This is a genomic window from Metasolibacillus meyeri (genome assembly GCF_003049505.1).
In the GTDB taxonomy this organism is placed as follows: domain Bacteria; phylum Bacillota; class Bacilli; order Bacillales_A; family Planococcaceae; genus Metasolibacillus; species Metasolibacillus meyeri.
In genome coordinates this window covers 1-41000 of record NZ_PYWN01000056.1, presented here as the reverse complement: position 1 = coordinate 41000, position 41000 = coordinate 1, and the positions used below count along the sequence as shown (strand labels likewise).

At 40.1% G+C, this 41000-nt stretch carries 38 protein-coding genes and 1 pseudogene; 13 read left to right on the top strand and 26 right to left on the bottom strand.

Annotation, left to right across the window (positions count from 1 at the left end; genetic code table 11):
• Both C9J34_RS22365 and C9J34_RS09275 read left to right on the top strand, forming a co-directional pair.
• Nucleotides 1-187: pseudogene (locus C9J34_RS22365) on the top strand (hypothetical protein); the annotation flags it as partial.
• On the top strand, nucleotides 184-843 hold the full coding sequence (locus C9J34_RS09275; RefSeq protein ID WP_238600612.1) for an MBL fold metallo-hydrolase: 660 nt from the start codon (nucleotides 184-186) through the stop codon (nucleotides 841-843). The pseudogene C9J34_RS22365 and the gene C9J34_RS09275, both read left to right, overlap by 4 nt.
• 306 nt (nucleotides 844-1149) lie before the next feature.
• Here the strand turns inward: C9J34_RS09275 and C9J34_RS09270 are convergent, their stop codons facing one another.
• Together C9J34_RS09270 and C9J34_RS09265 are read right to left on the bottom strand one after the other, a co-directional pair.
• The gene (locus tag C9J34_RS09270; protein ID WP_107839585.1) at nucleotides 1150-1929 is read right to left on the bottom strand and encodes an alpha/beta fold hydrolase; all 780 of its coding nucleotides are present in this window, start codon (nucleotides 1927-1929) and stop codon (nucleotides 1150-1152) included.
• Nucleotides 1930-3081: 1152 nt separating this feature from the next.
• The gene (locus C9J34_RS09265) at nucleotides 3082-3666 is read right to left on the bottom strand and encodes an NAD(P)H-dependent oxidoreductase (protein WP_107839584.1); all 585 of its coding nucleotides are present in this window, start codon (nucleotides 3664-3666) and stop codon (nucleotides 3082-3084) included.
• 215 nt (nucleotides 3667-3881) lie between these two features.
• Here C9J34_RS09265 and C9J34_RS09260 point away from each other — a divergent pair, with 215 nt between their 5' ends.
• Complete coding sequence (locus C9J34_RS09260) at nucleotides 3882-4319, top strand: MarR family winged helix-turn-helix transcriptional regulator (RefSeq protein WP_107839583.1); 438 nt, start codon at nucleotides 3882-3884, stop codon at nucleotides 4317-4319.
• Between the two features lie 67 nt (nucleotides 4320-4386).
• Nucleotides 4387-4647 (top strand): translation initiation factor 2, encoded by a 261-nt coding sequence (locus C9J34_RS09255; RefSeq protein WP_107839582.1) that lies wholly within the window; start codon nucleotides 4387-4389, stop codon nucleotides 4645-4647.
• Between the two features lie 44 nt (nucleotides 4648-4691).
• On the opposite strand, the gene C9J34_RS09250 is transcribed toward C9J34_RS09255, so the two are convergent.
• From C9J34_RS09250 to C9J34_RS09200, 11 genes are all read right to left on the bottom strand, one after another.
• Nucleotides 4692-5201 carry a DUF2165 family protein gene (locus C9J34_RS09250; protein ID WP_107839581.1) on the bottom strand — a complete coding sequence of 170 codons (510 nt, stop codon included), beginning with the start codon at nucleotides 5199-5201 and terminating at the stop codon, nucleotides 4692-4694.
• 207 nt (nucleotides 5202-5408) lie between these two features.
• Nucleotides 5409-5582 carry a ClbS/DfsB family four-helix bundle protein gene (locus C9J34_RS09245; RefSeq protein ID WP_107839580.1) on the bottom strand — a complete coding sequence of 58 codons (174 nt, stop codon included), beginning with the start codon at nucleotides 5580-5582 and terminating at the stop codon, nucleotides 5409-5411.
• Between the two features lie 46 nt (nucleotides 5583-5628).
• On the bottom strand, nucleotides 5629-6228 hold the full coding sequence (locus C9J34_RS09240) for a hydrolase (protein ID WP_107839579.1): 600 nt from the start codon (nucleotides 6226-6228) through the stop codon (nucleotides 5629-5631).
• A 422-nt stretch (nucleotides 6229-6650) separates the two neighbouring features.
• Entirely contained in the window at nucleotides 6651-7577 is a 927-nt protein-coding gene (locus C9J34_RS09235; protein ID WP_107839578.1) for an aminopeptidase, read from the bottom strand.
• Nucleotides 7578-7590: 13 nt separating this feature from the next.
• Nucleotides 7591-8352 carry an IclR family transcriptional regulator gene (locus C9J34_RS09230; protein WP_107839577.1) on the bottom strand — a complete coding sequence of 254 codons (762 nt, stop codon included), beginning with the start codon at nucleotides 8350-8352 and terminating at the stop codon, nucleotides 7591-7593.
• A 143-nt stretch (nucleotides 8353-8495) separates the two neighbouring features.
• On the bottom strand, nucleotides 8496-9764 hold the full coding sequence (locus C9J34_RS09225) for a M20 family metallopeptidase (RefSeq protein WP_107839576.1): 1269 nt from the start codon (nucleotides 9762-9764) through the stop codon (nucleotides 8496-8498).
• 4 nt (nucleotides 9765-9768) lie between these two features.
• Nucleotides 9769-10710 (bottom strand): DUF1177 domain-containing protein, encoded by a 942-nt coding sequence (locus tag C9J34_RS09220; RefSeq protein ID WP_107839575.1) that lies wholly within the window; start codon nucleotides 10708-10710, stop codon nucleotides 9769-9771.
• 27 nt (nucleotides 10711-10737) lie between these two features.
• A complete protein-coding gene (locus C9J34_RS09215; RefSeq protein WP_107839574.1) occupies nucleotides 10738-11727 on the bottom strand; it encodes an ABC transporter ATP-binding protein in 990 nt (329 codons plus the stop codon).
• A complete protein-coding gene (locus C9J34_RS09210; RefSeq protein WP_107839573.1) occupies nucleotides 11714-12733 on the bottom strand; it encodes an ABC transporter ATP-binding protein in 1020 nt (339 codons plus the stop codon). Before C9J34_RS09210 ends, C9J34_RS09215 begins: the two co-directional genes overlap by 14 nt.
• 15 nt (nucleotides 12734-12748) lie before the next feature.
• Complete coding sequence (locus C9J34_RS09205; RefSeq protein WP_107839572.1) at nucleotides 12749-13618, bottom strand: ABC transporter permease; 870 nt, start codon at nucleotides 13616-13618, stop codon at nucleotides 12749-12751.
• A gap of 2 nt (nucleotides 13619-13620) precedes the next feature.
• Nucleotides 13621-14583, bottom strand: a complete 963-nt coding sequence (locus C9J34_RS09200; RefSeq protein WP_107839571.1) for an ABC transporter permease — start codon at nucleotides 14581-14583, stop codon at nucleotides 13621-13623.
• Between the two features lie 213 nt (nucleotides 14584-14796).
• Here C9J34_RS09200 and C9J34_RS09195 point away from each other — a divergent pair, with 213 nt between their 5' ends.
• From C9J34_RS09195 to C9J34_RS09180, 4 genes are all read left to right on the top strand, one after another.
• A complete protein-coding gene (locus C9J34_RS09195) occupies nucleotides 14797-16401 on the top strand; it encodes an ABC transporter substrate-binding protein (RefSeq protein WP_107839570.1) in 1605 nt (534 codons plus the stop codon).
• A 142-nt stretch (nucleotides 16402-16543) separates the two neighbouring features.
• Nucleotides 16544-17608, top strand: a complete 1065-nt coding sequence (locus C9J34_RS09190) for an amidohydrolase family protein (protein WP_107839569.1) — start codon at nucleotides 16544-16546, stop codon at nucleotides 17606-17608.
• A complete protein-coding gene (locus C9J34_RS09185; protein ID WP_107839568.1) occupies nucleotides 17605-18756 on the top strand; it encodes an amidohydrolase in 1152 nt (383 codons plus the stop codon). Before C9J34_RS09190 ends, C9J34_RS09185 begins: the two co-directional genes overlap by 4 nt.
• Nucleotides 18753-19424 carry an AroM family protein gene (locus C9J34_RS09180; RefSeq protein ID WP_107839567.1) on the top strand — a complete coding sequence of 224 codons (672 nt, stop codon included), beginning with the start codon at nucleotides 18753-18755 and terminating at the stop codon, nucleotides 19422-19424. Before C9J34_RS09185 ends, C9J34_RS09180 begins: the two co-directional genes overlap by 4 nt.
• A 56-nt stretch (nucleotides 19425-19480) precedes the next feature.
• Here the strand turns inward: C9J34_RS09180 and C9J34_RS22895 are convergent, their stop codons facing one another.
• Both C9J34_RS22895 and C9J34_RS09170 read right to left on the bottom strand, forming a co-directional pair.
• Nucleotides 19481-19948: an excalibur calcium-binding domain-containing protein gene (locus tag C9J34_RS22895; RefSeq protein WP_476638797.1), complete on the bottom strand. Its 468-nt coding sequence runs from the start codon at nucleotides 19946-19948 to the stop codon at nucleotides 19481-19483.
• A 99-nt stretch (nucleotides 19949-20047) separates the two neighbouring features.
• The gene (locus tag C9J34_RS09170; RefSeq protein ID WP_107839565.1) at nucleotides 20048-20485 is read right to left on the bottom strand and encodes a hypothetical protein; all 438 of its coding nucleotides are present in this window, start codon (nucleotides 20483-20485) and stop codon (nucleotides 20048-20050) included.
• A 104-nt stretch (nucleotides 20486-20589) separates the two neighbouring features.
• On the opposite strand from C9J34_RS09170, the gene C9J34_RS09165 reads away from it, so the two are divergent.
• Both C9J34_RS09165 and C9J34_RS09160 read left to right on the top strand, forming a co-directional pair.
• A complete protein-coding gene (locus C9J34_RS09165) occupies nucleotides 20590-20841 on the top strand; it encodes a translation initiation factor 2 (RefSeq protein WP_107839564.1) in 252 nt (83 codons plus the stop codon).
• Between the two features lie 71 nt (nucleotides 20842-20912).
• Nucleotides 20913-22076 carry an endonuclease Q family protein gene (locus tag C9J34_RS09160; RefSeq protein ID WP_107839563.1) on the top strand — a complete coding sequence of 388 codons (1164 nt, stop codon included), beginning with the start codon at nucleotides 20913-20915 and terminating at the stop codon, nucleotides 22074-22076.
• Nucleotides 22077-22275: 199 nt separating this feature from the next.
• On the opposite strand, the gene C9J34_RS09155 is transcribed toward C9J34_RS09160, so the two are convergent.
• Both C9J34_RS09155 and C9J34_RS09150 read right to left on the bottom strand, forming a co-directional pair.
• On the bottom strand, nucleotides 22276-23079 hold the full coding sequence (locus tag C9J34_RS09155; RefSeq protein WP_107839562.1) for an MBL fold metallo-hydrolase: 804 nt from the start codon (nucleotides 23077-23079) through the stop codon (nucleotides 22276-22278).
• 92 nt (nucleotides 23080-23171) lie between these two features.
• The gene (locus C9J34_RS09150; RefSeq protein ID WP_107839561.1) at nucleotides 23172-23828 is read right to left on the bottom strand and encodes a reverse transcriptase-like protein; all 657 of its coding nucleotides are present in this window, start codon (nucleotides 23826-23828) and stop codon (nucleotides 23172-23174) included.
• 211 nt (nucleotides 23829-24039) lie between these two features.
• Between C9J34_RS09150 and C9J34_RS09145 the strand changes: the two genes are divergently transcribed.
• Nucleotides 24040-25725: a methyl-accepting chemotaxis protein gene (locus tag C9J34_RS09145; protein ID WP_107839560.1), complete on the top strand. Its 1686-nt coding sequence runs from the start codon at nucleotides 24040-24042 to the stop codon at nucleotides 25723-25725.
• A 116-nt stretch (nucleotides 25726-25841) separates the two neighbouring features.
• Here the strand turns inward: C9J34_RS09145 and C9J34_RS09140 are convergent, their stop codons facing one another.
• The gene (locus tag C9J34_RS09140) at nucleotides 25842-26315 is read right to left on the bottom strand and encodes a hypothetical protein (protein ID WP_238600611.1); all 474 of its coding nucleotides are present in this window, start codon (nucleotides 26313-26315) and stop codon (nucleotides 25842-25844) included.
• 11 nt (nucleotides 26316-26326) lie between these two features.
• Entirely contained in the window at nucleotides 26327-27931 is a 1605-nt protein-coding gene (locus tag C9J34_RS09135; RefSeq protein ID WP_107839559.1) for a Na/Pi cotransporter family protein, read from the bottom strand.
• 938 nt (nucleotides 27932-28869) lie between these two features.
• Here C9J34_RS09135 and C9J34_RS09130 point away from each other — a divergent pair.
• Nucleotides 28870-29790 carry a C40 family peptidase gene (locus C9J34_RS09130; RefSeq protein ID WP_107839558.1) on the top strand — a complete coding sequence of 307 codons (921 nt, stop codon included), beginning with the start codon at nucleotides 28870-28872 and terminating at the stop codon, nucleotides 29788-29790.
• 200 nt (nucleotides 29791-29990) lie between these two features.
• On the opposite strand, the gene C9J34_RS09125 is transcribed toward C9J34_RS09130, so the two are convergent.
• Both C9J34_RS09125 and C9J34_RS09120 read right to left on the bottom strand, forming a co-directional pair.
• Nucleotides 29991-31391, bottom strand: a complete 1401-nt coding sequence (locus C9J34_RS09125) for a Mur ligase family protein (RefSeq protein WP_107839557.1) — start codon at nucleotides 31389-31391, stop codon at nucleotides 29991-29993.
• Nucleotides 31388-32773, bottom strand: a complete 1386-nt coding sequence (locus C9J34_RS09120) for a Mur ligase family protein (RefSeq protein WP_107839556.1) — start codon at nucleotides 32771-32773, stop codon at nucleotides 31388-31390. Before C9J34_RS09120 ends, C9J34_RS09125 begins: the two co-directional genes overlap by 4 nt.
• A 167-nt stretch (nucleotides 32774-32940) precedes the next feature.
• Between C9J34_RS09120 and C9J34_RS09115 the strand changes: the two genes are divergently transcribed.
• On the top strand, nucleotides 32941-34149 hold the full coding sequence (locus C9J34_RS09115; RefSeq protein WP_107839555.1) for an ATP-grasp domain-containing protein: 1209 nt from the start codon (nucleotides 32941-32943) through the stop codon (nucleotides 34147-34149).
• Between the two features lie 871 nt (nucleotides 34150-35020).
• On the opposite strand, the gene C9J34_RS09110 is transcribed toward C9J34_RS09115, so the two are convergent.
• The 5 genes from C9J34_RS09110 to tyrS form a co-directional block, all read right to left on the bottom strand.
• Nucleotides 35021-37240 (bottom strand): YheC/YheD family protein, encoded by a 2220-nt coding sequence (locus C9J34_RS09110; RefSeq protein ID WP_107839554.1) that lies wholly within the window; start codon nucleotides 37238-37240, stop codon nucleotides 35021-35023.
• A 218-nt stretch (nucleotides 37241-37458) separates the two neighbouring features.
• Nucleotides 37459-38700: an FtsW/RodA/SpoVE family cell cycle protein gene (locus C9J34_RS09105; protein ID WP_107839553.1), complete on the bottom strand. Its 1242-nt coding sequence runs from the start codon at nucleotides 38698-38700 to the stop codon at nucleotides 37459-37461.
• The gene (locus C9J34_RS09100; RefSeq protein ID WP_107839552.1) at nucleotides 38690-39085 is read right to left on the bottom strand and encodes a helix-turn-helix domain-containing protein; all 396 of its coding nucleotides are present in this window, start codon (nucleotides 39083-39085) and stop codon (nucleotides 38690-38692) included. Before C9J34_RS09100 ends, C9J34_RS09105 begins: the two co-directional genes overlap by 11 nt.
• Complete coding sequence (locus tag C9J34_RS09095; protein WP_107839551.1) at nucleotides 39085-39618, bottom strand: sigma-70 family RNA polymerase sigma factor; 534 nt, start codon at nucleotides 39616-39618, stop codon at nucleotides 39085-39087. The genes C9J34_RS09100 and C9J34_RS09095 overlap by 1 nt, the downstream gene beginning before the upstream one ends.
• 78 nt (nucleotides 39619-39696) lie before the next feature.
• Nucleotides 39697-40923: a tyrosine--tRNA ligase gene (tyrS, locus tag C9J34_RS09090; RefSeq protein WP_107839550.1), complete on the bottom strand. Its 1227-nt coding sequence runs from the start codon at nucleotides 40921-40923 to the stop codon at nucleotides 39697-39699.
• Nucleotides 40924-41000 lie beyond the last annotated feature (77 nt).

Here is a 41000-nt window from a genome sequence, read left to right as displayed (position 1 = left end):
AGATGTGTATAAGAGACAGATTTATTATTTATCTAATCAAGATGATCGAGAAAGGTCTACATTGGGATTGGTTTGTGGTGACCAATTTAGTCTCGTTATAGACGCTGGCAATTCACCACAACATGCGCAGAGTTTTTACACGAAATCGAAAAACTTAACTTACCACCTATTAAATATTTGGTTGTGACACATGCGCATTGGGATCATATTCTTGGTATGAATGAATTTGATGCCATCACAATTGTTAATCGTCAAACAAACGAACTATTAAAAGAGTGGCAAAACTATAAATTTGATGACCAGTCACTGCAAACGTATGTGCATACACATCAGATTAGCGCTAAATGCATGGAGATTATACAGGCTGAAATCCCAAATCGAGATAGTTTTCAATTGGACGCTCCTCAGATCATCTTTGACAATACATTAACGATTGATTTAGGTAATAAAGTTTGCATCATTGAAAAAATCACAAGTACGCATACTAATGACTCCACAATTGTCTATATTCCTGATGAAAAAGTCATTTTTTTAGGGGATGCTGCCTATGGAACAACGACAAATTCTCTCTTCCATTTCAAGCAAGCGTCATTGCTGCCGATGATTGAAGATATTCAAAAATACGATGCAAACATGTTCCTACTTGGTCATGAATCCATCTGTGATACCGTTGAAATGACTATATATTGGGAAGAGTTAACAACAGCAAATCGAGCTGTCACATCCACCTCACTGGAAAATGCGATTGCTTGCTTTAAGGGAGAAAATCAACGAGACCCTAATGATAATGAACTATTTTTCTTAAAAGCATTTGTTAATGACCATATCTTGCAATCACAATAATTAGCCACTTCGATAGGAAGTGCTCGATTACTACACCTTTTTCAAAATAGAAATTCAGCATATCGTAAAATGAAAACAAACAACAATTTATAGCCAGTGAATTACTACTATAAATTGTTGTCCTACAAATGACTAATAGCATACTTACTTATAATTTTCCTTATCAAGTTAAAACCTCCAATCCCTCCCCTAGTCTCGATATGCCATAAGCTTTGTCTCAGCAAACTTTACGATTTGATTGTGAAAAATCAACATAATAATTATATTTATCGCCCTTTAGTTGAATAATTTAAGTCAAAGTATCGACTAAATAAACTGCACCAGTAATTGATTAAACTTCTCACGTTCTTCCCAAAAAAGACCATGACCACTATATTGAAACGCAACAAGCTGGGAGTTTGTTATTTTTTCATTTAACACTTCAGCTTGTGCAAATGGAATAACTTTGTCATGAATACCATGAGTAATTAAAGTTGGGACATTAATTTTTGGAAGGTCTGTGTGCAAATTTTCATCTCTTAATGTCATAATAATGGCGGCAGTCGACCAGCTTGCTGCTTGTAAACCCAGTTGGAAAAACCAATCCGCAAATGTTTTTGTTATATATTGAAAGAAAAAGCTATCTGTTACATCCTGTATCATTTTAGGTCGGTCATTTAAAGTTGCTGTAAGAAAGTTATTAGCAGTTTCTGCGGTAAATCCAGTTGGAGCTGCTGCATCAATCAAAACAAGCTTCGCTACACCAAAGCCGTTATGACGAGACATATATCGAATAGCAATCGCCCCTCCAGTAGAATGACCAACAAGCGTAAAATTATTTATTTGAAGCGCACCAACCACTGCACGAACATCATCCGTAAGCCTGTTAAAAGTATAGCCACTCATTGGTTTATCAGAATTGCCAAAACCCCTCCAATCTATGCCTATACAGCGATAACCCATAGCTGGGAGAACATTAAACTGATATTCAAACTGTTTATGACTTAGCGACCAGCCATGTAAAAATACGATTGTTTTATTTCCTTTTGGATTGATATCTTCTACATATAAATTCACCCTTGGCTCTACTGGAACAAAGTACCCCATAAAGATTCCTCCCAGCTAATGTGATGTCCATAGTAAGATATTCATGTTTATTAATCTAGATGAATATCCATCTATGCTATTTTAATTGACGGCACAATTAGCATATAAAGATACGTTGAATCGCCAAATAAATATTATTGGTGCGAATGTGAAGCAAACATGATTTTCTAGGGGGATTCGCACCAATGACACAAACATTTTTCCATTGAAATGGGAAAACTTTTAGGTTAATATAGCCTTATAGATTTATTTTTTAGTGAAAAACCATGATAAATGCTATTTTTATATTGTTTTTCACAGTCTCTCTCTGCATGGAGAGAGTGGATTGAAATTTGTTTTGTTGCCATCATTGGTAACTTAACATCACGTCTCTCTCTGCATGGAGAGAGTGGATTGAAATCAAAGTAGCATCTACTAGCTTCGAAAAGCCATTACGTCTCTCTCTGTATAGAGTGCATAGATTGAAATCTCTTGCCTTGATTTAAACAAGTAAGTGCGAATGTAAAGCAAACATGATTTTCCTGGAGGATTCGCACCAATAAGGTAGATTATTTTCTGTTTAAATTGGAAATGAGTGAGGTTAATATAACCTTATAGATTTATTTTTTAGTGAAAAACAATGATAAATATTATTTTTATACGTTTTTTCACAGTTTCTCTCTTCATAGAGAGAATGGATTGAAATTGTAGCATAGCGCTATACTGACTAGCCGTTCCCGGTTTCTCTCTTCATAGAGAGAATGGATTGAAATAAATTAAACAGCCTCCCATAAAATGCATGGAAGGCGTTTCTCTCTTCATAGAGAGAATGGATTGAAATGACGTATCTCGCTCCAATGCGTGAAGCCAAAGTGGTTTCTCTCTTCATAGAGAGAATGGATTGAAATATGGGACGTGTTACGAGGTCGCCTCTATTGGGGATTTTTTCTTATTCTATTGAGAAAATGGATTAAAATAATGCTACAGCCTTTACTCCTTCATCTCTCTATAAAATAAAAAATATCCGCTGAACGAAAGATAAAGCTAAGCAGACCTGTACAGTACATATATAACAGAGCCATCTAGCTGGAGAAATCCACGATAGATGGCTCTTTAGTCACGTGCCCATATAATAGCATTGCCTTTACTTATTTAAACAGCTATAAGTATTTGCTAATAGGCTACTTTCTGAAAATAGCGATAAACCTTCTCCAGTTTTTTCTGTTGTCTCCCTTTTTTGCTTTCCATATTGCCAAATTCAAAAAACTTTACCCGCTTGATTCCAACAAAATTAAACAATGCCCTTTTCATCAATATTTTATGTGCATTTTGCAGCCATAACAAAGAATAGCTGGTCGGTGCTTTCATTGTAGAAACGCAGACAACGGATTTGCCCTTCAACAGTCCTTCTGGCAATAAACCTTTGTCCCGATAGGCAAAATTAGCTGCGAAAAGCTGGTCGATATAGCCTAATAACATTGCTGGTGGTCTGCCCCACCAAATCGGGTAAATAAAGATTATTTTATCTGCCCATGTCAACTGCGCTCGATATTTTTCCAGTTGTGGGTCGCGGTACATATCGCGACGACGCTTTTGCTCATGAAAGATTAATCTCGGATCAAATTGTTCCTCGTATAAATCAAGCACTTGAATTTCCTTTATTGCAGGATTTTCTTGACACCCTTTAATAACTTTTTGTAAAAAGGCATAGTTTAAGCTTTGATGATTTGGATATGTATAGATAATTAGCGCATTCATAAATCGCCCTCCATTACTTATCATTTGATAATAAAATAATATACCCGATTTATTTAGTTGTCAAATGATAATTGTTTTTAGATAAGCAATTTGTTATCTTGATAAAGTGAAGCTTCATTCATCGAGTTTTTACAGGCTGTTCATCCCTATTTCACCCTGTGTTTTGAAATGGGCGCCTTACACACAAAAACGGGAAAAATAAGAGGTGAAACCATTTGGACAAACATGGATTATTTCAACAATTTGTCGCTTTTACTGCGACATTACATCAAGTGACACAAGCATTAACGCAAAATGTGAAACTTGACAATATTACAGCGCTTCAATATAAAATTTTAGAGTATGTGAAAATATGTCCGGCTGTGACAGCAACAGAAATTAGCGATTTTCTGCATATTTCTTTGCCCAATATGAGTCGTGAATTACGGAAATTACAGGAACAACGGTTGATTGAGAAAATGAATGATCCAGCAGACCGCCGAAAGCACGTCATTCGGCTGACAGCGGAGGGCGAAAAGATGATGACAGCGGCATTTGCTCATATTGAGGAGCAGTTTTTACAGTTGATTCATGATGCATCTTCAAAAGATGTCGAGGCAATATCAGGGGCTTTAGCACTATTAGAGCAGAAAGTTTTTCACCATAAAAAGTAGAATCACTTTTCTTCACTTTCATTCATAAAATACGATTGAGCTAGTTAATCACGAGGGGGACTTTGTCATGAGTGATTATAATAATCAATCTTCAGATTTAACAGATATTCAAATTGCGAGGCTTGCGTATATGGGGGCTTCAATTGCTGCACTTGGTGATGGTCTAGGCGCGATTGCGGCAGGCTTAGCGCTAAGATCATTAGAGAAAGCCAATAACCAGAGCCCTCCATCGCCAAATTACAATCAATCCAAAGAAACAGACGATTTGCAAAAGCAGATAGACTATATTATCAGCGAGTTAAAACAAGTACGAAAAGTCATGCGATGAATGAACAGCTCTTCAGCCACCCCGCGCTAAAGAGCTGTTTTGCGTTATTCTACTTGCAAATCTCCATCCTTCAACGCCAGCAAAATCGCAAAGCCAATCCAAACTTCCGTAATGTCCATGGCCGTTTGCTTGCCGTTCCAAATCGGTGATTGCCACATCGCAAACCACTCGCTGCCAATGACGATAAAGCCTAAAAACCAAATGGAAAAGCCAACGATAAATGCATAAAAGCCAAATTTTTTAGCCGCATTGAAAACAGTACCAGAAGCTTTGCGATGTTTAAACAGTTGATATGCACCAAAAATAGCAAGAAAACTGAAAAGTGCTTCAGCAACAATCAATAGCCAATAGCCGATTGTGTGCATCACTGGATTTGTAATGGCTCGCCACATTAACGCATTGTCTTCAAATGTCGTATCCATTGACAGCACATGCTTGACGAACTGCTCATTCGAACCATAATCCATTAAATTTCCAATCAATACAAATATCCCAAAGAGCCCTGCTAGCAATAAAACATACATCTTTAACAATCTCAATGCAAAAGAATTCATCACCTTGCCCCCTTCCAAAGTTCTCCTTGCTATTTTATGCTGTATGAACAATCTTTTATGTACGTCCGATACAGGCTGTAAGCTAAGAAAAATCCCACTGATTGAAGGTTCACTTTATACTCGTTTCCTCCTACTATACATTGCCAGATGAAGCTTCGTTGAAACTTTACACAAAATTGTTTTTTCTTGGAAAGGTATATTCTTCTTTCATTTATTGATCCAGCCAAGTTGATAACAAAGGTTCTCATACGGCGTTTTATCAACTGCTTCAACCCGTTTATTTTTCAAGGCTTCTGGTATATCAGCAAATTCGGCAATATATTTTTGATACTTTTCATGGATTGTATGAATTAACTCTTCCTTACTTGCATATGGTTTCACTTTCTTCCCCTCTCTCAGCTATTATACAAACTCAATTTCTACAAGCTTATTTTACATGCTTCATATATAGGCAGCCTTTTTCAACCGACGTCTCGATATAGCCAATGATTTGTTGCAGTGTAAAAACTTGTAGCTTCTGCTGTAATCGTTCTGTGTCGTAGTCCATATCTCCTTTTACATACGGAAGAAATTGCATAACCTCCTGTTGCGTCACTTCCTGCAAGTTCACAATGCTTGGTTGATTATCAAAGGCTTTTTGCCCTAGATGATTTAAATTATAGTAATCTAACAATTTACCATTCAATAATCTAAAATCTTGATGATATAATGCTAAAATATTGGCATCATGCTCCATTCGATTTTTAAGCCAAGGCAAATAAAAGCCTTTCAGCCATAAGTCATCTGCAATTAAATGACTGTAATAGCCTTGTATGTAGGGATGTGCTTTTTGTTCCTTATATTTTTCCAAAAAGCCGGTATAATCAATGCTTCTCGTATAATCTTGCCCGATGTAAAAATGAGCGCTTTCCTTTGCCGTTGCTGCATCTGGCGCGACACCTCCTGCTAGAAAGCTCGCTGTATCCTCTATGCCGATACGCTCTGCAATTTGCTGTGCAATAATGAAATGCATAATACGTGACCCCATCTCATCATCCTCCTTTATCCATTTAAAACTAAAAACGCTTTTCTCCTTTATAAGTTGCTTCGTATCAAAAATCATAGTACTTACCAAAATCAAAGCCATTTAAATGGTGGAGTTTCCGATGGTTCACACAAACTGACATTGCTGTTCCTGCAACAATGCTATTGACACAGCTTTGCCAAAGCTCTTTCATGCATTGTGGGCGCCAACAATTGCTGTCATCATGGGGTTACTATTAGCCATAAGCATCACTTTGTTGCGGGCATATTTATGGCTATGCTGCAATCAGCAACTATGCGTCTTTAAAAACCACATGGATTTCCTATCGGCATTGGAAAAGAAAAAAGTACTTTAAAGCATTGCTAGCTTTAAAGTACAAATTGAATAAGATGGCCTACTAACTTCCAACAGCCTCGTCATTTCTTTTACATAATTAATTCTTTACCATCTAAATACACAATCGGACTTTTCACAACACAATCGATATGGACATCTGCTTTGTTAGTGCCTCCAAATGGCGCGTTGCTGCCAAAGGCGATATGAATCGTGCCGTACACTTTTTCATCCTCTAACACATTGCCACACAAAATGGCGCTCTTATTTGCGCCAATACCAAACTCGGCAATCGTACGTCCATTCTCTTCACCAAGTAACGATAATAGCTTTGGCCCATCTGGACCGACTGCATCCTCTAATCGCCCATTGCGAATTTTTAATAATAGTGGCTCCTGTAATATACCGATATTGGCAATCGACCCATCTATTAAAATTTCGCCATTTGCCGATGTTTCAATTGGTGCGACATAAGATTCCCCTGAAGGAATATTACCGTAGTCTCCTGACTTGCGGACAATGCCAGTAGACGGAATGCCATGGCGATTTTCGATGCTAAAAGTTAATTCATGTCCATCCTTTACAATGCGAACTGTCGCTGTCTCATTGAGAAGCTGTACGTAATGCTCTACGAGGGTTTCAATTTCCTCAGCATTTGCATGTAGCGCCCCCTGCTCCAGCATGGCTAACGTAACGCCTGGCATTGTAGCTACTCGCCCACCTTTTTCACAGGCATTTTTTCGCGCTGTCGTATGGGTTAAGGAGTGCGATGTCACACAAAGCGTCACGTCTGCACTTGCCATTAAATCCGTCACTGCTGAATGCGGCTCCTGCCCTGATTTTTCTAATAATGGCATCATGACAAATAAAGTATTTTTCGTTATCGTTAAGCCTGCTTCATAAAAGATTTTTGCAATCTCTTGCTGATGGATATCTGTTAAAATTAACAAGGTTTCGGTTGCTTGAACTTGTAAATTGCCCGTTAAAACATTTAATGCAATTTTATGTAAATGCTGCATAATGTTCCTCTCCTTAATTGAAATTCAAATGATAGCGGCCAATAATTGATTCAATTGCTTTCTTTGTACGTGCTAATGGTTCAATCACCTCTTCAATCTTTTGCTCTGTAAAGCGATATAGAGGGCCAGAAACTGTAACCGATGCGACAATTTGTTGATTGCTATCAAAAATAGGCATGGCAACGGCTAATACATCTACCGTATATTCTCCTTGGCTCACCGCATAGCCCTTTGTGCGAATATTTTCTAGCTCTTGGCGTATTTCATTGGCATCTACCATCGTTCGCTCCGTATAAGCAACTAGCGGCTGATCAATCACCTTTGAAATTTGCTCCTCCGTTAAATAAGCAAGCATAGATCGATAGGATGCGCCTACATATAGAGGTGTTCTACTGCCACGTGATACAGAAAATCTTACTTTGTTTTCTGGCTCTACCTTTAACAACGTTAATGCTTCCAAACCATTTAAAACCGTGAAAATGGCTGTTTCACCCGTTTCTTTTTGTAAATCTTCTAAAATAGGAATACATAATTGGTCGATGTTTAAAGAATCATACATATTCATCCCAAGCTCCCAAAGCGCAATGCCTAACGAATATTTTTTCGTAACAGGATCTTTTGTTATGAATCCATTCATCTCAAACGTTTCTAAAATTCGATAGAGGTTTGTATGGTTTAAATCCATTGCAACAGCTAACTCACGACCACCCCAAGTTGGCTTTTCCTTTGTGAACATTCTTAAAACAGCAATCGATAAATTTAGAGTTTTTAACATTTCTCTCACCCTTTTATACTATTAATGTTGGTGCTGCCCGACACTTAGCCTCTTTGCTAAGCACCACCCTCGGCGCAAAGGAACTGTCTCAAAATGGCTTTTCAGACAGCTCCCTTTGTATAAGTAAGAGAGAATGTCCTCTCTTACTTGTTGTACAAGAAATCAATTGCCGCAGCAATATACACTTTAGCACAGCGTATAATCGCATCCACTTGCACTTTTTCATTATAGCCATGAATGCTTGGCAAATACGCAGGGCCATATTGTAATACCGGAATATTGTATTGTCTAAAATGGCGCGCATCACTGCTTGCCCACTGCATCACACCATATGCCTCTTGACCTGTAACGAGTGAAATATTCTCTACAATCGCTTGACATACTGGGTCCTCAGCAGAAGTATAGTTTGCTACACTTTTAAAGCCAAAGCGCTTCATTGAATAATCAATATTTAACGCATCTAATTTCTCTATCAAAATAGCGGTTACTTCTTCCTGTGTAATACCAAATGGTAAACGACAATCGACCTGTACTTTACAATAATCAGGAATAACGTTAGATTTTGTTCCTCCTTCTATTGTACCAATATTTACAGTAATTTTCTCTAATACTTCTTGATATTTCAAGCGGTCTGTTTCAACTTCTCGCATATACTTTTTGGAAACATCAATTAAAGGCTGTACCTCTTCAGGTATTTGAATGTTCACATCCCATAATGAACGAATTTCCTCAATCGCGCGAATCGCATCGACAATTGCATTTTTCCCTGCTATCGGTGATAAACTGCCATGCCCTGGCTCACCGCGCGTTTCAAGCTCAAACCAATAAGAGCCCTTTTGCCCAATGGTAGGGTTTAAATACGATGAGGGCTCTGCAATCAAACAACCATCTCCTGTTACTAAACCTCGTTCTAAAAGCCATGGCACACCATACTCTCCACCCGTTTCTTCATCTGGTACGATGGCTAATGTCAGATGTCCTGGTAGCTTGATATTTAATTTTTTCAACATTTTCACGGCAAAAATAATACCAGCAAGCCCTGTTTTCATATCGCTAGCGCCACGTCCAAGCATCCAGCCATCTTTAATTTCACCCGAAAACGGATCAAAATCCCATTTCGATAAATCACCTACTGGCACAACATCCGTATGCCCACAATAAACGAGCTCTTTGCCATCACCATTGCCAATTTTCGCGACTAAATTAAACATTTTATCGGCAGATTCATATTTTTCGTAGGCAATATTTACTTCGCTTAAATAATTTTCAATGAGCTCCGTAATTTCCGTTGTATCACCGGGTGGGTTTACACTTGGAATCTGAATTAATCTTGCACATAAATCAAGTAGCTCTTCTTTATTATTTTCAACCTCATCGATTAATCGAAGCTTTAAATCTTGTAAATTTTCCATAGACTCATACCTCACTCCCTTGTGTTTGTAAATGATTCATACTGCCGTATAGCTTTTCAATTAAGGCAAATTGCTCTTGATCATAGAAGCTACATTTATTGACACCAAATACCTTTGCTACCTCTAAAGAAAAGCGCACTGCCCCTTCCACATCCACTACATGTGTAGCGCCTGTTGCACAGCCCGCAACAGCCGTTTCGGTTGTAATCGCTACCCCGACGACTGGGCTAGCTGTTGCCACTGCTGGCTGCAAAATACTATTAATATGGAATAAACCGTTTCCATAAGGTGTAATGTCCTGTGTTGTAATGGGTAACACAACAGGTGCAATACCAGTAGATTGCTTATAAATATTTAGTAGATCATCACTTACTTTTAAAATATAACCCTCTTTGACAGTTGGTGTAATGGCAAAGCCTTTGTGGTTACAAACTTGATTTCCTTTCGTTGTATCAATCGATAAAATGGCATCCATATCTGCATCGATTTCATGCTGATTCATAACGCCGATATTCACAGGTGAATCCATAAATGGTACAGGGTCATGTGGTAAAGTTGGCGCCACAGGGCAAATATGTGTAGTGAAAATGACATCGCCTTCTAATTGATCTCCTTTTAAGGCCATATCCATCGCCTTCGCCGCGCTTGCGATACAAGCTAATGCGCCATCGCCATCTGATACGAAGCCTGTCATCTCTGGTCTTGCACCAATGCCTCCTAAACGTCCGATAATACCTAAAGTTGGTGCAGTACCGCCTGAAGATTTACCGTTTTTGCCCTTTACGACAATTTTCACAAAATCAGTAGAGCCTTTTGCCCCTTCAATTGTTTGAACGCTTACCTCTACATTAGGGTTAATTGCATGTAAATAGTCTTTTACTACCTCCCCACTTACATGAATGCTATCCATTAATTCATAAACTTCCATTACATATTTTAAAGACATAGTCATTTCTCCTTTTTCTTCAATTCGTTATTTTGTTTGTTCAAATAGATGGCAAGATACTTGATGTGTATTTGTCAATGTATCGAGCTGGGGCTGAATTTGTGCGCATTTCTCCATCGCAAAGCGGCAGCGTTTATGAAATGCACAGCCACTTGGTGGATTCACAGGACTAGGTACATCGCCAGATAAAATAATGCGATCCTTTGTATCAAATGGATTTTCTTTCGGTATTGCGGACAGTAGTGCCTGTGTATAAGGATGCTGTGGATTGCTATAAATCTCCTCATATGTGCCCATCTCCACAATTTTGCCTAAATACATGACAGCAATGCGGTCACACATATAGTTGACAACATTTAAGTCATGCGAAATAAAAATATATGTCAGCCCAAAGTCTTTTTGTAAATCTTTTAATAAATTAATTACTTGTGCTTGAACGGATACATCAAGTGCGGAAACAGGCTCATCACATACGACGATATCTGGATTTAGAGCAAGTGCACGTGCAATGTTAATACGCTGTCTTTGACCACCTGAAAATTCATGTGGATGACGCTTTGCATGGTAATCGCTTAAGCCCACTGTTTCAAGCAGCTCTACAACGCGCTTTTTCCTTCTAGCATCATCACCAATTCCATGAATCACCATTGGCTCTGCAATTAAATATTCAATCGTTTTTCTTGGATCAAGTGATGCATATGGATTTTGAAAGACCATTTGAATCGATTTACGCGCTGCGCGAATGTCCGCAGGATTTAAACTAGCTAAATCCACACCCTTAAACTCAACCGTCCCTTCTGTTGGGGTAATCAGTTGATTGATAAGGCGTGCAACGGTCGATTTGCCACAGCCTGACTCGCCAACAATGCCTAATGTTTCGCCTTTATATAGCTCAAAGCTAACACCATCAACTGCCTTTACATGCTGCGTTACCTTTTTAAAAGGAATCGAATTTTTAATTGGAAAATGCTTTTTTAAATTGCTTACTTTTAATACGAGCTCTTTATTTTGCTGCATTAAAAATCCCCTCCTTACGCGGGATAATTTGCTCCTTCGATTGCAAATGACAAGCGACAAAATGCTGGTCTCTTACTTCCACTAATTCAGGTACTGTTGTGTGACAAAGCGCTGTTGCCATAGGGCATCTTGCTGCAAAGGGACAGCCGTTAATTGGCATCGTTAAATCTGGTGGACTTCCCGGTATGGCAGGCAAGCGCTGTTGTCCATGTGTGTCCATTGTAATTTGCGACTCAAGTAGCCCCCACGTATAGGGATGCAGAGAGCTTTCATATAGTTGCTTCGTCGTTGTTGATTCTACAGTGCGCCCAGCGTACATAACATTTACTTTGTCACATAATTCCCACACGACGCCTAAGTCATGTGTAATCATAATGATTGCTGTATCGTGCTCCTGCTGTAATTTCTTCATTAAATCTAAAATTTGTGCCTGTACGGTAACATCCAATGCTGTCGTTGGCTCATCCGCTATTAACAGCTTCGGATTACAGGCTAGTGCAATCGCAATCATGACACGCTGTCTCATTCCACCAGAAAATTCGTGAGGATACATTTTCAGCCGTTTTTCAGGCTCTGGAATCCCTACCATCTTCAGCATCTCTACAGCCTTTACATTCGCCTCTTTTTTAGAAAGCTTTTCATGTGCGCGAATCACCTCAACGATTTGATTGCCGACTGTCAGCACAGGATTTAAGCTTGTAATTGGATCTTGGAAAATCATTGATATTTCATTTCCACGTATACCACGCATTCCTTTTTCTGATAGCTGCAATAAATCGCGTCCATTAAAATGAATTTTGCCATCTGTTATTTTTCCAGGTGGTGTTGGAATCAAGCGCATTAAAGCAGTTGCCGTCACACTTTTACCTGAGCCCGACTCGCCTACTATGCCAAGCGTTTCCTTTTTATTTAATTGTAAATTAACACCGTTCACTGCTTTCATCGTTGTGCCACTACTTTTAAATTCTACTGTCAAATTTTCTACATCCAGTAACTGTTCTGTCATACTGTCACCTCCCCATTACACCTTCATTTTTGGATCAAGCGCGTCACGTAGACCGTCACCTAATAAGTTAATACCTAATACTGTTACTAAAATACAGATTCCTGACAATGTTGCCATTTGAGGATTTAATACTAAGAAATCCTTACCATCCTTTAAAATACTTCCCCATGAGGATGTAGGTGGCTGAACCCCTAATCCTAAAAAGCTTAGTGCTGCCTCCGAAATAATCGCGCCAGCCGTGCTCATCGTGCCATAAACGATTAATGGCGCTAAGCAATTCGGCAAAATATGACTGAAAATAATACGGCGATGTGTTGCACCTAATGAATGTGTTACTTCAATAAACTCCTCTTCCTTTACACTAAGCACCTGTCCACGAACGAGCCGTGCAAAGCCTGGGATATTGGCAATACCAATGGCTACAATAACGTTGACTAAGCCTTGTCCTAAAACTGTCATCAAGGTAATCGCTAATAAAATGAAAGGAAATGCAAACAAGCCATCCATTGTACGCATAATCATGGAGTCTAAGCGACCACCAAAGTAGCCCGCCACTAAGCCGAGCAGCGTACCAAATACCGCACCGAATAATACAGCGGCAATCCCAACGACAATGGAAATACGCGCACCATACACAAGGCGACTAAATAAATCACGACCATAGTTATCCGTGCCAAGTAAATGTCCCTCTGTGTTAATAGGTAGAAATGCTTTGCCAACAACCATTTCATTCGGTGGATGTGTCGCAATCCATGGAGCAAAAATAGCTACAACGGTCATAAAAGCTACAATAATTAAACCGATTGATGCTAGCTTGTTTTTTAATAATTTGCGAACTAATGTATTTTTTTTCTTTTTCGCATCATTTGTCATCGCTTGAGCCATAGCTATTTTTTCCCTCCATTCGAATCTAAATTTACTTTTGGATTTACTACTTTATAAAGCACATCGACAATTAAATTCACGAGCACGAAAATAAAGGCTATAAAAATAACAGTGCCTTGTACTACAACAAAATCACGCTTATCAATCGCCTCAACAATGAGACGTCCCATACCAGGCCAGCTAAAGATGGTTTCGGTTAAGACTGCGCCGCCTAATAAATTCGAAATTTGCATACCTAATACCGTTAAAATTGGTGTTAAGGCATTTTTAAATGCATGCTTGCCAATAACTAAATATTCTTTAAGTCCCTTAGAGCGCGCTGTTTTTATATAATCCTGTGAAATTACTTCCAACATACTAGAGCGTGTAATACGCGCAAAGGTAGCCATTGGAATTGTTGCTAAGGCACAGGCTGGCAATATTAAATGCCTGAAAAATGGCCAAAGCCCATCTTCTATATTGCCCATCCCTGTCGCTGGTAGCCAACCGAGATTAACACTAAAGAATAAAACTAACATGACACCTAGCCAAAAGATTGGCATGGAGACACCGATTAAAGAAATTAACATCACGACATAATCGATGATGGTATTTTGCTTTCTTGCTGCTAAAATCCCCGCAGGAATGCCAATGATCGCTGCGATGAATAATGCTGCCATAGCGAGAATAACCGTATTCGGAAACCTCTCTGCAATTAAACTGAATACCGTTTCACTATAAGAATAGGAGTAACCTAAATTTAGCTGTGCTAAGTCTGCAATATATGAAATAAATTGCAGAGGCAAAGATTTATTTAACCCCAATTCTTCACGTAAGTTCTCAACATCCTCTACACTGGCTTGTGGGCCAAGCATGACAGATGCAGGATCACCGGGAATCATTCTTGTAATGACAAAGACGATGACACCTACTACTAACAGTGTAGGAATTAAATTAATTAACCTTTTTAAAATAAATGATCCCACTTTCCCAAACCTCCTTTTCCGTTATTAGAAACATTGTTTCATATTGTGAATAATCATATACTACACCTAACGAACTTCGTTTGTAAATAATTTTCTGAAATTTTTTAATATTTTTTATTTACTTTTTATTTGTTAAGTGCTAACTTTAGTTCAAACCTATTTTTGAATCATAGGTTCATATTGTGAAACAACAAAAATAAAGGAGGCAATATTATGTCAAAGAAAATCTTTCATCAAAAGTCTTTCTTATTATTAATTCTTGCACTAGTCATCTCTGTGCTAGCTGCATGTGGTGGAGATAATAACAGTACAGGCAAAGAACAGGAGTCAAATGGAGAAGCAACAGCATGTGGTTCATTAAGCGTCGGTCTTTCAGCAAATGCGAAGACCTTTGACCCTATCAAATACACTGGAGCTTATGAATCTCAAGTAATACGTCAAATGGCTGATACATTAGTTGTTTATAATCAAGATTTATCAGAGGTCATTCCTTCATTAGCTACGGAATGGAGCGTATCTGATGATATGCTTGTCTACACATTTAAGCTACGTGAAGGTGTTAAATTCCAAAAAGGTCAATATCAAGATGGGCGTGAAATGACAGCAGAGGACGTGAAATACTCATTAGAGCGCTCTGCTAACGAATCTGCTATGAACCGCCTAAATGGTGTAACAGAAGTGAAGGTTCTTTCTGATTATGAAGTAGAACTTCATTTAGCAGGCCCGAATGCAGCGTTATTAGCGATGCTAACAGATGCGGGGAATATTATTATTCCAAAAGAAGAGGTCGAGGGCTGGGGCGATAATTTCTCTGAGCATTTTATTGGCACAGGTCCATTCCAATTAACCGATTGGAAAAAAGACCAAGAAGTACAGCTAGTACGCAACGAAGAATACTGGGGTGAAAAGCCTCATCTTGATAAATTAACGATGAAATTTATCGCAGACCAAAATATGCTGACAAACGCCCTACGTTCAGGCGATATCGATATCGCAATGGATGTCAAAGGACAAAACCGTGAGATTATTAAACAAGATAGCAATCTTGAACTATTAACGAATGCAGGTCTATCGATTGTTTATTTAGATTTAAATAACAAAGTGGGTCCAACAGCGGATAAACGTGTACGTGAAGCGATTTATATGGCAACAAACGTAGAAGAGATTATTTCAGGTGTCAACCAATGGGGCGGCGGCGAAGTATCTTATTTACCATTACCTCCAGGTTCATGGGGCTATGATGCATCATTAATTGATCTAGTACCAAAATACGACCCAGAAAAAGCAAAACAACTTTTAGCAGAGGCTGGCTATCCAGATGGCTTCAAAACGGAAATTTACGCATCGCAAGCGCGCGTTCCATATGCAACGATTTTCCAAAGTCAATTAAAAAATAACTTAAACATTGACGTTGAAATTAAAGTTGTGGAATGGGGTACTTACAGCGACATGGTTGCAAAAGGCAATGCACCAATGAATATTGGTGGATGGACATGGTATCCAGACCCATACTTCTTCTTATATCAGCTATTTAGCACAAATCAAATTGGTGCGCTTGGTAATGGTAAAGGCTATAGCAACCCAGAGGTAGATGCACTATTAGCTCGTGCTGTTTCTGAAACAGTTGTACAAGAAGAGCGTGCAGAAATTTATAAAGAGGCATTAAAACTGATTTTAGCGGATGTGCCACGTATTGAGCTAGAAGCGACAGAGGCTGTTGCGGCCATTAATAAAAAAGTTCAAGGCTTCACTGTATCACCTGATAACTCAGTGCAAATTGTTCATCCAAATGGGACAAACGTTTCGATTTCTAAGTAATCTATCTTTGCACTCCCCTGCTGCATAAGAAAAATGGGCTGTCCAGAAAGAAATTCCTTTCAGGGCAGCCCAAACTGTTGCTCTTGTAAAAGCGCCATAATCAATCTATTAAAGAATAGAAAGCAATAGGAGGAATAAATCAATGACTCGCTATATAAACGGACTTGTCTTTAACTATCATTCGCGCACTTTCGAAATAGGTGATTTTGAAGTGCAGCATCAATATTTCACAGCAAACTCCACAACGAATGAGACAGCTGTTGATTTAACAAATTGCTATGTGACGCCCGGCTTTATCGATAGCTGCTCGCAAATAGGCTTGCAGGAGATTGGCATTCGTTGGGAAGGCGACGATAGCTTTGAAATGGAAAGCAATCTCCATTATTCTGTGCTTGATGGTATTTACCCTTTTGACACAGCTTTTAAAAGGGCACTTCAACATGGCATCACTACCTCACACGTTGTCCCCTCCCCTAAAAGCTTAATTGGGGCAAAGACTGCTGTTGTACATCATACACATACTACAGTGGATGAAATGGTGATTGCTAAAAATATTGCCTTTACCTTCTCCATTGGTCATCATGCCAAGCATACATTTTTTAATGCGACAAAAAAGCCTTTAACGCGCATGGGCATTGCCAAAATTTTAAGAGATACATTGCAGCAGCTTCAGCAGCATGAGCCAGCAATGCAGAAAATTATGATTCGGGCACATAAAGCGGTAGACATCGAGCTAATCCAGCGTTTACAAAAGGAGTTCAATTATGAATTCCATATTGTACATGCGACAGAAATTGCTTTAATTGAGCAGGCTCAATGGAATACAGTCGTTGCAGGTCCCGTGTTTCGCTATATTGAGCACAATGAAATGATGGCACTGTCACCAAAGCTATATCAACAGCTTTCCATGATGAATACCCCCTTTGTCTTTTGCACAGATCACCCTACAAGCAGTGCAACGCATTTAGCAATTGAGGCGGGCTTAGCTGTACGTGAAGGCTTATCACGTGCCGATGTACTTTATGCATTAACAACGGGTGCCGCACAATTTTTAGGTATAGAACATATAACGGGTTCAATGCGCGAGGGCTTATTCGCTGATTTTGTTATTTGGAATAAGCATCCTTTAGATTTAGATGCCCAAGTCATCGCGACCTTTATTAAAGGACAGCAAGTATATAGCCAGAAAGAAGGTGCTCTTAGATGATGATTTATCATAACGCACAATTTGTCACAGCAAATGAAAATAACGATATTTTTGAACAGCTTTGGGTGGAGGACGGCATCATCTCTTATGTAGGCAATGCGCGAGAAATTCCTGCAAATGCGGAAACAGTTGATTTACAAGGGGCTGTTGTCACACCAGGGCTCATTGATATTCATGCACATGTAGGAACTTGGGCAGAAGTAACAGAGGATATTAATGATGCAAACGAATATAGTGACCCCTTTACCCCTTTGATGCATGCACTTGATAGCGTCGATATTCGACACTTCTCCTTCCAGCATGCCATTGAAGGCGGTGTCACAACTGTACAAACAGGGCCAGGCAGTGCCAACGTAATTGGCGGTATTTGGAGCATTTTAAAAACAGCGGGTTCAACGCTTGAATCGCGTGTGTTAGTCGAGCGCAGTGGCTTAAAAGGGGCCTTAGGTGAAAACCCTAAAAATGTTTTTGGCAATCAATACAAGCGGAAGCCAATGACAAGAATGGCGATCGCACAAATTTTACGTGACGGCTTCCAGCGTGCTAAACAACTAAATGTAGAACAGCAAAATAGTCACATTCAAAACAACCTAGAATTGCGTCCATTTATCGAGGTGTTACGTGGCGTCATGCCGTTACGTCTACATTGCCACCGCGCAGATGATATTATGACAGCAATTCGTATCGCAAAGGAATTTGATGTGGAGCTTCATTTAGAGCATTGTACAGAAGGTCATTTCATTGTAGATGCAGTGAAGGCTAGCGGCTTTCATGCGACAGTTGGCCCTTATATGCTGACACCTTCTAAATATGAAACGCGTCATTCAACACCCGCTATCGCTAAAATTTTTCACGACAAGCAAATTCCGTTTGCTATTATGACAGACCATCCATTTGTGCCTATACAATATTTAAAATATTGCGCCTCTGAAGCAATTCGCTATGGACTAGATGAAGAAACTGCTTTAAAAAGCATTACCCTTCATGCAGCAAAGCTCGTCCAGCTACAGCATCGAATCGGCTCGCTTGAAAAAGGAAAGGACGCTGATTTTGTCGTATGGTCTCACCCTATTTTTGAAACGGAAGCAAAGGTATTACAAACCTATGTAAATGGGACAAAATATTATGAAACGGAGTACGTAAGATGAAAAATGCGAAAATTGCAGTTGTCACAATCGGTCAAGCACCGCGCAAGGATATGGCTTCAGACATAGTCAAATTAAAAGATGCTGGGTTAGATATCACTGAATTTGGCGTATTAGACTTACTTACCCTAGATGAAATTAACACACTCGCCCCTACCCCAAGCGATGATGATATATTAGTGACATTATTAACAAGTGGCAAGCAAGTGAAGCTTAGCAAACAAAAATTAATGCCCTATATTCAAAAACGCATGCATGATTTGTCCAATTTCCAATGGATTTTACTGATGTGTACAGGAGATTTCGCGAATAAATTGACAGGAAAAAATGTATTGCTACCAGACCATTTCATGACACATTTAATCAAGGGCATTCATCCCCATTTACATCTTGGCTTGATTGGCCCTGAGCCCGAACAGCAAAATAGCGTCTGTGACAAATGGCAAAGAGCTCAATTTAACGTATCATTTGCTGCAAGCTCCCCCTATCATTTCAATGAGCAGCACCTATTGATGGCAGCTCAAAAATTAGCAGCACGAGGGGCCGACCTTTTGATTCTGGATTGTATGGGCTATTCCAATAGCATCAAAAAGATGATTCAGGACAAGTTGAATATTCCCGTTGTTGTGCCACGGGATGCGCTTTTTACATTGATAAAAGATGTATTATAAGAAAAAAACTGTGTGAAATCGTAGAATTTCACGCAGTTTTTTGATTAAAGCTATTTTTACTCACAAGCCCAGCCATCTTTATCGCGGTCATGCTTGGAGGCATACGCAGGATGTCCTTTTCCTACACCACCTGGGTAATATTTGCGAAGCTCTGTACAATTTTTAAAGCTCGTTGGTGCTTTTGAATTGACAGATGTGCTATTTCCTTTTGGCGCAGTCGTCACTTTATTCGTGTTCGCCTTTGGTGCTACATATTTTGTCACATAATCGATAGGAACCCAGCCTACCTGCTTTTGATAAGAAACTTTGTACCAATCACCGCTGCGAGCAGTCGCAGTTAGCTTTGTATTTTTCGGTACAATCGCTAATGTTTTTCCTGTTTTCGCAGGAGCATTGCGCATAGCTATACTATCTGTTGTGACAATCTCTGCTTTAATCTCACGTTCATCTGCCGCATGTGCAGATGGAATGACGATTGCTAACGAAAGTAAAATCATGAACATACTTTGCATTATTTTTTTCATGCTCTTCATCTCCTTTTACATAGTATAGCATGTACAATTTTGAGAAAAAATAGTTGAAATTTCAATTTCCGCACTATTATTGCATTATTTATACAAAAATTACTCACCGCTTAATTGTTGAGCTAGCTGCTGTACTTCTTGCACATAATATGTGCCTAGCTTAATGATAGAATCGTTCGGCCTTTCTTTATGGTAAAAGCCTTTTCGGGCATCAAATTTATTATTTCTTTTGATTGCATAAATCGCCTGGAGATGATTTGAAATTTCAATTTTTTCCACAATCGCTCGCTCGACAATATGCTTCTTTTTCATGGAGTGAAAAAATGTTTTATGCTGTAAATGCACACTGTGCTTTTTATAAATGCTTTTATTATACTCCTTTGCCGTGCTTAATGTAGCCATCATGGAAGTTTGAAAAGCCTGGAGCTCATATAAAAAGCGCTTTTTATTTTGCTTTTGCTGCTCCTTTTCCATACACTGCAGATGATATTCCGCTACTTCTAAATGCCCTTGCATTGCTGTTAACAATTTTGCCATGCTAGTTCCTCCATTTCTGCTTATCAAAAATTTCTTTCCTTTTATGTATGTATTCACTTTTTCCTCCCACTATTCATAGGCTAGTGTAAGAAGGAGTGATGGAGATGACGAGCAAAGAGAAAAAAACTGGGCAATCAGCAGAAAGTACGGATATTCAAATCGATCGACTTGCTTATCTTGGCACAGTTATAACAGTATTAGGCTACGCTTTATCTGCCATTGCAGAAGGGCTTGAATTAAAGGCATTGGAACAGCAAAAAGAAGAGAATTTTTCATCATCTGAATTGACAAAATTGCATGAGCAGATGGATGAGCTAACAAAGGAAGTACGTCAGCTACGAAGAATGCTGCGCTAATTATGTTATATTAGAATAGGTAGAAATATGTGTGAAATACTAATAGAAATTGTCATAAGGAGGAGCTTCCATTGAACGATTATTATAGCGATTTACATATTCATATTGGACGTACAAATAAAGGGCGTGCTGTCAAAATTACAGGAAGTCGCACCTTAACCCTTTCTAATATATTACATACGGCAAGTGCCAATAAAGGGCTTGATCTGATTGGCATTATTGATAGCCATAGTCCCGAGGTATTGGCGGAGCTGGAGGAGTATGTACGAACGGGAAAAATGACCGAATTAGCGCAAGGCGGTTTATTGTATGAAAAAACAACGCTCATCATGGGCTCGGAGCTTGAAATTTATGATGCGAACTGTCAAGGACCGATTCATGTCTTGGCTTATTTGCCTACATTACAAGCAATGCAGGCTTTTTCAGCATGGTTAAGTGAGCATATGAAAAATATTCATCTTAGCTCACAGCGCATTTATTGTGATGCGAGGTCGTTGCAGCAAAAAGTAGCTGAATTGAATGGCTTATTTATTCCTGCGCATGTTTTCACGCCATTTAAAAGCTTATATGGCAAAGGGGTCATGCGGAGCTTGACGGAAGTTTTCGACCCGACAATAATTGATGCGATTGAGCTTGGTTTAAGCGCAGATACGGATATGGTGCGCGGCATTGAGGAGTTAGCAGCCTATACGTTTGTAACAAATTCAGATGCACATTCACTTGGCAAAATCGCACGTGAATATCAAAAAATACAAATGGAGGCAGCCAACTTCGAGGAATTGCGACAAGCACTGCACCGTAAAAATGGTCGAGCGATTGTCACAAATTACGGCTTGCATCCGTTGCTAGGAAAATATCATGAAACGGTTTGTGCCGCCTGTGGTAAGGCTGTGAAAGATGAGGCCGGAATTTGTCCATTTTGCCACAGCAAACATATCGTGCGTGGCGTAGCAACACGCATTCAGCAGCTTTCTAGCACTACTTTTACTACAGTAGAGCGCCCACCTTATATTCATCAAGTACCTTTAGAATTCATTCCAGGTCTAGGCAAAAAGACGTTGGACAAACTCTTGGCTGCCTTCGATACCGAAATGAATATTCTACACCGCACAACAATGGAACAATTGCTAGACATCGTGCCACAGCAATTAGCAGAAAAAATCATCCTTGCTCGTACTGGACAACTAGCGTTTGAAGCTGGTGGTGGCGGTGTATATGGGAAGATTAAGTTGTAATTGAAAAATCAAACCTCTGTTTTCCAGTTTGGTTGAGCGAAATTCCTGTTTCGATGAGCGAATTTTGTCATTGGTTGAGCGAATTTCATGTTTCAATGAGCGAATTTAAGCGTCTTGCGGGTGAATCATTACTTTTGAACTAGAAAATTGTCGCTATACTTTGTTGTAACAAAGCGGAGCGACAATGCTTTTCATCATGTCACTGTTCTCCTTCCATCAAGCGAATATTCGCTTGATGAAATGCCCGCATATTGCGAGGATAAGCGTAGTTCTCAATTAAATGCTCGCTATCCTTTTGCTGTAAAATGCATTCGCGCAACGCCTTAATATAAGTGAAAGACTCTTGTTGGCGTTTTATCATCTCTTCCTTATCTGTCGTCATATGACCATGCCCTGGAATCAAATAATGAATATCATGGCGCTGCAAAATAACATCCACTTTCGCCAGCGTTTCCTCATAGGCATAGCTACTATCATAAATATATGGAAATTCCACATCTGATAAATAATCGCCTGCAAGCCAAATGCCAAGTGGTTCGATGATGGTGAATAAACCATCATTCGTATGGCCATTTGCCAAGTAAAAAGTCATCTTTGTTTGACCGATTGTCAGCGTTTGCGCATCTTGTCCAATGACAATATCGACCGTTGGATAATGCAATGGATAGGTACGGTCAATATAATAATCATCATCAAATGTGCGAATCTGCTCTACGATTTGCTCTTTATCCGCGCGCTTTTGAAACGCTTCACTGGCGATAACCGTCGCATCTGGAAATGCACCATAGCCTATAATATGGTCCCAATCTGAATGCGTAAATAGTAAATATAAAGGGCGTCCATTTTGAATCTCTGCAATAGTTGCTTGTATTGTATCGATTTCCTGTGGCAACCAATTAGGGTCTACAAGTAAAATGCAATCGTCTGTTGCTATTACGGTAGAAGTCGTTTTAAACAATTGGCTCATATAAATCGTTAATTGTTCGTTTTGGTATTGAATCATTGCTGTCCTCCATCATTTGCTACTAGTTTTTCTGTATTAGCTACAAGCACACATGCTGCAACAATTTTTTTCATCCTACAAATATACTGCCGCTATGTCAGCTCTTTTTTGCCATCAATCTCAATCCCGTTGAGTGCCTGTGTTGCCAGTCGATCTGCCTCTTCATTTTGCTTTCTCGCTACATGCTCATAAACAGGGGTAATCGCTAATTTGGCAAGCCTTTTATCAATTTTATCCGCCCATTCAGCCAATTCCTTTTCGTACACAGGCCATTCACCAGCCATTTGTTGAATCACTACTTGTGAATCTCCTTTAAAAGAAACGGTCGTGTGATGCACATTTAGCTCTTCAAGCTCGCGAATGCTTAAATGCAACGCCGCATACTCCGCCTCATTATTCGATAACAAGCCGTCAACAAAAGCATTTTTTCGAATACGATATGCTTTACCATCTTGTTCAAAATAGACAACATAGCCTAAACCAGCCTGTCTGGTATCTTGCTGAAAGCCACCATCAAAGTAAATGGTCACATTTTGTGGCTCTGAAGCGATTTCTTGCACGTATTTCTTTAGCTCCTTTAGCGTCCATGTGCTGTCATATGCGTCCGTCAACACGATATTTTTTGCTCTACCTGTTTGCATGATATCTTCCACCAGCATCAATACTTGTGCTGCTGGTAGCTGCTGTGAAGTGAAAACTGCCTGTGCACCATTTTTCGTCTTATATAACCATTCAACCTGTATATTCACTTGGATATCTCCTTTTCTTGTAACTGTTAATTCTTATTTTACCGTTAAATCCAAATTATTTGAAGGAACTGTGACATTCATTAAAGCTTTTAGCAGATTTACTAAATCAAAATTAATAAAATATGGGTGTTTGTATACATTCACTGTTATAATTAAACAATAAATATATAGTTTTTCCCTATAAAAGGATTACGCTAGGAAGGAAATATTCATGAAATTATTTTGGAAAGTACTACTATCATTTTCAATTATTATACTGCTATTTGTGACATTAAACATTTACTCAATCATACAGTCGTCCAAATTAAAAGACAGTAGCCATACACTTTATCAAAACGGTGTAGAACCATCCATTGAACTCATTCAAATTGCTAACTTAACAGAAAATACGCGTGTACAAATGCTAACAGCACTTGCCTTTAAAAATAAAGAGGCAACATTGGTTGCACTTTCAGATTTAAATGAAATTCAAGCATTGCAAACAACATTTGAAGAGAGCATCTTAACCATTGAATTACAACAAGCATTTCACGATTTTAGCAGTAAATGGATGCTATTTGATGAACGCGTGCGTGAAAACCATCAACTTATCCAAAGCAACCGCTGGGCTGAAGCGGAGGAAGGTTTAAAGCTTGGCAAACCGCTTTTTGAAGATGCGAAAGCTGCATTTGATGAAGCATTAATTAACCACACAATTGAGTTGCAACACGTACAGCAAAACACCGAGAATGTTTATAAACAAATTATTACAGTGAGCAGCATTTTAACAGTCCTTACAACGATTATTGCGCTTATTATTTCCTATACCTTCAGCCGTCAAATGATTAATCGCTTGACGCTTGCGGTGAATCGTGCTGCACAAATTGCGCAAGGTGATTTAACAGCACCACCGCTACAAGTCAAAGGTGCTGATGAAATTACGATGCTCGCTACTGGCTTAAATGAAATGCAAACAGCGATTGTGCACGTTGTTAGTGAGGCAACAGATTCCAGCCAGCAAGTATCGGCAAGTGCTGAGGAGTTATCTGCAACGACAAACGCGACGATGAGCGCAGCAGAATCAATTGCCGAGTTAGCACAAAGCTCTGTTCAAAACGCGACAACACAATTAACAAACTTAACGGACATCTCACATTCCGTTGCCGATATGAATCATAATGTGCAATCCATTGCGGAAAGAGTGACACAGCTTGGTCAATTGTCTCAAACAACATTGGAACAAACAGAAATTGGTTCACATGCTGTAGCAGCGGTCAATCAACAAATCCACTCCATTGCGGAATCCTCGCAAATGACAGAAACATCTGTTACGAGCTTGGACAAAAAATCGCATGAAATTGGCGATATTATTAGTATTATCACAGGCATTGCAAATCAAACAAATTTATTAGCTTTAAATGCTGCAATTGAAGCAGCGCGCGCAGGAGACGCTGGAAAAGGCTTCGCTGTTGTAGCGGATGAAGTGCGACATCTCGCGGAGGAATCACGTCTTTCTGCTGAGAAAATCCAAATGATGGTTTCTGAAATTCAAGCAGAAATTAAAACGGTCATCGCCTCGATTCACGAAGAAGCAAATCGCGTGAATGTAGGGCTTGAAAAATCGGAGCAAGTAACGATTGTCTTTAATGAATTAGCGCAAATGGTAATGACAGTACGTCATAACTCTTCCGATATTGATGAGTCAATTCATGCGATTTCTAAAATTAGCGTGAGCATTTTGGAACATACAGATGAAATTCAACGCTTAGCACAAATTGCCTTAACTAATGCAGAAAGCAGCAATCGCTCCACAGAAACGCAACTCGGCTCAACCGAAGAAATTTCTGCTGCCACTGAATCCTTAACAAATTTAGCAGAGCAGCTACAAGCTGTGATTCATCATTTTAAACTTTCATAAAAAAGGTGTCTGCAAAGTGGCGACTTAGTCCACTTTACAGACACCTTTTTGTACCTGTTGCTACAGTAAAAGCTTAAACATCAATGTCATTCGTTTCGATATTAAAGCAACGGCTTTTATTGAACTTCTACAACAAATGTATAAGAAATAGTGCCGTCCGCCCATTCTGCTACTACTTCATAAATATACTTCCCTTTATTTGAAGGAACGATGAGCTGATTTGCCTCTTGTTTGATTTCTTTTTCTACCCCGTTTTCGTTCCATAAATAAATTTTACAATCTGGGTTGTTTTCAATCTCAATTGCTATTTGTTGATTGGGCTTTGTACGAATTGCTTCCATCTGTTCTGCCATTTGGTTCGGCGCTGCATGGTCTGTTTGCACAACTTCCGTTTGTAGACCTTTTTTGCGCTGCCACTGATAATTGCCTTTTTTCATTTCATATTGCGCACCATTGACAATAACAACTCCTGTATACGATGGTGGAAATTCACTATTTGCGCTTCCTTTGCTCTCATTGTTTGAACAACCCGCCATCAAACAGAAGGTGACAACGATGACCATGCTCAAAAAAAACTTTATGTTCAACATAGACCCTCCTCTTACGCCGTTTTGTCCGACGATGATTTCAAACGCTTTTCCTCATCGATTTGCTGGAATTCTGCCATGCGAGCCGTTGAACGCCAGTAGTGATAAACAAGGCGGTCAATCCATAGTAATGCCCCTACCTTTGAAACCGCAACATCTAGCTCTGTTTCATTGGCGACAGAACGCTCGAAATATTCATTGCGTTTATTGCGACGTGCCTGTGCCATCATGCGTGAATGCCCTTCTAATATTTGTGCAATTTTGCTAATCGGCTCTTCACCGCTTAAATTTTGCTGTACATCCGCTAATATTTCCTGCCACTCTGTCATTAATTGCGGCTGTAGGACAAGCGCCTCTAGTTGCTGCTCTTCTCGTAGCACTTTCACTAGGCGAACTAAATGATCTTGTGTATGCAAAATGGCAATATGTTTATTACGTTCTCTTGTCGACGTCGATTGAATGGCATTCAAGAAATCATTTGTCATTTGAATCGCTTCTTCTACTTCATCCATTTTCCGCTCATACTCCGCCGTAATCTTTTTTGTTACCATTAAGTTGCTTTGTGCAGTTGTTAATACCGCCATAATATCGCGTATCGTTTTAAATGAAACATCCAGTGCAACGGAAGGCACTTCTAATAGCTTCGTATCTAAATCACGCGTTAATGCATTTTCACGTTCTGGTACAATTTTTATAAGTAACTTCGCAAATTGTTTAATAAATGGCATGAAAATAAGTGCACCTAGCACGCTAAATAGCGTATGGAAAATAGCGAGTGCCATCGTTTCATCAAAACGACCCACAATGGCTTCCGTTATCCATCTTACCAATTGCAAGAAATACGGGAATGTCGCTGTAACGATGATCGCTGTCACAACATTGAACAGCAAATGGGTCATCGCTGTACGCTTTGCTGATACAGATGCACCAATTGCAGCGAATAAAGCGGTCGCTGTTGTGCCGATATTCTGCCCAATGACTAAATAAGCAGCTTGCTCAAAATCAATCGCGCCTGTAAACAATGCAGCTAACGTTGCCGCCATTGCTGCGCTCGAAGCCTGCATAATAATCGTCATAATAACCCCAATGATAATAAGCAGAAAAACAGAGAAAAAAGAATTGGCTGGGATTTTATCGAAGGCAATAAAATTTTGTGCATCGCCCATCCCCTGTTGTAGCATGTCAATTCCTAAAAATAGTAAACCAAAGCCCGCCAAAACACCACCAAATTTTTTAATATCACGTGGTGCAACAAATGACATGAACACACCGATACCAATAATCGGCAATGCCATTGCTTGTAGGCTAATTTTAAAGCCAATTAATGAAATAATCCAACCCGTAGATGTACTACCGATGTTCGCACCGATAATGACACCGATGGATTGAATAAACGTCAGCAAGCCCGCACTAACAAAACCGATTGTTAGCAAAGTCGTTGCTGTAGAGGATTGCACTAAAATCGTCATAAAAATACCTGACAGCATGGAGCTAAATGTTCCTCTTGTGAACTTATTAAGCCAACGCTTTAATGCCTCTCCTGCGATTTCCTTTAGACCGTTCGTCAGCATCGACATGCCAAGCAAAAACAGCCCGATTCCCCCAAAAATCGTCAGCATACATTCACCACCAAATTAATAGTTATAATCAATTACGCCTCGGCGTAATTGCGTCCAGATTTTTTTCGAACCTGTTCGAAAAAACTCCTTTTCAAAATCTGTGACATCCGCCGGAGGCTTATCATGATTCAGCGGAAGTTTGGACACCCGCTGAAAAAACAAGATAAGCATTCATCTCGCCACCTATAGAGGTGGAGGTTTTCTATATCTGCGCTTCGCTTTCGATACAAATAGAATTTGTCGCTGACATTACACTTTCGCGACAGGAGAAGATTTGCTGAATCATGATAGATATTTATATTACCATTTCCCTACCGAAAAATTAACTGAAATTTCATAAATAATTTACAATATATTAATAATCACCCGAAACATGTCGAGAAACAGTGCAAAGTCTAGTTTCATACTAAGAGAATATAAGCCAACTACTATTTCTTTAAATGTTGCAATTCCTTCTAAATCAAACAAAGGATAAACTGTGTTACAGGCTTCAGAATTTGGATTATAGATGTCGGAGAAATGGTTGTATTTGATCTTATTAAACTAAAGGACACGATTGTTGAGCAACATCTATAGGAAATAATTAAACTTGTTTCTAAAAGAGTGAATCCATTGAAAATAGTAAGGGCGTGTTTGAATCAATCTTTTTCAAAACATGCCCTTTCTTTTTGTTCGTTTATCGAGGTGATTGCATAATTCTACAACAACAATTTCCTCGTTTCATCGTATCAATTCGTCTTGCGAACACCAAAATTGGCCCAACAATCAGCTAAACTTAGCTTCGTCATATTTGTTACACAACTGTAAATTACCTTAGTCCATACTTATATAGCAACGGTTTCAAATTGTTACATTTCCCGTTGGATAAACTTACCTAGAAAATACACAATTTATGCGTGCTACAATCATGGCGAGCTTGAAATCAAGGAGGGACCATGATGAAAAAAACAATATTCACAGCAGCTCTTGCCTTAACGGTAAGCTGTAGCTCAATTCCAGTATTGCCTGCTGCCTTACAAACACCAGAGGTAGCTGCGGCGGCTAGTCAACAAGCCGTAAATCAAAAGGCAGACCAAATTATCGCAACAGGGAAAAGCTTAATTGGCAAAGCAACATATAGCAATACACAATATAAGCCGACAGCTCCTTATAGATTCTCCTGTGCTACATTTTTAATGTATATTTTTGAACAAAATGGTGTTGATTTAGGAACGTATAATGAAGATTATATGCTAAAGCAAGGGAAAGCTGTAGCAAGAAATCAATTACAAAAAGGTGATTTAGTCTTTTTCAAAAGTAAAAAAACAGGGACAGACCCTGACCATGTAGGTATTTATATTGGCAACAATAAACTTTTACATATGGCAGATTCAAAGCAAAATATCGTTATTTCTGATATGAACAGCAAGCCATATTATAAAGATAATTATTTTGCTGCTCGTCGCGTTTTACCAGCATTAATGACATCAAATCCTGCGAACACAGGGGAAAAAATTGCGAATAACGCTTTTCTTCATAAAAATAGCGCACGCATCGGCACGGCGAACGTAGCCGCACAAAAACGCTTTACTGCTGGTGGCTATGTACAATATGTCTTAAGTCAAAGTGGCGTGAAAATCAATACAACGACTTTATCAGAGCAAATGAAGCTTGGGACAACCGTTGCCCGCAACAATTTACAACAAGGGGATATCGTCTTTTTCAGCAGTGCAAAAGGCTCTAAAAACCCTACATTAGTTGGTATTTATGCAGGCGAACACCGCATTGTTATACCGACAAAAGACGGTGTTATCACACGCGTTTTACTTGCAGACTACTATAAAGATCGCTATATTACAGCGAAGCGTATTATAAAATAAAGTGAGGTGGTCTGAAAATATTCCTTTTCAGACCGCCTTTTATTTTTAAGTTTGGTTGAGCGAATTTACTAATCTTACGGGCAAATTTCAGGGTTTTACGGGCGAAAATGAGCATCTTGCGGGCGAATCATTACTTTTGAACTACAAAATTTAAACACGCCCGCTTTTACAAAGCAAAGCGGTTACCCATGAAAATACTTTCAGACAGTTCCTTTCTTTTCCCCCTTCAGCTCACTGGCAAAGTCAATCATGGATCTGCTTGACATCGGTCCTTTAATTAAAATCATTGAATTTTTCGTAACGATTCGCTGAAGCAGTGCCATGATGCCTTTCACATCCGAAAAACTATGCACCTCAGCCGAAATCCCGTCCGCCTTTGCTTGTAGCGCAATGTCCTTTGCCCGATGACCAATTGTAATCAATGTATCAATGGATTGCTTGGCAATCAACGAGCCGATTTCACGATGATATTGGCGCTCATAGTTGCCGAGCCTTTTAATATCGCCTAAGATGACGATGCGCTTGTTATTTTTCCCTACTGCCGCTAACACTTTCAAGGCCGCTTCAATGGAGGTTGGGTTATTCGTCCACGTGTCGTCAATGATGGTACTGCCGGCAATACCTTTGGAAAACTGTAAATGGCGCTCCATATTTTTAAATGTGCGCAGCTTTGAAATCGCCTTGCGTAGTGGGAAGCCCATTGCCGTTGTTGCTGCAAGTGCCGCTAACGCATTATACACTTGATGCTCGCCGTAACCTGGCACGAAGCAATCATGGCGTTCCTTCCCTGTAATCAAAGTAAAACGCATGCCACCTGCTGCGTACTGAATATTGCTTGCCTTAAAGTTTGCATTTTGCTTCACACTAAATGTTACAATTTTCCCTTTAAAAGCAGTGAGCGAAATTTTTTTACTATTTACATCGTCTGCATTGAGTATTAACGTGCCATTTTTCGCAATTCCTTCTACAATTTCTGCCTTTGCCTGAATATAGCCCTCTAAGCTTTGACAGCCATCTAAATGATGGACACCGATATTTGTTATAATCCCGATGGTCGGCTTGTAAATTAAGCATTGATGTTTAATATTGCCTAAATTGCCTAAGCCTAATTCAAAAATCGCCGCCTTTGTTTCTTTGTCAACCGTCGTCAAATAATTGAGCGACTGTCTCGGCTCGTTAATGCTGCTCACCGTCGCCTGCACTTGCCAATCGCCGAGTAAAATATGGCGAAGCATTTCCTTCGTTGTCGTTTTCCCACATGTACCTGTTAACGCAACAACTGGTATTGTAAAGAGTGCCCGATAATAGTCAACAAATTGCCAAAACGCTCGATGCATATTTTTCACTTGTAAAATAGTGATGGAAGCGGGCGCCTTTCGCAGCTCTTCCTCCGCTTTATCTGACACAATAAGTATTGGCGCATGTTGTGCCAGCCTTTTCCAATCAACAGTCTCACTTTTACGAAGGAAGATAAGCGCATATCTTTTTATGCTATCTAGTTGTGTATAATGCAGCGCCTGCTTCACTGAAAAATTCGCCGCACCTTGCAAAATTTGACCGCCTAGTAATGCTTGGAGGTCTTTGACGGATAGTGCAATCAAGCTAGCTCCTCCCTTCTTCGGCGCAATTGCGCAGCTAATTCATGGATTGCGTCGCTATACATATCCCCTTTAATTAAAATCACCGTATTGTGATCGACAATTTTTTTCAAAAGTCTTCGTGCTAACATATTATTTTTAAAGCTGTAAATCTCTGCATCCAGCCCTAATTGCTGTGCCTTCGATGCCATAATGCTCGCATGCTCGCCAATTGTAATTAAGACATCCACACCATGCTTGTAAATAATTTCACCTGCTTGCTTATGAATGTTATAGCCCCATGCCCCTAAATCCGTAATTGTCCCAATGACCGCAATTTTCTTTTTGCCATGCCCTAGCTTATTTAACACGTGTAGCGCCGCATCAAGCGAGGTCGTTGTAATGCTCCACGTATCATCAATTAACATCGAGCCATTAATCCCTTTTAAAATTTGAAGCTGCTTATTTAATTTACGAAATGTCGCAAGCTGTGTGATCGCTCTTGCTAAAGGCATGCCAACTTCGTGTACAACTGCGAGTGCCGCGAGTGCGTTGTACACTTGATGCTCCCCGTGCCCTGGCATTTTCACAACGTATTGCTTTCCTTCATGATGCAAAATAAATCGCATCCCGCGCTCTGTATACGTAATGCTGCTTACTAAAAAATCTGCTTTATGTTTCCCAATGCGAATGACTTTTCCTTGAAACCCACGTAGATTTACTTTTTTTGTATTCGTATCATCTGCATTGATAATGAGCGTGCCTTTGCCTACAATTTGTAGCATTTCAGCCTTTGCCTCGATGTAACCTTCCTGCGTTTTACAATAATTTAAATGATGCGAGCCGATATTTGTGATAACACCAATGGATGGCTGAAAATAGCGCCCCGCACCGAGTACATCACCTGGTGCGCCAACCGCTGTTTCAAAAATCGCTGCTTGTGTCGTTTCACTAATACGCAATAAATTTTGTAGAAGCTCCGTTCGAGAATTGTTGCTTAAATGTGTTGCCACTACTTCATACTCACTTGACAATATATGCTTCACCATTTCCTTTGTTGTCGTTTTTCCAGCCGTTCCTGTAATGGCAACAATCGGAATTTTAAATTGACTACGATAATGTTCAACAAACTGCCAATAAGCATTTGTCATATCATCTACTTTCACAACCGTTACGCCATCAGGTATTTCCCTTAAACGATACGTCCATTCCGTCACAATAACGAGTGGGAAAAAAGCGGATAAACTTTGCCAATTCACAATTTTCGTATTGGTAAAAAACATCGTCCTTTTATGCTTGATTTGTTTCAAACGGTACGCTCCATATTCAATCAAAAGATCCGCTGACCCTTTGACCAACTCTCCACCGATAATTTCTACTACAGCACTAACAGGTATAGGCTTCATACACTCCCCCCTTCTGCTAGTAGCATATGCCAGCAAACAAATCACATTTGGATGAATGTTCTCTTATTTTTATCAGGCGCACGGGATAGTCAACTATATGAAGCCCTATTATGTTCATACATATAGAAAGATAGAATTCGTATATAGCTAAAACGAGGAGTGATGATGTGAAGACGATTGTTTTTATTGGAACAAATAAAAGTGGCTCGAGCCGTGAAGCAATTAAAGCTGCGGAAAGTCTCGGCTATTTTACCGTTCTTTTTACAAATAACGAAAAGCAGTTCCAGCAAAGAAGAGAATATGTGGATGTCCATAAAATGGTGTTTGTCGATATAACGAATATGGAAGCAATGCGCAAGGCGATTCACAGTTTAAAAAAAACACAGTTAATGATTACCAGCATCGTTAGCTTTACAGATCCCTACGTCCACACAGCCTCTCGATTATGCGATGAATTTTGCAAAAATTACGCACAGTCAGAAGCAATTGCCAGCATGGAGGACAAAGAAATAACAAGGCAGCACTTACAGCACTTCGAGTTCACACCAAAATTTACGCTATTGCAGGCAAACGATGTAAGCGAGCTTCCTAAAATGAGCTTCCCGCTCATCGTCAAATCTCCAAAATCAACTGGTTCAAAGGATGTCCTTCTTGCCCTCAACAAAAAACAGCTCAATCAGCATATTGCCTCATTGCAAGAAAAATATCCGAAAGATACGATTATGCTTGAAGAATACATCGATGGCCCACAATACTTAGTTGAAACGATTATTTATAACGGGCAGCCTCATGTGATTGCGGTCATTGAGCAAGATATTACACAAGGCAAACGCTTCATCATTACAGGCTATACGGTGCTCGCCCATATCCCTTCGAAAATGCAGGAAACTTTGCAAAACATCGTTGAAACGATCACAAAGGCGTTCCATGTGCAAAATGGTGCTATGCATTTAGAGCTACGCCTGACGAAAAACGGCTGGAAGCTCATTGAAATTAACCCGCGTATTTCAGGCGGAGCCATGAATCACATGCTACAGGCGGCTTTTGGCTTTAATTTAGTAAAGGAGACATTAAAGCTGTTAACAGGGGAACAGCCAAATATCGAGCCGCTTCACCATCATTTCGTGTACACCAAATACTTAGTCGTCGAGCGAAAAGGCATTCTCGAAAGGGTAACTGGCAGAAATCAAGCCAAAAACAGCCGCGGTGTTGTCGACGTCTACATCAAGCCGAGAAAAGGAACGCTCCTCATTCCCCCACTCTCGATGGGCCACCGCTATGCTTACGTCATTGCCACAGGTCACTCGAAACATGAAGCCAAAAGAAATGCTTACAGCGCCGCCAAAAAAATTCGTTTTCATTTGAAGGTTATGTAATGATGACTCACACCTCAGCACAACTGACTTACTTCATGTAGACTATCTGAGGGGCTTTACCCCAACACAGTTGTTGGGCGCTAAGTCGTTTCGTGGTTACAGAAGCGTGTACTATCGATACAAAGAAAAAATCAGCATCCTTCTAATGAAAGTGGGATGCTGATTTGCTATTTATGAGGGGCTTTCAGATTATATCGATACCTTGTAGTTATTTATCTGCGGCTTCTTATGATTTATTTGCGACTTTCTTGATTTATTTGCGAGTTCTCGATTTTATTTGCGACTTCTTGATTTTTATTTGCGGCTTCCCCGATATATTTGCGACTTCTTGATTTTATCTGCGGGTTTCTCGATATATTTGCGACTTCTTGATTTTTATTTGCGGGTTTCCCAAGATATCTGCGCTTTCTCTTGATTTATCTGCGGGTTTCCCCGGGATAGCTGCGCTTTCTCTTGGTTTATCTGCGGTTTTCCTAAAATATCTGCGCTTTCTCTTGATTTATTTGCGGGTTTCTCAAGATATCTGCGCTTTCTCTTGATTTATCTGCGATTCCCCGAGATATCTGCGCTTTCTCTTGGTTTATCTGCGGTTTTCCCAAGATATCTGCGCTTTCTCTTGATTTATCTGCGGGTTTCCTAAAATATCTGCGGGTTTCTCAAGATATCTGTGCTTTCTCTCAATTTATTTGCGGTTTTCCCAAGATATCTGCGCTTTCTCTTGGTTTATCTGCGGGTTTCCCAAGATATCTGCGCTTTCTCTCAATTTATCTGCGGTTTTCTCAAGATATCTGCGCTTTCCCACGGTTTATCTGCGGTTTTCTCACGACTTATCCGCATTTCCCAAACATCTACTCTCTCTCAAGGCCTCAGGCTATTTCCCTTCATACAAGTCCGCCAAAAACTTCACGGTTTCAAACATATTTGTTTTGCTCGCACCTTTGATGAGAATGGTGTCGCCTTGCTTAATGATTTTCTCCAGCAACTCATGGAGCTTCTCTTTGTTCGTAAAGTGATACATGTTTTTTGAGTTAAAGCCCGCTGCTTGTGCGGCTGCATTCATTTCTTCTGTGCGGAAACCGTACGTAATAAAAATATCAATGTCCTGCTCCTTAATATATTCGCCGACTTTTTTATATTCTGCCTCTCGCAAATCGCCAAGCTCCCGCATTTGTCCGATAATTGCGACTTTACGCCGCTTGGCAATGGATGACAATACATCAATCGCTGCTTTCACCCCTTGTGGATGTGAGTGCACCGTATCGTCAATCAAGGTAATTCCCCGTTTACAACGATACAGCGTCAAGCGGCGAGGTGGTTTTTTAAAGAGCAAGCCTTGTTTAATTTCCTGTGGGGTAAATTCTAAATAATCGGCAATTGCAATGGCATTTAAGGCATTGTACACATGATGCTCCCCTAAAATCGGAATAAAGAGCGAAATTTCTTTGCCCCGTAGCTTAATTTGGAATGTCATGCCGTCCTCTTTATAGCGTACATTATATGCCTTATAATCCGCATCCGTATGCACACCGACCGTTAAAATTTTCCCCTTAAACTGCTTCAGTGTTAAATAATTGGAGTTGGTATCATCTTTATTAATGACTAAAACGCCTCGCTGGTCCATTCCCTGAATCAGCTCTGATTTCGCTAAGGCGACTTGCCGCACATCGCCATCGAAGTTACCAACATGCGCTAGCCCAACATTCGTTACAATGCTCATCGTTGGTTGGATGATGCGGCAATGCTCTGTAATTACACCTTTATAGGCCATGCCATACTCCAACACCGCTGCCTCATAGCCATTCGCCAACTCGATGGCATGCTTTTTCGTATGCTCCGTCGTGTTCCAATAATCCTTTGCTTCAAAGGTCGACCATTTCGTGCGTAAAATCGATGATAAAAAGGCCTTTGTCGTTGTTTTCCCCGCACTTCCTGTAATCCCAATAATCGGCATATCTTGTCGGCGCTGTTTAGGTATTTTCGTTACGGGCTGCTCTTCCTGTGGCTTTTCTTGCTGCGCTTTATGCACACGCTTCGTCTGTCTTGCCTTCGCTAACACTTGCCTGTTTTCCGCTAAATATTTCGCATAGCGAATCGTATTTTGAACAACGTCTAGCTCTAAGTAAAATGTCGGGGGACAGCCTGGGCGCCAATTCACCTCATAAATCCATAGCTTCATATGTTGATCTAGGCCAACATCCACGCCAATTTCATCAATCATTTCGCCAAATTCCTGCATTTGAATCTGCTCCAAATGCTTCGCGAGCGATAATGAAAAATGCTCCAATGTACGCTTTAAATCAAATGCCTGCTCCGCGAACTCCTGCTGTAAAAATGGCTCTAAATAATTTGTATAGCCACCGTTATTAATGTTCGGCACTAAGCTGCCCGCTGGTGCTACGCGCGGATATACCGTCGTAACGACCCATTCGCCCTCCCCATTCTTTTGCACATGCAAGCGGAAATCAAATACTAAGCCCGATTTCGTGACAGAGCGAATATAGGGCTGAACAATAAATGTACCTGCCGCTAATTGCTCTGTTAATAAAGCATCGAGCTGCGACTTGGTATATTTCGTCGTTTCGCTATTATGCTTGACGGAATAGCTCGTGCCTTCCTTCGAAATAAAATAAATGCCTTTTCCTTTGCGCCCATCAATCGGCTTAAAGGCAACTGTTTGATATTTTACTAAATATTGATGCACCGTATCCATTTTTTGAATAATTTCTGTTGGAATAATGTATTTTGCAAAATCCTTATAGGCAAGTAAACGCTTTGCGACATTCCATTTATTTCCGATAGAATTTGTCGTAAATGGAATTTCCTTGCGTAGCTTCCCGATAATATCCTTGGATACCGCAAGCTTTTCAGGGCTTCCAGCATTATAAATGACATCCGGAAAAGGGCACTCCCTCTCCTGCCATGCCCCGTTTTCATAGACTTGCGCCAGTATGGTTTTCTTCGTAAAATTAACACTTTTCGGTGTGAAATAAAAAAAGTCAATTCCCTCCGCCTTCGCCACCGCTGCAAAGGCATACGATTTCAAAACGGTCGTCGGATCTTTGCGATGGTGCAGCATACCAATCGTCGTCAAACGTATCCCTCCTTCTACTATCTCTACTTATTAGATTCAAAGAATGGGAAAACGATTAGGACAGAAGCTGAAAAAGAAAGGATTGTTTGAAAAGATCACACCTTTTCAAACAATCCCAGTAAACAGAAAGCTTTCATCACGACGTTTTACTTTCATAAGGCTTCACTTTCGCAATAGTAAGCAATACAGCAGCACATTCCTCTAATGCTTGCCCGTCCTTAATTGCTAAAAATATATGATTTTCTCCGATACACGCTAAGCACGAGCCCGATCAGGCAAGCATTCATGACTGTCGGGGTTAAGCCATAGGTTATAAAGGGTAGTGGAACGCCGATAATTGGCGTAAGCCCAACACCCATTGCCAACGCATAAAGCGCCTGTGTCGCAAATAACGTACTTGCGCCAACAATAAGTAGCTTCGCAAAGGATGCCGGTTGGTGCATACTATGTTTACACATGCGAACAATCAGCCCGAGTAATAGAATTGCAACAGCTATCCCGACAAAGTAGCCATAATATTTAATCAATTGCAGAAAAACAAAATCAGTAGAATGTTCGATAAAAAAATCCGTTTCAATTGCGCCAAACCATTTAGCATTTTCCACAACTTCATTAATGCGTAAATAAACATACCCTGAGCCATCAGCATGTTCCACAGGATGAAAAAAGCCCTGTAGTCGATCCAGTTGATAAGGCTGGAATACATGATTCGACATAATCGCTAGGATCGAAATAGTGATAAGAGCAATCGCCCCGATAATTATGCCCATCTTCTGCTTTCTCTCAAAATGCCCTTTCAACAGCATCACAAACGACATCATAGAAAACACCAAAAGCGTTACCATACTTCCAGTAACAGCGATGGCAAGAGAACCAATGCCAACGAAGAAAAGCGCCCGCCACAGCTTAATGGCACGATTTGAAAATAAAACGGCCCATGCAATACAAAATAGCGGTAGCGTATGCCATACTGTTACCCTCAGTGAGCCAATGAAAAATATGCGCTCCCCATTGACCGTATGTGTTGAATAAAATAGCAATGCGAATAGGGCGAGAATGGCATAAAAAATAAAGCGCGTTTTCAGAAATCTTTGCACATCCAACAGAATGAAACAAACAATGATAATGATGGCTATGCCAATATGTAGCACGTGCCGCCAAAGCATCGAATCACTTCCTACCAATGGTAAAAAGCTACAAGCGACAAGCAATGCGACAAGCACAATAATTACCCAGTCCATTTTCGGCTTATGCACTTTGCCAAGCTCCTTCCCAAGCGTCATCGGGCTTCCCATATGCTGAACCGCTAACGCTTCTGCCTCCACCTCCTGATAGCCCTTATCCACCCATGCTTTTTTCGCATGATGGATATGCTGGTTAAGCTCCTTCTCCACATACTGCTGTGCAGGCTTTGAGCGAATAAATGATGTCACTTGTTGCAAAAATTGCTTACGATTCATTTGGCTTCACCTCATGTAGTAGCCTTTTAAATGACCATTTCGGCTGCACATCCTCTGCATATTTATGCAATCCCTGTTTCGTTAAACGATACGACTTTGTGCCTTGTTTATCCCAAAGCCCTTCCACATCGCCTGCTGCCTCTGCTTGATGTAGCTTAATAAAAACGAGCCCTTCATTTTGCCAAATGCTTTTCACACCTTTTACATGCAAGAGCTGAATAAGCTCTGTAGCCGTTCTATGCTCCGTTAATAGGGTAAAAAGCTCCCGCTCGATATCGGGCTGCATTTGATCACGAACTTTCATGCGTTGCTCCTCTGTAAAATGGACATCTGCAAATGTATTTTTTTTCATCGCCCGCTTTAAGTTTTTCAATCGCTCATCCATTACAATGCCTCCAATCGTGTTCTTAACAATGCTTTGCCTTTGCGCAGCCTTGTTTTCACTGTATTTTCATTCACTTGTAGGAGCGCTGCTATTTGTTTCATCGTATATTCTTCAAAGTAAAATAAGTAAATGACTTCACGGTAGATAACGGGCAACTGCATAACCGCATCTGCGAGTGCTGCATCCTCATCCTGCTGAATAATTTGCTGTTCGATTTCCTCATTACTATGAACATTATGTAAAACCGTATCGTCTGCTGTATAGATGTTTTGATTATGCCAGCTTTTCAAATAATCCTTCGCATGATTAATCGCAATGCGCCAAAGCCATGTTTTGAGCGAAGATTTTGCTTTATAGGTTGGTAACGCCTTATAGCATTTCAAAAAAATCTCCTGTGTTAAATCCTCCGCCACAGCTTCGTTATGAACATAGGCATAAACGAGCTGCAAAATGCTCTGTCCATACATATGCATAAGTGCCTCCACAACGTCCTCAGCCGTTTGCTCATCCTGCAATGTCACTACATCCTCCATCGTCTCCCCTCCATTTCACCCATTAGACGATTCCCACATTGAAAATGTTTGCAGGAAAATGAATTTCGCTTTGGCCATCTATCTGCTATGTCCAAAGCGAAATTTTAAAAAGCGTTTCTTGCCAATTTGCAAGACATCTCCCTCTTGTAATATTGTTGCCATTTCCTCTAAAGAAAGCTTATTTTCATTCAAAGCAATACCATTTTGCTTAATTAATCGTTGAAACTCACTTTTACTTTGCACAAGACCCCTTTCAACTAGCGCTGGCATCACATCATTCAAAGTCATCTGCTCGTTTTCTAGCAGCAATGTGGCAATATTGTCTGGAATTTTTCTTTTTTGAAAGGCTGTTGCAAAATATGCTTTCGCAGCTAGCATCGCTTCTTGCCCATGGTATAAAGCGGTAATAATTTCCGCTAATTCGATTTTAATATCTCTCGGATTTTCTCCGTCAGCCAAGCGCTGTTCAATTTGCTGAATCGTTGTTGGATGTTCATCTGTTGCTAGCTCAAAGTATTTGATAATAAGTTGATCTGGCACTTCCATTAATTTTTTAAACATCACTTCAGGCGCTTCATTGATGCCGATATAATTATTTAAGCTTTTGCTCATTTTTTCATTGCCATCAAGCCCCTCCAATAATGGCATAAAGATGGCGATTTGCTTCTCCATCCCTACATGCTTTTGCAGTGTGCGCCCCATTAAGATGTTAAAGGTTTGGTCCGTGCCGCCTAGCTCAATATCTGCTTGCAATTCAACTGAATCCTGTGCCTGCATCAGCGGGTAGAAAAATTCATGAATGCCGATGGGTACTTGCGCTTTATAGCGCTTTTGGAAATCATCACGCTCTAAAATGCGTGCAACCGATGTCGTAGCAGCTAATTTAATGACCTCCTCAAACGTCAAATTGGCTAACCATTCACTATTAAAGCGCACCATCGTTTTGGTTGTATCCAACACTTTAAATATTTGCTCACAGTACGTCTTCGCATTTGCCTTTACTACTTCATCGCTTAATGCCACACGCCCCTTGGATTTTCCTGTTGGATCACCAATGCGTCCTGTAAAGTCTCCAATGACAATGACCGCGTGATGCCCTAAGTCTTGCAGTTGCTTTATTTTACGTAAAACAACCGCATGACCTAAGTGAATATCAGGTGCAGATGGGTCTAAGCCTAGTTTAACAATCAATGGCTGTTGTCTTTCATAGGAGCGCTGCAACTTCTCCTGCAATTCCGCTACATCGACAATGCGATCCGCCCCCTTCTGAATCATCGCTAGCTGCGCTAATGGCTGTAAAAACATATGAATCTCTCCTTTTTTATTCAAAAATAAAAACCACCAGTAGAACTGGTGGTTTTCTCTGCGCGTGAAACGCTGGG

What these genes read in the sequence shown, in the direction of transcription:
- C9J34_RS09170 (WP_107839565.1), bottom strand. Translation starts at nt 20,485, where the DNA reads ATGGCAAAATTGTTAACAGCAATGCAAGGGCATTTAGAAGTAGCGGAA.
- C9J34_RS09185 (WP_107839568.1), top strand. Translation starts at nt 17,605, where the DNA reads ATGATGATTTATCATAACGCACAATTTGTCACAGCAAATGAAAATAAC.
- C9J34_RS09235 (WP_107839578.1), bottom strand. Translation starts at nt 7,577, where the DNA reads ATGCAGCATTTACATAAAATTGCATTAAATGTTTTAACGGGCAATTTA.
- C9J34_RS09140 (WP_238600611.1), bottom strand. Translation starts at nt 26,315, where the DNA reads ATGTTGAACATAAAGTTTTTTTTGAGCATGGTCATCGTTGTCACCTTC.
- C9J34_RS09100 (WP_107839552.1), bottom strand. Translation starts at nt 39,085, where the DNA reads ATGGATGAGCGATTGAAAAACTTAAAGCGGGCGATGAAAAAAAATACA.
- C9J34_RS09095 (WP_107839551.1), bottom strand. Translation starts at nt 39,618, where the DNA reads ATGGAGGATGTAGTGACATTGCAGGATGAGCAAACGGCTGAGGACGTT.
- C9J34_RS09240 (WP_107839579.1), bottom strand. Translation starts at nt 6,228, where the DNA reads ATGGGGTCACGTATTATGCATTTCATTATTGCACAGCAAATTGCAGAG.
- C9J34_RS09255 (WP_107839582.1), top strand. Translation starts at nt 4,387, where the DNA reads ATGAGTGATTATAATAATCAATCTTCAGATTTAACAGATATTCAAATT.
- C9J34_RS09230 (WP_107839577.1), bottom strand. Translation starts at nt 8,352, where the DNA reads ATGTTAAAAACTCTAAATTTATCGATTGCTGTTTTAAGAATGTTCACA.
- C9J34_RS09210 (WP_107839573.1), bottom strand. Translation starts at nt 12,733, where the DNA reads ATGACAGAACAGTTACTGGATGTAGAAAATTTGACAGTAGAATTTAAA.
- C9J34_RS09180 (WP_107839567.1), top strand. Translation starts at nt 18,753, where the DNA reads ATGAAAAATGCGAAAATTGCAGTTGTCACAATCGGTCAAGCACCGCGC.
- C9J34_RS09250 (WP_107839581.1), bottom strand. Translation starts at nt 5,201, where the DNA reads ATGAATTCTTTTGCATTGAGATTGTTAAAGATGTATGTTTTATTGCTA.
- C9J34_RS09165 (WP_107839564.1), top strand. Translation starts at nt 20,590, where the DNA reads ATGACGAGCAAAGAGAAAAAAACTGGGCAATCAGCAGAAAGTACGGAT.
- C9J34_RS09190 (WP_107839569.1), top strand. Translation starts at nt 16,544, where the DNA reads ATGACTCGCTATATAAACGGACTTGTCTTTAACTATCATTCGCGCACT.
- C9J34_RS09130 (WP_107839558.1), top strand. Translation starts at nt 28,870, where the DNA reads ATGAAAAAAACAATATTCACAGCAGCTCTTGCCTTAACGGTAAGCTGT.
- C9J34_RS09270 (WP_107839585.1), bottom strand. Translation starts at nt 1,929, where the DNA reads ATGGGGTACTTTGTTCCAGTAGAGCCAAGGGTGAATTTATATGTAGAA.
- C9J34_RS09135 (WP_107839559.1), bottom strand. Translation starts at nt 27,931, where the DNA reads ATGCTGACGATTTTTGGGGGAATCGGGCTGTTTTTGCTTGGCATGTCG.
- C9J34_RS09195 (WP_107839570.1), top strand. Translation starts at nt 14,797, where the DNA reads ATGTCAAAGAAAATCTTTCATCAAAAGTCTTTCTTATTATTAATTCTT.
- C9J34_RS09225 (WP_107839576.1), bottom strand. Translation starts at nt 9,764, where the DNA reads ATGGAAAATTTACAAGATTTAAAGCTTCGATTAATCGATGAGGTTGAA.
- C9J34_RS09105 (WP_107839553.1), bottom strand. Translation starts at nt 38,700, where the DNA reads ATGAATCGTAAGCAATTTTTGCAACAAGTGACATCATTTATTCGCTCA.
- C9J34_RS09155 (WP_107839562.1), bottom strand. Translation starts at nt 23,079, where the DNA reads ATGATTCAATACCAAAACGAACAATTAACGATTTATATGAGCCAATTG.
- C9J34_RS09145 (WP_107839560.1), top strand. Translation starts at nt 24,040, where the DNA reads ATGAAATTATTTTGGAAAGTACTACTATCATTTTCAATTATTATACTG.
- C9J34_RS09120 (WP_107839556.1), bottom strand. Translation starts at nt 32,773, where the DNA reads ATGAAGCCTATACCTGTTAGTGCTGTAGTAGAAATTATCGGTGGAGAG.
- C9J34_RS22895 (WP_476638797.1), bottom strand. Translation starts at nt 19,948, where the DNA reads ATGAAAAAAATAATGCAAAGTATGTTCATGATTTTACTTTCGTTAGCA.
- C9J34_RS09215 (WP_107839574.1), bottom strand. Translation starts at nt 11,727, where the DNA reads ATGCAGCAAAATAAAGAGCTCGTATTAAAAGTAAGCAATTTAAAAAAG.
- C9J34_RS09265 (WP_107839584.1), bottom strand. Translation starts at nt 3,666, where the DNA reads ATGAATGCGCTAATTATCTATACATATCCAAATCATCAAAGCTTAAAC.
- C9J34_RS09220 (WP_107839575.1), bottom strand. Translation starts at nt 10,710, where the DNA reads ATGTCTTTAAAATATGTAATGGAAGTTTATGAATTAATGGATAGCATT.
- tyrS (WP_107839550.1), bottom strand. Translation starts at nt 40,923, where the DNA reads ATGTTTTTACAGCCATTAGCGCAGCTAGCGATGATTCAGAAGGGGGCG.
- C9J34_RS09205 (WP_107839572.1), bottom strand. Translation starts at nt 13,618, where the DNA reads ATGGCTCAAGCGATGACAAATGATGCGAAAAAGAAAAAAAATACATTA.